Genomic DNA, 52172 nt, shown 5'->3' with positions numbered 1-52172 from the left:
ACATTGCAGCTATTTTACCAGAGACTCCGACAACATCAGAGCAAAAACAAACACAGGAGGTACGCCATGAAAACGACAACTCTGTGGCAATGGTTAGTGCTGTTCTTCTCTGTGCTTCTGTTTGGACTGGTTAGTCCGACCACGTCGCACAGCTTGGAGGTCACAGTCGACGTCGCTCCGCTGATTATCAACGTAGGGGGCAAGTCGGCTACTTTCGTAGTCCACACCAATCTCCCTTACACCCTGGTGGATCCTGCCACTGTGGTCTTGAACGGGGAGCCGATTTACCAGTGGAAGATGGATTCCCTCGGCTATTTTGATGCCATTATTTTACGCGAAGCCATTGAACCATCCCTGGAAATTGGCATTAAGAACCTCTTTGTTCTTGAAGGCAAGACCAGGACCGAGCCTCCAGAGCTTTTCTGGGGCGCTGAAGAAGTGCTGGTTATTGATCAAGGCATCAGTCCTGGGTTGCTTCGCTAGGTGAACGCTGTTGTGACGCCGGGTGAAGAGGGAGTCCGGCAATCGGGGGATCAAAACTACCGATTGCCGGCTTTTTCATTTCCCGCCACTGGAGCAAAGTGGGGGAAAAACATTGACATCCCCTCAAGCAGTGACATATATACAATCCACTTACTCTAACCTTCACCCCGTCATCCCTCTTGCCACTACCAAAAACACCACCGCAACCACTTGAACTCCTGGCCCCGGCAGGATCTGTTGAATCCTTCTTTGCCGCCATCGAAGCCGGAGCCGATGCCGTCTATTGTGGACTGAAAGATTTTTCCGCCAGGGCCAAAGCGAAAAACTTCACTATTGACGAGATGGAGCGCCTTGCCGCCTATGCCCACCAGGAAGGAAAGCAGCTCTATGTAGCGCTCAACACCCTGATCAAAGAAACAGAATTACCCAAGCTCATCGACACACTCACTGCCCTGGCAGCGATTCCGGTCGACGCCTTGATCATCCAGGATCTTGGCCTCTGGCGACTGGCCCGCACATTCTTTCCCGAACTTCCCCTCCACGCCTCAACCCAACTGACCATCCATAACGCCGCCGGCGTGAAGATGCTCGAACGGATGGGATTTTCCCGAGCAGTTCTGGCTCGCGAGCTCTCCCTCACTGAAATCTCTGCCATTCGCGGGCAGACATCAATGGAACTTGAGCACTTTGTTCACGGCGCCCTCTGTTACTCCATCTCAGGACACTGCCTCTTCTCCTCATACACCTCCGGCAACAGCGGCAACCGAGGCCGTTGCGGCCAACCCTGCCGCCGCCGATACTCCGCACAAGGGAAGACGGGATTTTATTTTTCCACCAGTGATCTTAGTGCCATCGCACTGGCGCCGAAACTTGCTACAGCAGGGGTAATGAGTTTCAAGATTGAAGGCCGGATGAAAAATGCCGAATACGTCTCCACGGTAGTCACGGCCTACCGCAAAGTACTTGATGCTCACCCCAAGGCCAAACAGCAAGCCATCACTGAAGCGGAAACAATTCTGAGTGAGGCCTTTGGCCGCGCAACGACCCAGGGTCTACTCAAGGGCGGTGTGCCGGCGGATATCACCACCCCCTCGACCAAAGGGGGAATCGGCCGGTTGCTCGGTTCGGTAGAAAAAGTGTTTGGCTCTGCAATCGTTTTGACGACAGCAGACACTATCCATATCGGCGACCGCTTACGCATCCAACCCAGTGAGAGCGATCTTTCAGGTGTCGCCTTCACGATACAGGCAATGACTCTTAGTCAACGACAGGTCAAACGGGCAGAAACCGGCAGCCGGGTCCGCATTGCCACGCCATTCAAAGACATCCCGCTTCACGCAGGAGACCAAGTATACAAAGTCGCTACCGGAAAAACCTTTACCATGAGCGGCGAGGCCTGTGCCCGCCGTCTCGCCTCCACCCCCTCGACAACTTCCCCAGTTCAAATTGAGGCGTCCTGCCAAAGAAACCAGTTAACACTTAAAGCCAAGTCTGCCGACTGTACTCTAGAAGAGTCCTACGAGGCAGCAATGGAGGAGGCGGCCCACTCTCCCTTAAGCCGAGCCACACTCGAACGCACCTTCTCCCGAACCGGTCACGCCTCACTCACCCTAACCAAGCTGACAGCAAGACATCTCCCTCCGGTGGCCATTAAGCCCAGCCGGCTCAACGAGATTCGACGCGATCTGTATACCAAGCTCGCCGCCTTGATCGAAAATCACCATCGCCAGACCTGGCAGGGCAGAAAGGCCACTGCTCTCGCCGCCCTGCTGCCTCCCGAATCACCCCATCCCACCACCACTGACGGATTGGTTGTGATAATCAGTGGCGTCCGCGACCTGGAACTCCTCTCCGACCGCGAGATCCATCAACTTATCCTCCCCCTGACACCGGAGATGGTAAAAGCGGTTGGGAAAATACAATTCACCTCTCCGGACTGGCAACAGCGCATCATCTGGGATATCCCGGCGATTATCTTCGAAGACGAGTGGCAGGGGGTCAAAACAGCGATCAAACAACTGAACAAAGGAGGATTTATCGGCTTTAGGATCAACAACCTCAGTCATTTCCATTTTTTTGAGGCGGCCTGCGACGTCAAGCTCACAGCTGGCCCCTGGCTCTATTGCCTCAACAGCCAGACCGCCCTCTCCTTGGCAGAACTTGGCGCACAACGGTACACGACCAGCATTGAAGACGACAGAGACAACATCCAAGAACTTATCACCAAAGCGCTACCCATCCCGGCGATGATCCCGGCCTACGGACCAATAGCCCTGGTTACCTCCCGGATTCCCCTTCGTGGCATCCGCTCAACAGGAGGCCTTGAGAGTGACAGCGGTGACGCGATACGAATTGACTGCACCAGTGGCCTCACCGTTGCTTACGCCGACCATGATTTTTCTTTACTAGGGAAGTTACATGAACTCAAAGCGCTGGGCAGCAGCTCGTTCGTAATCGATTTAAGCAGCAGCGGTGCCCTCAGTCATAAAGGACAGAAAGTTCTCGCCTCTGCAAAAACCGACCATCCGATAGAAGGAACAACCCTCTTTAATTACGAACGGGGATTGGTGTAGCAGGAGTTATTCTGCCAATTACTTGACGAACTGCTCAACAAAGGTGGCAATAATTGCTTCTGCCTCATCGGCTGTGACGTAGGGAAAGAGGGTAATCTGCCGATTCCCTGAGATCATGGCCGAAAGCCGCCTACCTATTCCCTTACGGTACAAACAGCAGATATCCTTACCCATAGCCTGGGCTGTGGCAATTTCAAACCCCACCCCCAGCGAAGGCGTACTCACTTCAGCCACGACAAGATCAGCGACAGAAAGCCACTGCATATCACGGCCAAAGATCGCCTCCTCGCTCATATCCTGTTCCTCTGCCAGCAGCGCGGCATCACCGACATGTTCCGTCAGCACCGTCCCGTAACGCTTCAGATAGCCGATCAAACGGGCGTACAGTTCACCATCATCACGACCCCCTCGGATCGAACCCGCAAAATATATCTTGATTCCCACTGGCAAACGCTCACCAACTCAGATGTAACAGACTCACAATAAGATACGCTTAGCTGCAACGCGATCAGACGTGAAACTTATACGATATATTGACCCTGGCGCGGTAGGTTGCCACCACCTCGCCCTCTATGGTCATATCGAGTTCTTTAACGGTGGCGACTCGCAAGTCACTGTACTTTTTCCTTGCAATTTCAATGGCGTTTTTAGCTGCTTCTTCCCAGGAAACTTTACTGGTTCCAACAAATTCAACTATCTGATAGACGCTTTGGGGCATGGCTGACTCCTCCGTTTTAGTAGTAAGGGCTCTCGGGCAAAAATTGACTCTATCGATTCAAGAAATTTTCAACTAACCTTCAAAGAAGATTTCCAATCCGGCTCTAAAAAAACCGTCCCCTTCGGCTCCGCTCTGGGAACGTCCTCTCCCTTCCGGCGATACACCTCAATGGTGTACGATTCCGGATCTACGGCCACCTCCCTGCTGACCACTGTAAAATCCTGTTCGAATGTCGGGAAAACAGTATCTCCCTCCACCTCCCGAGAGATAGTGGTCAGGATTACGGTGTCGGTGAGCGGCAGGGCCTGAACGAAGATCTGCTCCCCCCCGATAACGAAGACCTTGACCGTATCACGGCACAAGTCCAAGGCCTCATCAAGACTATTTGCCGTCTCACACCCTGCGACATGATACCCGACCTGTCGGGTGATTATGATATTACGCCGACCAGGCAGCGCCCTGCCGATGGAGTCATAGGTCTTGCGACCCATAATCAACGGCCACCCCCAGGTAGTGTCTCTGAAACGAAGCTGTTCTCCCGGCAGATGCCAAGGGATGGTTCCATGCTGACCAATCACCCGATTAGCGGCCATAGCAACAATGATGATTATCTCCACACCTTCATCCTCCTGTCAGAAGCGTTAAGAATGGGAAGGTTTACGCTTGCCAAACCCCGTGTCACTCCTTATAGTAGCGTCGTAAGCAATCACAGGACACCCCATCTGCTTTGTCATGGGGCTGCTCACATACCAAAGTATAGCTCGCAGCCCCATTTCGCGCATCTGGGGTACCCTGCAATCGCTTACAGTTCTGAGGCAGAGCACAGTTTCTATAGTTTTCACCCCCGTGATCACTTACGTAGCGTCACTATTCAATCGTCCTTGCTGCAGCCCTATCATCACTTTAGCACAGGACTTACCTCCCGACATAACCATTCTACCAATACTTCTGAATTTACATCATGGATTACTACAAAATACTGGGCGTTGACAAGTCCGCCACCAAGGACGACCTCAAAAAGGCATACCGCAAGCTTGCCCTCAAATACCATCCCGACCGAACCAAAGGCGACCTGAAGTCCGAGGAGAAATTCAAACAGATCAACGAAGCATACGCCGTTCTCTCTGATCCGGAAAAACGGCAGCAATACGATACGTTCGGCTCCGACACCTTTCAGAAACGCTACTCCCAGGAAGACATCTTTCGCGGAGCAGACTTAAACTCAATCTTCAGAGAATTTGGCATCAACCTTGGTGGCGGACGTACCAGAGGCGGCCCTCAATTTGAAAGCTTTTTCAGCCAGGGCGGCATGGGCGGTAGCAATCCTTTCCAGTCCCATCAAGGATTCGGCTCCCGACAGGCTCAACCGATCAAGGGCCAGGATATGACGATGGAATTGGCCATCACCCTAGCCGAAGTCTTAACTGGCTCAGAAAAAACCATTGCCCTGGGCCGAGGCGTCAATGCCGATAAAGTCTCAGTAAAAATTCCCGCCGGTATTGAGTCCGGCAAAAAGCTCCGCGTTACAGGCAAAGGCGGGGCCTCTCCCCAAGGCGGACCATCGGGCGATCTCTTTCTGATCATCAACATCCAACCAGATCCCAACTTCAGCCGGGATGGCAATGACTTGATCCTGGAAAAGCTCATCCCCTTCTCATCGGCCATCCTGGGAGACAATATTGCTGTACCCACCCCGGAAGGTAAGACCTTGAAGGTCAAAGTTCCCCATGGCATTCAACCCCAGGCAAAACTCCGCCTCAAGGGTCACGGCCTGCCCTCCGGTCCTCATGGACCTCGCGGCGATCTCCTGATCCGCTTCCTGGTCGAAATCCCCTCAAAACTCACCCCTGTCCAGAAAGAACTGATCCAACAGCTTCAGAACGAAGGGCTATAACCACCTCTTAAATCGAGAGACTCGGACAGATATAGTATCCGAGTCTCCAACTCCACTGACTAGAGACTTGCCCCGGTAATCCGCTCCAACGCCTCAATGTAGCGAGCCCTGGTCTTGGCAACTATCTCCTCAGGCAGCGGCGGAGGTGGTGGTGATTGCGGCCAATCCAGTGACAGCAGATAATCCCGCAGAAACTGCTTATCAAAACTCGCCTGACCTCTACCGATAGCGTAATCATCTACCGGCCAGAACCTCGATGAATCCGGAGTCAACACCTCATCGATCAGGATAAGTTCACCATCACACCATCCCAGTTCAAATTTTGTATCAGCAATGATAATTCCACGCTGCCGGGCATAATCTGCCGCTTTTTCATACAGACGCACACTGATGTCTGCAATCTTGTCGGTTTCAGCCACACCAATGATTTCCCGCATCTGCTCAATCGAGATATTTTCGTCGTGAGCACCTAGTTCCGCCTTAGTCGATGGCGTAAACAGGGTCTGAGGAAACTTCTCCGACTCCTGAAGCCCAGTTGGCAACGAAAAGCCACATACCACCGGATTTCTTTTATACGCCTTCCAGAACGAACCAGAGATATACCCCCTGACAATACACTCAACCGTCAACGGTTTAGCCTTGCGCACAACCATGCTGCGTCCTGCCAATTGCTCCCGGTACGGGGCACAGATTGCCGGATATTGATTAACATCGGCCGTCAGCAGATGATTGGGCACGATATCTTTGAGGTAGTCAAACCAGAACAGAGAGAGCTTGGTCAATACCGCTCCCTTCGAAGGAATGGGATCATTCATCACAACATCAAAGGCCGAAATTCGGTCTGTGGCAACCATGAGCAAACAATCGCCCAAGTCGTACAGATCACGAACTTTACCCCGATGGACCAAGGTGAGTTCCGGAAAATTGGTTTCAGTGACTGGAGTGTTCATTGTTAGTTCTTCCTTATTATGATTAAAAATAAAGTAACGGATCAAGAATTAAGAGATAAACTCCAGCCGCTACATAGTCTCTCGGTAAATGGAAAACGGTCCGCAACTCTGGCAGACCGGCATGACTTCGACCCGATTGATATTGACATGGGGCGGTTGAGTCGCCAGCCAATATACAATCCCCGCAATGTCCTTGCCGGTCAAAGGCTCTGTCCCCTGATAGGCTGCTGCCGCCTTTTCCGCATCTCCTCCAAAACGAATCACCGAGAATTCAGTCTCGGCCAGACCAGGTTCAATATTGGAGACCCTGATTCGAGTGCCAAGCAGATCGGTGCGCAGGTTATGGGAGAACTGCTTGACAAAGGCCTTGGTGGCGCCATAGACGTTGCCCCCGGCATAGGGCCAGTTACCGGCAACCGAACCCATATTTATTATATGTCCCTTGTTTCTCGCCACCATGCCGGGAAGAAGAAACCTCGTGCAGTAGACAAGTCCCTTAATATTAGTGTCGATCATCGCCTCCCACTGATCAAGATCAGCCTCGTGAGCTGGCCCAAGCCCCAAAGCCAAACCGGCGTTATTCACCAGGACATCAACCGCCTGGAACTCCGGTGGCAAAGCGGCGATATCTCGCCTCACCGCTTCCCGGTCTCGGATATCCTGCTCAATGATATGGCAATCAACCGGCAGCTCTGCCTGCAAAACACGAAGACGCTCACCTCGTCTTCCCGTGAGAACAAGCCGCCAACCATGGCTGGCAAAAAGCCTGGCGCTGGCATCACCGAAACCTGATGTCGCTCCGGTAATAAACGCTGTCTGCTTCATGGCATCACCTCAGCTCCGCTGAAACCACTTCTCGATATCATATTTTGAAAACCGTTTCACCACCGGTCGACCATGAGGACAGTGAGAGAATATCCCGGCGAGATGCATCTGGTCAAGTAGATGCTGTACTTCTCGATCAACCAGTCGGTGCCCAGCCTTGATCGCTGCCTTGCACGCCATCCCGGCAAGAATTTCTTCCAGCCGTCCCGATCCGTGGCCTGAAACCGACACCTCAACATAACGGCCTAGAATCCCGCGAAAAATTTCAACAGGAGACAGATGGCCCAGGGCCGCCGGCACCGCCTTGACCACTACAGTATCACCGCCGAAGGACTGAACATCCAGTCCCAGTCGCAAAAATTCAGCCCCATATTCATCAAGAGCCTGAATCTCTGCCGGAACCAGCTCAATCATGGCTGGGAACATCAGAATCTGACTAGGCATCGTCGAGGCGGCATAATGCCGTTTCATCTCCTCAAAGATCAGCCGCTCCTGAACTGCATGCTGGTCAATGGCAATCAGACCATCCTCGACCTCACACAGAAGATAGGTGCCGAGAAGCTGACCAAGATACCGCACCGGAGGCCTGACCTCATCGGCATCGACAGTGTGGCCAAGAACGCCCCTCTCCTCATCTTGTCCCGGCATTGGCGGCTCGCAGAGAGGAGCAGACGGCTGCTCCCCCTGCAACTCCGTCTCGAATTTAACCGAACTGCTCACCCCAAACGGCAAGGGCTGAGGCTCACAGGCCTCAAAAAGCGCTCCTCCCTCCTCTGGTACCCAGGCGGACTCAACCACCCCCATCGCCACAGGAGCTTGGAGTTGATCACTCCTCGTTAACGGCAGCTCCTCGCGTCGAAAGTCTCCATCCGGGGGGACACCTCCTCTGTCAGCGCCAAGAGTCTTCGGTGCCTGAAACAAGAGCCCAGCCTGCACATCCTTCCTCGGCTGGCCAAAGATCTCTCCTTTTAACCGTTCCTGGTAGGCTTCCATGCTCTGCCACACCGCCGCCACAATCTTGTTGTGGACCAGATTCCCTTCGCTGAAACGGACTTCCTGCTTAGTCGGGTGGACATTGACATCTACCGCCTCCGGTGGCAACGTGACATGAATCACTCCGGCCGGGCGACCACCCTTCATCAAAAACCCTTGCATCCCCTCAGCTACGGCGTGGGTGATCATCCGATCTTTAATATAACGACCATTGACAAAGGTCCACAGCCTACCGGCCCGCCCACCAGCCAACCCTGGCGGCACCAAATGCCCTGCGACCTGAATATCAGTTCGAGCATTCACTTCGCTGCCAACAAGAGCAATAAGTCCGGGGCACTCCCCCAGCACCTGCCTGACGCGTCGTTCCGGCAACTCATCCCCCGCAGGCAAATCGATCACATCTCGGCCATTCACCTGATACTTAAATCCAGTCTGATAACGAACCAGGGCATAGGAACGGATCACCTCGTCGATATGAGCAAGTTCGGTGTTGGCAGACTTTAAAAATTTTCGGCGTGCAGGGACATTGGCGAAGAGATCGGCAACCTCAATCACTGTCCCTTGAGCACAGCCCATCTCATGTACCGCATAAACGGACCCAAAACGGACATCGACCCGACAACCCAAAACCGCATCTGCCGTTCTGGTGGTGATCGAGACTCTGGCAACTGAAGCGATACTGGGGATAGCCTCACCCCGAAAACCTAAGGTCTGAAGCCGGACCAAGTCATCGGAAGACCGCAATTTACTGGTCGCATGCCGCTCCAGGCACAACAAGGCATCGTCAGAATCCATACCGCTGCCATTATCAATAATCCGCACCATCCTGGTGCCTGCCCCTTCAACCTGGATCGAAATCTGGGTCGCCCCGGCATCAATCGCATTCTCCACCAACTCCTTGACCACCGAGGCCGGACGTTCCACAACCTCGCCCGCGGCAATCTGGTTGGCCAGGTTTTCTGTCAGAATTCTAATCCGGGACATTGGTAATGATCACCAGGCACAGTTACTGGACAGACTTTGTATCTTCCAAGAACAAGAGAATATTGTCTTTAATCCAATGATCGTCCCACCACTCGACGGGAGTGACAAAAACCCCGTTAACCAACATGGAAAAATGGAGATGATCGCCACCAGCCATACCCGAGGTCCCTGAGAGACCAATCAGATCACCGGTCTTGACCATATCTCCGACTTTGCTCCGAATATCACTTAAGTGTCCGTACAGGCTAAAAAGCCCCTGGCCATGGTCAATGATGATCATATTCCCGTAAATTCCCAGATAATCGGCATAAACCACCTTGCCATTATTCGCCGCCAAAATATCAGACTGTTGACGGTCGGCCAAGTCAACTCCAAGATGAACTTGTGAATCTACCTGTTTGTCCTGATAGGTATAGGTCCGGTAATTGGCAAAACCTGCCATGGGGGCGCTCTCCATACGTAAAAAGCGTCCCTCCCAATGACGAATGGCATCAGTATGACGACACACCTCTACGATCGTCTCGGTGTTGCGTTTCCTGACTTCATTATTAATAAAAAGATATTGTTCAATGGGGGTTCCTTTCATCTCTGGATAGTGCTCGGCAAACTCAGGGAGCTTGGCATTAAGAAAACCATCAGTCACCGCGATATTCCCCACACTCTTACGAACCGAACGAAAACGGAGCGACAGAGTTTGCATGGTCTGGTTGCCGGCGCCGTCCTTGGCATAAACCTTTGCCTCTTTAATAGACTCAGCGTCATAAGGAAGTGCAACAAATGCGGCAGACACCCCATCCTTACGCGTCGGGACCGAAAAACCCGGGTGAGTGATCCCGTCAATAACAACACCATGATCGAAAATCTCTTCATTTGCCCCATAGACAATGACACCAGAACCACCGGGCTTGATCCCGTTAGGAATACCGACCACCCGAATCCTGGGGGGCTTGGTATCGAACTCAGTCGAAAAAACCTCCTGAGTCAAGTTGCCCCGAGCCCACTGCCACCAAGAGAGATCGTGGACTGTGACCACTAGTTCGGCCGGGCCATCGCTCACCCCCAAGGCCTCGGTATCAACTTCAATGGTCTCCTGCAAGGAGGGCACTCCTCGGCTTAACACACTAGCACGTCCGAGTTGACGCTCAACCACAAGCGCCTCCTTCTTTCCCTGCCGGATAACAACTCTTACCTCACGCAGACCACTCCGCTGATCGCTGACCGTTACGACAACCTTCGATTTCTGACCAAGATGCTTCACCTCGGTTTCAAGTTTGACAGTCGGTCGTTCCCACTCAAAAAGGCGAATTCCGACAAATACCATCAAAAACAAAACAAAAATCGCAACGGCCAACGGGACAACCCACCCAATCTTGACACGCCCGGCACTCTTAACCTTACCCCTTATTCTTCGCTCACTCGGATCACCCACACCAACCTCCTTAAATCCTTACGTCCCGCTCCTGCGGAAACCATTTCATCATTACCAATCGCCCATAAAAGGGACTCGGATCTTACCATGTTCAGCGTGAAAATTACAGGGAGAAACTCGACACAACTGAATTAGAGGTACATAAACCCCACCTCGATTATGCCCTGCGTGACAATAACGGACATTGCAAACCAGGGTCTTACCGTGGCAGAGTCTTGACAGTAACTCAATCTAACTCTATATCATCACCCATGGAAACATTTGATGTGATCATCATCGGCGCCGGCCCCGGAGGCCTCCGCTGTGCAACCGTTCTCGCCAGTCACGGCCTAACCGTACTCGTTCTTGAACGAAAAGAGACCATCGGCACAAAAATCTGTGCCGGCGGAATCCCCTACCACGCCTTGCGCGAACTGAACATTCCCACCGAACTCCATGAAGCAAATTTTTCGGATCAGCTGGTCATAACCCCTTGGCAGCAGGCACGGCTCCGCTTTGCCGAACCAATAATAACCACCGTCAACCGCGAACGTCTTGGTGCCTGGCAGGCAGCAGAGGCGCGCCTGGCAGGAGTCACGATCCGCAAGAATACCACTGCGCTCTCGATCAATAACTACTTTATTAATACCACCTCGGGACGGGTTACCTTCCGTCGTGCCCTGGTCGGGGCAGACGGCAGCGCATCAATGGTACGCCGGCATTTACGCATAGGGACTAGCCAGATAGGAGCTGGCATCAACTATCAAATCCCCGGCCAATGGCCGGACATGGAGTGGCACCTTGATAAAATGCGCTTTGCCAGCGGCTACGCCTGGATTTTTCCCCACCGCGATACCACCTCGATCGGGGCCTACGCTGACCGCAACGACCTCTCCGCCGCCACTCTCAACAACCGGTTGCTGGCCTGGGCCAAGGACCATGATATCAACCTTAATGGCCTCCAGGCACAAGCTGCAACTATCAACTTTGATTACCGGGGTTGGAACTTCAATCCCATCTTTTTGGTTGGCGATGCCGCAGGACTGGCATCCGGCTTCACCGGTGAGGGCATTTATCCTGCCATCCTCTCCGGGGAAACGGTGGCACAGGCCATCGTAAACCCGAAGCGCCAGCCGGCCAGACTCAACCAACTGCTTGCGCGGCAACAGACCCACAACCGCCTGCAAAAGTTCTATACCGGCAATAAAGTGGTTTGCCAAATTAGCCTGGAGATGCTAGTCTTAGCGCTTCGGATGAAACTGATAGGGTTTGATGTTCTAGAAATGTATTAGCCCCCACGCGCCTTCCCCCAACACCAAGAAGAAGGCAATAACCTAGGGATTGCAGCACAAGGTAACTCCAATGAAATATGACAAAAACAAAACATGGTTATACAATTCGCTGTTTCTTCTCGGAGGGGCGGGAATCCTTCTTTTTCTCTGGAACGCCCCTGCCGAAAAAACACACAAACTTCCAGTGGATGACATCCACCTGAAATTTCAACGCATGGAAAAAAAGGCGGCTGAAAAATTCTGCGAAGAGTGCCATAACCCTCAAGGTGTCGCCCCCCTGCCAGAAAAACATCCCCCCAAGTACCGATGCCTTTTCTGTCATAAGCAACAAAAAAAGTAATCGGCATGCTTTGCCGTTCATACTTCCATAACAGATTAAAGAAACCAACTCCTTCCATATATGCGTGTATTCAGGTTACAACATATCTCGGCAATCCCACCAGGGTAACATATGCCAAGCGCTACTGTAACCCAGACAATCCATCTGCCTACCCTGGAAGCCACGGCCCGCTTGGGCCACAGCCTGGGTGAAAGCGCCGAACCCGGCGCCATCATCACCCTCGCAGGCGACTTGGGGGCCGGAAAAACCACCCTGACTCAATCGATTGGCAAAGGACTCGCAGTGCCTGACGACTGCTATATTACCAGCCCCACCTTCAGCCTACTCCATGAATATCCGGGGCGAATCCCCCTCTACCATATGGACCTGTACCGCCTGAGTTGCCAGGAAATCATTGATCTTGGCTTTGAAGATTATCTCTACGGAGAGGGCCTGTCGGTCGTGGAGTGGCCGGACCGACTGAATGAAATAATGCCGCGTGACCGCCTGGAAATCACCCTTGAATTTACTTCAGAGACAACGCGTACGGCGCACCTTACCTGGCATGGCAAGATGAAATCACGAGCTACAGCTTTCGATATAACCGAATAAACCGAAATGGCCTGAACATACACTCTAACAAAAAAGATCTCTCCGACAACGACGAGGTCCAAACTCTTTACCTGTACAGAGTCAATTCCTGCCATTTCACACCTCACTTTTCATGGACTGATGAATTTAATACTTGTAATCCTGTCAGCAATTTCCTACAAAATAAGAATAAGAAAAATCATTTTTTAACACTCAACACCTGGGAGGGAGATTCTTTTATGCGCAGAGTTCTTTTATTAGCTTTATCCATGCTTCTCACAGTCGGCGCAGGCCCGCTACTGGCCTCAACCGCCGCCACTGAGACCTTGAACCTGACCGCCCATGGCGTAGGAATCGCCTCGCTAGTCATCTTCGTTGTTGCTTATCTGCTAGTCATGGCTGAAGAATTTACCCATATGCGTAAATCAAAACCGGTCCTCCTGGCCGCCGGTCTGATCTGGGGGATGATCGCCTACATCTATTCCACCCACGGTTTCAACCACGCAGCTGAGATTGCGGTGCGTCACAACATCCTTGAGTATGCCGAACTCTTTCTCTTTCTCTTAGTCGCCATGACGTACATCAACGCCATGGAAGAGCGGCTGGTCTTTGAGACTTTACGCGCCAGACTGGTCAGCGCCGGCTATTCGTTCAGGAAACTCTTCTGGATCACCGGCCTGCTCGCCTTTTTCATCTCGCCCGTGGCCGACAATCTCACCACCGCTCTGCTGATGTGCGCCGTGGTCATGGCCATTGCCCGGGACAACCCAAAATTTGTGGGTTTAGCCAGTATCAACATAGTCATTGCCGCCAATGCCGGCGGGGCCTTCAGTCCTTTTGGAGACATCACCACCCTCATGGTCTGGCAAAAAGGCATCGTTTCCTTCTGGACTTTTTTCACCCTCTTCATTCCTGCCGCCGTCAACTGGCTCATTCCCGCTCTGATCATGAGCTTTGCGGTCCCTAACATTCACCCGACTCCTAACGATCAAGTCGTCACCATCAAGCGGGGTGGCCTTGTTGTCATTGCCCTTTTTCTTGCCACCATCGTCACCGCTGTCTGTTTCCACAACTTTTTACATCTCCCACCCATGCTTGGCATGATGACCGGCCTCTCCTATCTCAAATTGTTTGGCTTTTATCTCAAAAAGACCCACAAGAAAGAAGGGGAACAACGAAAAAGACGAAAGGGTGATGCCGACGAAGAACTTGGTGACACGGTGGCTTTTGATGTCTTCAGATCTATCGCCCGAGCAGAATGGGACACCCTGATGTTCTTTTACGGTGTTATCCTCTGTGTCGGCGGACTTGGCTTTATCGGCTACCTTGGCATGGCCTCACACACCATGTACACCGGCTGGGGTGCGACGTATGCCAATATCATGGTCGGCATCTTATCCGCCATTGTCGATAACATCCCCGTAATGTTTGCCGTATTGACTATGAAACCTGAGATGTCTCAAGGCCAGTGGCTTCTAGTTACATTAACCGCGGGCGTCGGCGGCAGTATGCTCTCCATCGGTTCCGCCGCTGGTGTGGCCCTGATGGGACAGGCTCGAGGCATGTACACCTTTTTTGGTCATCTTAAATGGACCCCGGTGATTGCCCTTGGATACGCAGCCAGCATCTACGTCCACTTTCTTGTCAATGCCAGCCGCTTTTAATGGAAGAGGTCTCCGATAGGCTTCTAATAAGCCCTAGAGGCCATCAGAATATTAAGAATAAATGTAACTACTCAGCTTCCCAACCGGGATGCCGCCGGTATTTATTATGAAAGATACAAATCGTCAGAAAATGTATCGATTTCATTTAGATATAGATATCGATAAATGATTTGTAACTTAAGAAGGTTGTCGGATTACGGTTGACAGTTGACGGTGATTAAGGTCCTGCCAATGGCTGAGGACACACTGACATTGAGTATCATGCGATGATCTATGACTAACCATGATTCTTTTAACCGTAAACCGACAACTGACTACCGTTAACCTGTGTGGTTACTAACAAATAACCGGCATTATGCCACAGCAGCGGGAACCCAAAAAGCGTGACAACTAACTACCTCCCTTCAAACTTCTAGATAACGGATTAAGAAAGATGGATATCGCTACCGTCATAGGTGTTGTCTTTGGCTCCGTAATCCTGGCAGCGGCTATCGTGCTGGGAGGAAAAGTCAGTCTCTTTATTGACATCCCCTCAATTTTCATTGTTGGAGGGGGCATCATTGCCACTGCCTTTATCCGCTTCAGCATGTCCGATGTCATCAATGCGGTCAAAGTATCTCTCAATGCCTTTTTCATTAAGGCGAGCATTCCCCACGAAGTAATCAAGGAAATCATCAACCTCGCCAATATCGCTCGAAAGAATGGCATCATTGTTCTCGAAAAGGAGCCCATCAAAGATCCTTTTCTGAAAAAAGCGATCATGTACTGCGTGGACGGACACGACGCGGATTTCATCGAAGAAGTGTTACGAAAAGAGGTGAACCTGGCGATGGAACGCCATGAGGTCGGGGTGTCTCTGTTTAAAAGCATGGGTGATTCAGGCCCGGCGTTTGGCATGATCGGCACCCTGGTCGGATTGGTGCAGATGCTGGCCAACATGAGCGATGCCGCCTCTGTTGGCCCGGCCATGGCGGTTGCCCTGCTGACCACCATGTACGGCGCAGTAGCGGCAAACCTGTTCTTCATCCCCCTTGGTGACAAACTCGGTCTTCGCAGTCAAGAGGAGGAGCGAACCGGCAAACTCATTATTGAAGGTGTTCTTGGGATTCAAAAAGGCCTGAATCCAAGACTGATGGAGGAATTTCTGGAAACCTTTCTCCCCCCCAAAGATCGCAAGTCAGGCGAGAAGTAGTTGATAATTCTTGGTGAGATAAGGAGATAGTAATGGCTGAAGATCCACCAAAACAAAAAAAATGCCCGGCAGGTGCGCCCCTCTGGATGTGCACCTTTGCCGACATGATGTCGCTGTTGCTGTGCTTTTTCATCATCCTTCTCTCCTTCTCCAACATGGATGAGCCCAGTTTTGTAAAACTGAGCGGAACCATGAAAGATGCTTTCGGAGCACAGAAAAAAAAGCAGATCACAGAAAGTTCCGGCGAGTTGATGATTTCTCCTAGTTTCGAGTCAGTTCCCTTTGATCCACGAATAGAACTTGAGGAAATTATTGAACAATTTGCTCCAGCCAACCAGGTTGAACTTGCCGAGACCTCCGAAGGCATGGTCATCCGGATTAAGGAACAACTGGCGTTTGATTCCGGCAAGGCCGAGATCAAACCGCAGTTTGTCGAGCTTTTGGACAAGATTGGTAAATTTGTTCTCACTTCAGAAGCCGAGACCAAAGTGAACGGCCATACCGACAACGTCATCCCCCAGGCAAACACCGGCTTTAAAAACAACTGGGAACTCTCTTCTGCGCGGGCTGTGACTGTGGTTGAGTACTGGCAAAAGAAATTTACCATCCCTTCGGGGCAACTTATTGCAGCAGGGCTTGCTGATGGCAAACCCATTATCAGCAACATAACAGAAGAGGGAAGAGCAAAAAACCGGCGGGTGGAATTTATCATCAAGCTCGCCAAGGATGGCAAGGCTTTTTCCGGAATCGAAGAACTTACGAAATAACACTCCAGCACTATGTAACCATAGCGCCACATACCACAGCTGAGCGGGTAGTTACTTTTTGTATTTAATGGATAGGATGGAGTCGCATGTACGAGGCTGTAAATCGCAGAAAATCGGTTCGTTTCACAGACAGAGTACTCTTGTCCGTCAATCCCGTGCCCCCAGAAAAGCTTCAAACCATCACTGAAGATTTTCATAACGGGATTTCGGTATACAGCCAGGAAGAACTTGTGGAAATCCAGATGTTTATTGGCGCCCAGAGTTCACTGGCCAAGCTGCGGGAAAAAAACGAAGATCTCGCCGATTTTTTGCAACACCTTGACAACAAGATGAGCCTGCTGCTACGCCAATTTCAATCTAACAAGAGCCCACTGGATGACCTGATCATGCAGAAAGCCAACCTCAGCGCCGACGGTATCGCATACAACAGCGTAACACCTGCCAAGATCGGCGACACCCTGGAAATCCATATTGTGTTCCTTCCAGGCTATAGTTATGTCTACTGCTTCGGCAAGGTGGTATCCTGCAATACCATTGCAGTCGATGAAACAGAGAATAACAATCAATACAAGATTGCCCTCGAATACACACTACTCATGGAAGATGATCGAGAAAAAATCATCCAGCACAATTTCAAGCAGCAAAACCTGGCGTTACGTAACCGACGATTGACCTCCTGATCCGTAAACGTTCCGCAGCACTGTGAACGTTTACAGTTCCGGGGTTACCTGTAGTTTCGGTGCCCCAGGTGAACGGTCACCCTGATCCCAACACGCATCGATTATTCGATACGACATAACTACACAGGTGAACGGTAATCAGTTATCGGTTTACGGTTAAAAGAATCATGGTTTGTCATAAATCATCGCATGATACTCAATGTCAGTGTGTTCTCAACCATTGGCAGGACCCAATCACCGTCAACTGTCAACCGTAAACCGACAACCTGAGCAGTTACGATACGACAATCTATACTCGATCAAACCATCCACAAAAAAAGGCCCGGAGTTTTTGCTCCTGGCCTTTTTTTGTGGGTATAAAAAATCCACCCGGTTATCAATAGCGACAAATAATTTCACCGCCAGGGGAATTATTAAATCATCAATTCCCCATGACGATTACAGGCTTGAGGTCTTGTCAGTAGTGCCGCCAGGCGCGGGTTTTTGCTCCATATTGCCGCATCGAGGACCACACCCAGCCTTATCGCAACCAGGTTTTACCCCATCGCATCCGTCACAGAAAGCAGCAGCCTTTTCCTGCTGCTCTGGGGTCAGCAGAGCAAAAATCTGGCCTTTAATCCGAATCCGGGAAACCATCATCTCACCCATCAACCGCCCCTGTTCCTCGGCTAAGCCAGCAATTTTGGCCTCATCCATCTCACCGCTACGCGATGCTTCCATGAGCTGCCGCTTGCCTTCGGCAATCTTTTCCATCAACGGGCCATGATTCTCTTGCTCCGCTGTCACCACTGCCTCAATCTCCTGACGCTGACTCTCGCTCAACTCAAGAGCATCGGCCATCCTACCAAAGTGTTCTAAACAGCCACCCTCTTCTCTACAATTCATTTGAGTACGGCACCCATGTTTCTCGGCCTCAAGCTGCTGATTACGGCATCCCATACCCATAGGCCCGGCCTGAACTGAATATCCTCCCGCTAACAATGCTGCCAGTACCGCGCTTACTGCAATAATCTTTCGTTTCATGATTCTTTCTCCTTATTGTGAAAAATCTTAAATTACAGGGAACACCCCCGCTCACTACCCTCTACTTAAACTAGCTCATCAGCTTACGTAAGTAACCTCACAGCAAGTATAGCCTCGATTTCCGTCATCAATAAGTCACTCACTGTACCCACCGAACATTTCATTTAATTCTCCTCCAGTTGGATGGAATGTCTGTTCACCCCTTGTAACAGACACGATACCAGAACAATGTGAACAAATTAGGGAGGAAATAAGGAAATAAAACTCTCGAGAGAAAAAACACTGCCTTGAATAAGAGGCTATGCTAAAAATCAAGTAATCACTCAGTAAACTCAATACCCATAGCTCACTGGAACCAAATAATTCTAATGTAGTTGATCCCAGACATCGCATACAAGGCGCCCCCATGAAGATTGGAATAAGCCATCGCCTATTTTTGGCAATCTTAGCAGCAGCAGCCCTCTCGGTCACCGCCATGTTTGGCATCATGCAATGGAGCATTGATCGGGGATTCCTACGCTATGTCAACAACCTGGAGCAGATGCAACTCAACCTGATTGCCGACGAACTGGAAGCAGATTACGCCCAAGAAGGTTCCTGGGATTTTGTGCGCAACGACCGCGGTTACTGGCGTAGGCTGCTGATGACAACCATGCCGACCCTGGAGTGCCCCCCGCAAGGCCCACCGCCACCGTCCCAAAATCCAATCCTGGGTCAGGACTGCGCCATTGACCGTCACCATGGCAGTCCCTCGATGCAGGAGAGCCGTCACTTTGTCATGCGCCTGCTGGTTCGCGACACCCTCAAAAACACTCTGATTGGTCCTAATCTGATTCCCCCTCAAACCATTCTCCTCCCCTTGCACTTCCAAGGAAAGACCATCGGGCATCTCGGGTTGCTCCCCTTAGCCGATCTCACTGAGACCCAAGAACTCCGTTTCCTCAAAGAGCAAAAGCTCACTCTTGGCCTGGTGGCCCTGACCGTGGTATTAGTGGCGGCAGCACTTGCCTTCCCGCTGGCTGGCCGCCTGGTTCGACCCATCAAAACACTTACCCTTGCCGCCAGAAAGATGGCGGCCGGAGAGTTCACCACCCGGGTTGAAGTCACCTCATCTGACGAACTTGGCCAGCTCGCCCAAGACTTCAACCTCCTCGCCCTGACCCTTGATAAAAATGAAAAAACCCGGAGACAGTGGGTAGCGGACATCTCCCATGAGTTGAGAACACCGCTTGCCGTCCTGCGGGCTGAGATTGAAGCGCTTCAGGATGGTGTCCGCCCCACCACCCAAGACTCCATCCGCTCCCTGCACGGAGAAGTCCTGCGCCTAAATCGGCTGGTTGACGACCTCTATCAATTGTCATTGTCGGACCTAGGCGGACTCACGTATCGCAAAGAGCCAGTAAACCTTGCAGACATCGTCCACGATGCCCTATCCGTCTACCGGTTCAAATTTAACGATAAAGGCATTACGCTCACCCCCCTGCCGTCCATCAATCAAAAAATACGCGTGTTTGGCGACCCGGAACGACTGCAACAACTGTTCGCCAACCTCCTAGACAATAGCGTAAAATATACCGACAGCGGTGGCTCCCTTGCTATCAGCCTGACTCAGCAAGACGGCAAAGCGGTGATCGACTTTCAAGACAGCGCCCCGGGGGTATCGGAGTCAAAACTTGACCGACTCTTCGAAAGACTCTACCGGGTCGAATCATCTCGTAACCGCAAAGAGGGAGGCGCAGGCTTAGGGCTTGCCATCTGCAAAAATATTGTTGAAGGCCATGCCGGAGCCATCACCGCACAACCATCACCTCTTGGCGGGGTGTGGATCAGAATAACGCTGCCTTTAGGAGGTTTTTCATGACGAAAAACACCATACTGATCGTCGAGGATGAAGAAAAACTTGCTTCCGTTGTCGGCGACTATCTACGCCAAGCCGGATTCGATCCACACTGGATCACCAACGGCTTAGCCGTCGTAGAGTGGGTCAGGGAGCACCTGCCAACACTTATTCTGCTCGATCTGATGCTACCAGGACGGGACGGGATGGAGATCTGCAAAGAGATCAGAACGTTCTCCACCGTACCCATTATCATGGTCACAGCCAGAGTCGAGGAGATCGACCGGCTCCTCGGCTTTGAATTCGGCGCTGACGACTATATCTGTAAACCCTTCAGCCCCAGAGAATTAGTGGCCCGAGTCAAGGCTATACTGCGCCGGGAAAATCAAGGCCAGACCAAATCACCTTCAGGCCTGATCTTAGACGAAACCCGTTATCTGGCCACTGTCAACGGCCAAGCGCTCGATCTTACTGCCGTCGAATTCCGGCTCCTGCAGATCCTCGTTGCCAGCCCAGGAAGGATCTTCGGTCGCCAACAACTCATGGATCGAATCTACCAAGACCAACGAATCGTCAGCGACCGTACCATCGACAGCCACATCAAAAAACTCCGCAAGAAGATTGCTGCCGTGTTGTCCGGTCAGGAGATCATCCACTCCGTCTATGGCGTTGGTTACAAGTATGAACAGGACAGTGATTGATTACTTGCGGACACTGCTGTTATTGGTCTTCCGGAAAGTAATTGACTTCCATATCTACTCCGACTACCTTTTTTTTTACAATTTACTCGACCAAGCACTACCTGCCCAGAAGCTGATGCCAAAGGGCTGAACCTGAACCAGACAGCCTTGCCTGTGGTGGGTGATGACAGAGAACACAACACAATTTTATCTCCTCACCCAGGGACTCGCCCTACTGACCCTGATCGCAGTTCTGGTGCTGGGGCTACTCCCTGCCCTGCTCAGCGGATTTCTCATCTATTACCTGGTCAAATCGGGCGGGCGAATCTTCAGCCAAGGAAATATTTCTCAGACCAAGGGAAGGTTCATGGCGCTCTCCCTGCTCACCTTGGTGCTGGTGTCCATTTTGACGCTGGGAGTAACCGCTTCCGCCTCGTACTTTACCGATGGCCAAGGCAGTCTTGTCATTCTCTTCAGGAGAATGGCCGACATCGTCGCCAAAGGACGAGATTATCTCCCGGACTGGATCAGACAATACCTCCCGGCTAATTTACAGGAGTGGCAGGTCGCCACCGCGGGATGGCTGCGCGAGAATGCCGGCCGATTCAGCGTCTTTGGGCAAGAGGTCGGCATTTTCCTGGTTCATATCTTTATCGGTATGATTATCGGCGGTCTGATAGCGCTTAATCCCGGGTTCCAAGAAACCAGAGGCCCCTTGGCCCATGCGCTGGCCGAACGAGTTTCGTTCCTGGGCACCGCTTTTCGACGAATCGTCTTCTCGCAAATCAGGATATCGGCCCTCAATACCGTGTTGACCGCCTTTTTTATCGCCATCATCCTCCCAATGGCAGGCTATCCGCTGCCATTGACCAAAACCATGATTGCAGTCACTTTTATCGTCGGCCTGCTCCCTATAATCGGAAATCTGATATCCAATACCGTAATTACTCTCATTGCCTTAAGCGTCGCGCCGATTGCCGCATTTGTCTCACTTCTTTTTCTGGTCATAATTCACAAACTCGAATATTTCATCAACGCCCACATCATCGGCACTCGGATTAAAGCCCAAGCCTGGGAATTGTTGATCATCATGCTGGTTATGGAGTCAGTCTTTGGAATACCTGGCGTTGTCGCGGCTCCAATCTATTATGCCTACCTCAAAGACGAACTATCGGCCCAGAAACTGATCTGACCATAGGCCGTGGCAGACACCAAGGAAAGGAACCGATCATGTCCAATCGAACATCTCTCAATGACAGACACTTCGATACAGCAAAAACCATCCTCCCGGCAATTTTAACCGTTCTGCTCTTTGTCGTCGCCTGTTTCGGGATACTGCTCCCTGCCTTCCAGCAAGGTCTCTTCAATAAGGAAAAGGACTCTTCTAAAAACCTGGCCCAAGTGGCCATCAGTATCCTCGCCCATTACGATGAGATGACACAATCGGCGCATATGCCCCTTGCAACCGCTCAAAATCAAGCAATTCAGCTCATCAGAAACTTACGCTACGGCCCCGAGGACAAGAACTATTTCTGGATCAATGACTTAACCCCAACAATGGTAATGCACCCATACCGTCCCGATTTAGAAGGACACAATGTCGGTCAATTTCTCGACCCCGAAGGAATCCCTCTCTTTATTAATTTTGTCCGTATCACCCAAGAAAAAGGGTCGGGTTACGTTCCTTATGTTTGGCAACACCATGACAACCAACAACAGCTTAAACACAAACTATCATATGTCGAATTGTTCGCCCCTTGGGGTTGGATTGTCGGCACCGGTGTTTACCTCGACGATGCCGCCAGAGAAGTGGCCAATGTTACTAAAAAGATTATCTCCCTCACCAGTATCATCCTGGCAGGCTTGGCACTGCTTTCAGCCTACATGATCAGGCACGGAATGCGAGTAGAGGGAAAAAAGAGAAAAGCTGAGGGAAAATTGCGTGAACATGAAGAGCACCTTGAGGAACTGATCAAGATACGGACCCGTGATCTCGAAAAAGCGCTAACCGAGGTGAAAAAGCTAAGCGGCTTTCTGCCAATCTGTGCCTCCTGCAAAAAAATCCGCGACGACGGTGGCTACTGGCAACAAGTAGAGATCTACATCCGGGATCACTCTGAGGCACAGTTCAGCCATGGAATCTGCCCGGACTGTATCAAAAAATTGTATCCCGAGTTCGCGGAATAAGACGCGTTGAACCCAAGCGATGCCATCCCGTTACTTTTTGCTTAGCCATCGGCTACCTTTTTACGAGACTATCACCTTTCAGGTAATTCTTACTAGGTCGACACGCATGATAAATAGCCGATGGCACATATTTTACTCTTAATAAATCATTAAGTTTCTCAGAAGAATGATTGACTCCCAAGAGGAATATAGTTATTGTTCCAATATCATTGAATAATCCATTGATGCCTATGGGTACAGTAAAATTAATGTTTAGGAGAGTGATATGAAAATGAGATCAAAAATGATGTTATTGTTGGTCGCTTTCGGACTGACCGCCTGCGGGAGCAAGTATCCTCCGCCAGATTCACAGATCTCCTTGGCGAACTCAGCAATCAGTAAGGCAGAAAGCGCCGGGGCATACGAAGCAGCGCCAGTCGAGCTCAAGGCAGCTCGAGAAAAAATCAATGAGGCAAAACGCCTGATGCAGTTGGAAGACAACCTCTCCGCCCAACGAGTAGCAGAGCAAGCCATCGTTGATGCAAACCTTGCAGAGGCAAAAGCACGGACTGCCAAAAGCCATAAGGCCGTCAATGAAGTCAAAGAGAGTATCCGTACCCTGCAAGAAGAAATTGACAGAAAGTCCGTTCGCTGATTCTGCAAAACCAAGAAACTAAGGAGACCAGTATATCATGAAAAGGAGCAAGTCATACCATCGCTTAATGTTGGCGTCATGCGGCCTTGCCGTTCTCCTGATGAGCGGCTGTGCCACAACCAAAGAAAACGTTGCCTTAACCAATGCACGCGAGACCTTCAACAATGCGCAGAGCAATCCAGATGTCAATAGATATGCTCCCTTGGAGCTTCAGGATGCGAAACGTGCTATAGAACAAGCCGAAAACAGTTTGACAGCTGGTGAGCAGAACGCTCAAATCGAACATCTGGCCTACCTGGCAAAGCAAAAGGCCGCCATCGCCAGTGAAGTTGCCGCCATGAAAAAAACCGACAAAGAGCTGGAGTCCGCCAGTGCAGACCGGAACAAAGCCCTGCTGGTCGGCCGAACAAGAGAAGCGGAGCACTCCTTCAACAAGGCTGAAATAGCCAGACAGGAAGCTGAGAATCAACGAAAGGAAGCCGAAAATCAGCGTCTAGCCGCCGAGGAGGCGTTAAAAGAAGCTCAACAAAAATCCCTCGAAGCCGAACAGGCCCGACAGGAAGCGGCGGCGGCAGAGGCTAGGGCAAAGAAACTGGAGGCAGAGGTTGCAGACTTACAGGCAAAAAAGACAGAGCGTGGACTTGTCCTGACACTGGGAGATGTCCTGTTCGACACTGGCAAGAGCGATCTTAAGACCGGAGCATATACAACCATCGAAAAACTGACGACATTCTTGAAGGAATATCCGAGCCGAAAGATTCAGATTGAAGGGTTTACCGACAGCGTTGGCGCTGACGAATACAACCTTGGCCTCTCAATGCACCGCGCGGAGGCCGTTCGAAATGCCTTGAACGGTCGAGGAATAGAACTTGATCGTATCCTCTATCGCGGTTACGGTGAAATGTACCCAATTGCCAGCAATGATTCAGCGGTAGGGCGTCAATTGAATCGACGCGTAGAGATTATCATCTCAGACGAAAATGGAGTGATTCCGGCACGTAACCGGTAACCCAACACTCTGTATTTTTGTTTTTCTTTCTACGCCCGGTGGATTTTTATTTTCACCGGGCGTTTTTCATTACAACACAGATGTAATTATCCAACTCATCAAAGACCGGTATTCCTTTCAGTAGTAGTTGGATCTCCCTCTATCCAATACATGATTTCACCTCACCTACCTATCTCTCCGGACTTGATTTGCCGAATCACTTCGACCAATTTAGCGCGGACAATCGGCTTGGTCAAAAAATCATTCATTCCTGCACCCTTAGCCTCATCCGCATCTTCCTTGCGGGCGTGGGCACTTAAACCGACAATCGGCACCGGCGACAACCTTTCTTTTAAGCCCAGATAGGAATTACGCTCCTCACAAGCCTCCAGCGCCCTGATCCGCCTGGTCGCCTCCATGCCATCCATATTCGGCATCTGCAAGTCCATCAAAATGAGATCAAATTCCTGTACCTGTAAAGCCTCGAGGGCCTTGACACCATCACCAGCCACCACCACCTCACACCCCTCGCGCTTGATCAGTATTGTCGCAAGCTTCTGGTTCACCACATTATCCTCAACCAGCAAGATTCGAAGCACGACGCCATCGGACAGCTCTTGCGGCGCCACCGCGCCCTGTTTCGCCACAGTCTGTTCGGCCACAACAAAGGGGAGTACAAAGCCAAAGATACTGCCCACCCCCACCTCGCTGCACAACGTGACGTTACCTCCCATCAAGCCCACAAGCTGACAGGTAATGGCAAGCCCCAGACCTGTCCCTCCATAATTGCGGGTAATAGAGCCATCGGCCTGAGTAAATTTCTCAAAAATAGCCGACTGCTTGTCGAAAGGGATGCCAATCCCGGTGTCAAACACCAGAAACCGCACCTTCACCTGCTCCTGCGCCTGCACGAGAGAGATTACAATCGCCACCTCTCCCTCTTTGGTGAATTTCATCGCGTTTCCAGCCAGGTTGATCAGCACCTGCTTCAACCGATGTCCATCCCCTATGAGATTAGCAGGGACATCCTCTCCAATCTCATAACGGAAGGCAACCCCTTTGTCTCGCGAGGACTTCGCAAACATCGCGGAGACGTTTTTAATAATATCGGGCAGAGAGAACAGCTCTTGGGAAATGTCGAGCTTACCTGCCTCGATCTTTGAAAAGTCAAGGATATCATTAATCAGACTCAGCAGCCCGTCTCCAGACTGCTTAATGGTCAAGGCATAATCGGCCTGCTCCGGGTTAAGTTGCGACTCGGAAAGGAGTGCAGAAAAACCAATAATCGCGTTCATCGGAGTTCGCAGCTCATGACTCATATTAGCGAGGAACTCACTCTTCAAACGACTCGCCTCTTTCAGCTCTTCATTGGCCTTCCGGAGATCAACTGTCCTCTGGGCGATCTCGGCCTCCAGATTACTGGCGTAATTGCGATCTTTTTCCTGAAGCTGGAGATACTGCCGATGGTTGTTTTCCACCAATTCGAAATGCTGGGCCTTCATTGCCCCAATCTGCTTGCTCAACTGCTGGTTTTCGATATCCATGGCCTCGGCGGCCCTCAGAGCTTGGACTTGACCTACTGCCGCCCGCACCACCTCAGCAACGAACGGATCATCAACATAAGAGGCCATCGTCTCCGGCAACCAGCAGAACAGCACCGCGTCCAACTCATCAATTACTACCGGACAAACCCGTTCAACCCCCTGAGCATCCGGGAATTTTCCATGTTGGCGCAGATGATCCAAAACCTCAGAACTGACTCCGACTCGAGGCGTTGTCTCTCTCCCGGCGCAAAAAACCTTCCCTCCATCCTTGTGAAGCTGAAAATAGGTAGTCGGCAGCGCGACGGCCAAGTGCTCCATGAATCGAAGTTCACGGGCATCCTTGTCCTCAAGCTCCTCGAAAATTCCATCCAAATCAACATCAAGCATGGCATTCATGGCTCAGGGGAATAAAGACTCTTGGCCCGCTCCATCTCCTTCGGTAAATCCCGGACAATCACCTTATAATTATCCATCATCGATTTCACGTGGGGGACCAGGTGTGCTGGCAAGGGTTCTACCCGATCAGAAAGAACAGAAAATTTCATCTTGCCGGCAATATACTCCGACAATTGAACAATACCGCAGACTGACGATGGCTCAGGTTTTTTTCCCATATTATGATGATCGCGAATGGCGATCAAGACATCAGGGGGCATCTTCCACTCCTTGGCCAGCTTGTACCCCACATCGGCGTGATCAGTGCCAATCACCTCTCGCTCACAGGCAATAAAGCTATTTTTTCCTGGCTGATACCGTCGGCATGCCTCCCTCAGTTCATTACCAGCAACCTGATCCTCGGCAATGTAACCGATATCATGAATAATCCCGGCTAGAAACAGATCTTCCCGCGCATCACCAAAGATACGTTTGCCGATCATATCGCAGAGGATGGCAACGGTAGCGCTATGCAGCCAGAGATGCTGGCGGGAGAAACCGTCATTGCCCTCATCGTGAAACATGCCACGCAAGCCCTCAACCGCTACCAGATTACGAAGATTTTTCATCCCCACCATCACTACTGCTTTGGCGATTGAGTCCACTCTGCCAGACAGCCCAAAATATGGGCTGTTAACCAATTTGAGGAGGCGAGACACCAGAACCGGGTCCATCTGAATAATCTCTTCAAAGTCCCGCATGGTACTATTGTCATCATTGACCATCTGGGTCACCCGGATAGCCACGTGAGGCAACGTCTTAGAAGTATTGAATTTATCGATTATTTGTTCAGAGGTGAACATCTTTACGCCCTGTTCCGGCTATGGTGGCCCGAGGAATCTTGCCCAGGAGAAATGACTATGCCAAATCGACCAGAGCCGCGACAAGGTCCCCAAGCTCAGTAACATCAATTTCGCCCAATTGATTGGCCCGACCTTTTTTTTCAATCTCATAGGCCGCAACCCGCAGACCCTCAAACCCGAGGCTGGCTGCCGCACCTTTGATACTGTGGGCTGCGTCGGCAACGGCCTGACCATTCCCGGCAGCGAGACCATCCTTAATCTTCTGCAGATCACTCCTCGATGACTCTAATAACAGGCTAAGCAGTTCAGCCAGCAGTTCAGGATCTTCGCCAGATTGCTCATAGGCAAAGCTCCTATCCCATTTCAAATCACTCATGGTTATCCCTTCGTTGCTTTAATTTAAGTAACTGCTCAAGTTACCGGTTTGCAGTTGCCAAGTAACAGCGCCTGAACTCTGCCAAAGACTGACCATCCGCTGATGTCATACAGCACACGATAATTCACGACTGACCATGATTCTATTAAGCCGTAAACCGGCAACTGATCACCGTCACCCTGAGTTACACGAGAATAATGGTAGCGGAAAGGCTTAATGGAAGCAAACACTTTCCTTGGCTCGATCATGTTGAGAAATCGCCCTTGGCTCCCCTCACTCATCAATGGCAGAGCTTTTCATTGCAAGACAACTACACGCCTCAGCAAAAGGAATCACACCCTCACGAACCAAGCGCAACCCGCCGCCTGGCTTTGCGGCAATAATCGTTGATGCCAATCCGCCCCTGGTCGGCCCACCTTTGACGACCCAGTCCACTTCATGACCAAATTGGGCGACCACCTCCTGTTCGGTCCGTGCAGGCTGACTCCCGGATCGATTGGCGCTGGTAGCAGTGATAGCTCCTCCAGCCAAGAGACACAACTGTCGAGCAAAGGGGTGAGATGATATTCGAAGACCAATCGTACCAGTGCCGGCCGTTAACTGAGTACAGAGCGAAGGTAACGCAGAAAAGATCAACGTCAGGGGACCAGGCCAGAATGCCCCCATCAGGGAGGAAAACTGTTCCGGCACTCCAACAGTCAGGCGGGCAAGTTGATCCAGACCATCAATCAGAACAAGGACCGGCTTCACGGCTGGCCGCCGCTTCAGTTCAAAAAGATGGTCCACCGCGTGGCCATTAAAAGGATCGACGGCCAGGCCGTAGTAAGTTTCAGTAGGAAAGGCGACCACACCTCCCTGCCGCAAAACCAGTAAGGCCTGTTGCAGATCGTACGTCAGTGTGGCCGAATGGGCATCAATCATGCTGTGGTTTCGATGGCCCTTGATTTTGCGATCACCTCAGCAGCCATCTCAGCCTTGAAGGCTGTCAAGCGATCTGCCATGGACTGGTCAGCAACAGACAGAATCTGCGCAGCCAGAATAGCGGCGTTGCGAGCGCCTGCCTTGCCAATCCCCATCGTTGCGACAGGGACACCGGGCGGCATTTGCGCCGTGGACAACAACGAGTCAAGACCATTCAGCGATGACGAATCAATGGGAACACCAATCACCGGCAGCGTGGTGTGTGCCGCCAGAACTCCGGCCAAGTGCGCAGCCATTCCAGCGCCGGCAATGATCACCTTAAGCCCCCGGTCACGGGCGGTAGTAGCGTACGTTGCAGCACGTTCAGGAGTCCGGTGGGCGGAGGCGACAATAATTTCGTGACTGATACCCATCTCCCGTAAAAAATCTCGACACCCGGCAAAGACGGGCAGGTCTGAATCGCTCCCCATCACGATCCCTACCGTGCTCACCTTCCGCCTCAAAGCTTTTTGGCCAATATCATTACGATAGTAGGCCCCATCCCAGGTAATCCTAGCGACTGCGCCATAGGCCAAGCCAATCGCCTCCTCCAAGTCCCGACCCTTGGCGGTAATACCCAAAACCCGGCCACCAGCCGTGACAATATCACCATCACGAAATGCGGTCCCGGCATGAAAAACCATAACATCACTATGAAAGGCGCTCTCCAACCCGGCAATCACCCTGCCCTTTTCATAGGGACCGGGATAGCCGCCAGAGGCCATGACCACACACACCGTAGGCTGTGGATCGATGACCAAATCGACCTGATTAAGCCGCCCATCAAGAATGGCCTCGACAATATCAACAAGATCCGTCTCCAACCGCATCAGCAGGGGTTGGGCTTCGGGATCACCAAAACGACAATTAAATTCCAGAACCTTGGCCACACCATGATTGATCATCAGTCCAGCATACAGTATCCCCTTGTAAGGTCGCCCCTCTGCCTCCATCGCTTTAACCGTGGGAATCATAACCATATCCATGACCTGGCGATGGATCGCCTCTGTCACCACCGGGGCTGGAGAATAAGCTCCCATGCCTCCGGTATTCGGGCCCTTGTCTCCGTCAAACACCGCCTTGTGATCCTGAGATGTCGGCAATGGTAGAACTGTCGTGCCATCAGTAAAGGCCAAAAACGATGCCTCCTCACCGGGAAGAAACTCCTCAACAATAACTCGACTGCCGGCCTCGCCAAAGGTCCGATCAGTCAAGATCAAATCGACAGCCGCAACAGCTTCTGCAATCGTCGCCGCAACAATTACTCCCTTGCCAGCAGCCAGGCCATCGGCCTTGACCACCAGCGGCGCCCCTTTTTGTTCAATATAACGAACCGCCTGATCTCGATCAGTGAAGACCTGGTAAAATCCGGACGGGATCTGATATTTCTGGAGCAGATCCTTCATGAAAGCCTTGCTACCCTCCAAGGCGGCGGCCTCCTTTGTCGGACCAAAGGCCCTGAGCCCTCTGGCGGTGAAAATATCCACAATCCCCAAGGTCAATGCCTCTTCCGGACCTACAATGGTGAGGCCAACAGCATGAGCTTGAGCGAAATCAGCCAATTGCTCAACCTGATTGGCGGCAATAGCCACACATTCCGCCATACTGCTGATCCCGGCATTGCCAGGAGCGCAATAAATTTTTTCGACCTTGGCACTCTGCCGCAATTTCCAAACCAAGGCATGTTCCCGTCCACCTGAACCAACAACCAATACATTCATATCCTCTCCTTTCTCTCTTTCGTCACAAATAACTCAGGGATAACCATATAAAATAAATGAAGAACAGGGGCACTCCAGGCTTGCAGGCAACCGCAGCCTCAACCCCTGCCAACGACACCATTGAAAAATGGCGCTCAGGGATTACTGCCTAACTAAGATGGCACAGTGGCAAGAAAGAGCAAAACAACTCGATCTTTCACCCTCGCTGAGGTGGCTAAAATCTCTCAAGGCATACTTCTGGCATGACACCAGCCAGTTTGTCATGGATAGATCTGTTAGGTCTTGACAGCCGATCAAACTCCACTTATTATACGAATGAATGTTCATTCATTTTTTATTATAATTAGGAGTCTCTTTGTCATCAGACAAGAGACAGTGCATGGTGGTTTTGGCCCCTGCGGGTTTTTTTTGCGATTCAACTTCCCGACTCGCAGCATCAAGGCGCTCCACCTGTACTATGATCATTTTTCTAAATACTCACACGTAGAAATTACGCACTCCTATCGTTCAAAGAGAGTCCCCCCCTCTAAATCTAACAACTCCAGGATCTTCTGTAACCGTGAAAAAAAGCGATAAGCACCAGAAAATACTCAACGCAGCTATCAAAGTCTTTGGGAAAAAGGGCTTTTTCAATGCCAGAATTTCGGACATTGCCAAGGAAGCCGACGTCGCAGACGGGACAATATATTTGTACTTCAACAACAAATACGACATTCTCCTCACCCTGTTTGAAGAGGAGATAGGCAAACTTATCAACGACATCAGGGAAGCAATCAGCGAAAAGACAGACCAGCGTGAAATGCTCTACATCTTTGCCCTCCACCACCTCCGCTTGGTGATTGAGAAAAAAGAGTTGGCAGAGGTTCTCCAGATGGAACTGAGGCAAAGCGGGGAGTCAATCAAAGAGTACCGGGTCACCAAATTTGCCGATTACGTCAATATCATCTCCGAGATAATCCACACCGGACAGGAAAACAACATCTTCCGCCGCGATTTAAAACCCGGGATCATCAAGAGAGCATTCTTCGGGGCGCTTGACGAGATGTCACGACTCTGGATACTCAATCCAAATCATCACTATACCTTGGAAGAGTCCGCCGAAGAGATCAGCGACATCTTCCTCAATGGCATTGCCGCCGATTGACCGCTCCGTTCCGACTCCTTATGCCGATTCAACGGATGCGAATGACCAGGGTTTTTATTGACAACGACCTAGGGCTGACTTGACGCAGAGATCCCCATCACTTCAAACTGACGTGGCCCGCCAGGTGTTTGAATAATGACCTCATCTCCCACCTCTTTACCAAGAAGACCTCTGCCGATGGGAGAAAGGACAGAAATACTGCCGCTTTTCACATCAGACTCGTCCGGTCCAAGGAGGGTATACTCCACCTCAACGTCAGTATCGAGATCAATTAAAGCCACTTGAGCGCCAAAGACGACCCGAACGCCACTCAACACTGAACAGTCAATCACTTCAGCCCGGCCCAATTTATCCTTGAGTTCCAGAATCCGGCACTCTATATGCCCCTGCCGCTCTTTGGCGGCATGATATTCAGCATTTTCCTTCAAGTCTCCATGACCACGAGCCACTTCAATAGCCTTGATCACTTCAATACGATCACGTCTTTCCAACCGGCCCAACTCCTCCCGGAGCCTCTGATAGCCGGTTTTTGACATTGGAACTCGCTCAATCATCCCTACAGCTCCCCTTCTCTCTTAAAATAAAATAGCCACCACCGTCAGCACGACCGGCAATGGCTCAACACGCCAAAACAAACCATCAAATCAAATCGCTAAATCATCCTTTCCTTCGCTCTTCTGACCATCGTCGACCCGTACCGGGCGACAAGAATCACCGCGTCAGGAAACATAGTGCCCCATCTTGGGAACAAGCCAGCCTCCAACAAAAAAAATCAGCCCCAGCATACCGATAATCTTCAATACTTCCTGCCAGCCTTCCATTAAACTCCTCATGGCAATACATTGTTGCTCATTCGGCACACCATATGTATGGCCTCATTCACAACAAGACACAGTACCTTGTAGCTCAACCCTTTCGGAGTCTCGCAGGCTCGCTTGCCTGCTTAACCATCCAAGTAGTTCCACAAGACTGTTATCGGTAGCATTACCAAAAAACCATCAATATGGCAATCATGAACTACCAGCGATAACTGATACCCACACGATATTCCTGCCTCCTGAATGACTGGGAATTAGTCAATTCCGTTCCTGCCTCGACCAGAAGATTGGGATTACATTCGGCAAAGACCGACGCCTTGGCCGTCTGGGTAAGATACCCATCAACATCATGGCCAAGAAGATACTCAATCGTATAATACCTTGGCGCTTCCCGCCCCAGGGGTTCATTAACCAATGAGTGCTTAAAGAACAGCCCCACCTGATTCAACCAATAGTTTCTCGGCGCCCAATACGGATGATCGTTAGATGAAAAGCCATCAGTTCCGGCAGCCTCTCCAGCCAGCGCCCCCTCCCGCGACTCCTTGAAATCGTAACTGTACTTCAACTGCAAAAACATCGGCTCGGTAAAAAGAAGAAATGAGGCCCAGAGGTCATACCCCGCAGTCCAGTTGTTATCGGAATAATCCCGAGCCAAATACCCTCCACCGACAGCCAAACGCGGCAGGGGTTCCAACGTAATGCCTCCCAGCAAGTCTTGATAAAGAATATTTCTCTGCACACTCGCCGTAGTGTCGTCCACCACGTCTCGGACATACGACAATGTCCCGGTCAAACCATCACCCAGCTTACCAACAACAGCGGCATCGGCAACAAGGACCTGTCGACCAGTACGCTCATGCCCCTGAACCCCCACATCACCACGAACAGTCAACCCACTCAGCACTCCGGCAGAATATGACCCTACAAGCCGGGTTGCCCGCACCACATCGCTCGAGTTTTCGGCATGATAATTAATCCGTTCGAGGGTCATCTCCCCATCATGAAGAGGCTTAAACGAATTCCAGAACGACACACCCTGCCAATTTTTATCCCGATCAACGTAACCATTACGCCCAGCCTCGTTCTGATACCCGTAGACCAGCTTAACCTTCGGTTGTTGTTTAAGCTGATTACGGACAACAGCCTCGCTAAGCTCAGGAAACCGGATCCCTGCGGTATCCAGTGCGGCGTAAGCCGCTGCTTCCTCTCCCAAATTACCTAATACGCTATGCATCCCGGCCAGGTCAAAGAGCGGCAACTTTTCCTGAGGATAACGCCCGATCAAGGCCTCATACTGCTTTTGGGCAATGGTGTATTCTTCCCGCACAACCGATTGCCGGGGAGCGTACTCCATGGCAAACTGAGCCTGCCAACGATAGATGGCGACGAACCGGGAGGCGGCCAGCGCGAAATCCCCAGCCCCACGATCAAGAAAAAACAAGGTTCTGGCCGGAGTCATCACCAGATCGGTAAACTCCACATCCCGATCTGGCCCCGGATCCCGAGTCAACACCTCCCACACACTCCTGTTCCGCATATCAACCGACAGATTCTCTCCGTATTTTCGGCTTAAGCTCCTAAGCCTGTCGGCAACTCGATGGCTCAAGAAGTCACGATAAACCTGAAGAGCCTCATCCCATCGATTGTGACGCCACAAAGCCCGTGCCTGAAGCAGCAGAAGATCCGGCCGGGACTGCCCCTGGTCAGACTCGACCAGGGCCTCAACCAACTCCGTCTCCCCACGCATAAACTGCATGACCGCCACCCGCACCTTAAGGGAGAAGTCATCCGGGTTAGCAGCTGAAATCTGCGTCATCTGCCGCAACGCCTCATCAACCTTCCCCTGAGCCGCGAACGCATCAGTCAATAGCACCCCCGCCTTTACAGAGTCCGGCCTCTGGCGTAATGCCTGATCAGACGCCTTGACCATTCCGTCGGCCATGCCATAGTGTAGGTACACTTCAGCCAGATCACAGAGTTGATCAAATCTCAACCCGGCAAGATCTATCGACTCGGTGACTTGCTCACCCTCAGGTCGAATTTTCTCCAAGAGAACGCGCGCTGCAAGATTATCAGGATCATGAGTCAGTACCTTGCGACACTGGAGTGCCGCCTTTTGAGGCTTATCTGCCTTGATCCAAAGAGAGGCAATCTGCAACCGGTCCCTGATAAGATCCGAAGAGCCAGCCTTTTCATCCGACCCTTGCCCCTCCTCGCTGCCCCAATCCGCCTCAATTCTGGTCAAAATATTCCTGACCTTGCGCAACTCTCCCTGATTTACCAGGATAGCGGCTTCTAACAGGGCGAGTCGGCGGGGTTCAACGTCCTTAATGGACCTCAAGCCCGCCAACCACTCTTCTGCCTCAGCCCCCCGCCCTTGAGACAAGGCTAGCGCCACGAGTCGAGGAAGAAAAAACCGCCTGTCAGCGCTCACCACAAGGCCAACCCGCAATGATTGCTCCGCCTCATAAAACCGCTTCTCCCGGACAAAACTCTCAGCAAGCCCAGCGTATGCCCTCGTCTTGTCCTCAATCGACCCGTCACCCCCTTCGCCAAGAGCAACCTTCAGCAACACATCCCTGGCCTCAGACTCGGCACGGCAATCTGCGTAGGTCTCAGCCACATGAAGCAATAGAGAGGCCGAATTGCCCTTATCTCCACCGCTCAGGATCTGATGATGCTCACGGACTCTGGCTGTATCTCCCAACCGACCGGCAGCAGTCACTGCCAGCAAACGGGCCTTTTCGTGCTCCGGACTCTGCCCCAAAAAACGTTCCAAGTCTGACAGCGCTGCGGCATAGTCATGATGATGGAAATGAAGTTCTCCTCTCCGGTAATAAAAAATCTCCGGCAGCGGGTGACCAAATCGTTCCATATCGGCAATCACCTCTATGGCCCGGCCCAAGGCGCCACTCTCAACGAAATGCGCCACCAGCCGCAAGCTCAGGTCATTATCAGCAGGTTCAAGCTCATGAAGCCTCGCCAGTGTCTGATAAAGCTCCTGCTGGTGATCCAGCCGCTCAAGAAGAACAGCCTTGCGCCTCCAGGTATCAATCGATGAGGGCGAGCGTCGGGCTAACTGCCGCCAGACGGCCAGAGCTTCCTCATCGCGGCCAGTGGCCTCCAAGTGTTGAGCCATAACTGTCGAGATCGCCGGATCTTCAGGCTGCAGAACCAGAAGCCGCCGGCACATAGCGACAACCTCGCCATGAGCGCCAATCGAATCGTACAACCGGGCAGCTAAGTGCATACTGGCTTGGTCGGGTTGCGGCTCCACAGCAAAATAACGCTCCAGCGCACGCAGAGTCTCCTCCGTGTTGCCCAGAGGCTGACGAGCGGCAACCAATGCCTGCGCAGCCTCTGAGTCATCAGCTTGCAGCGACACATATTCACTTAAAACCGCGGCGGCCTTGGCGTGATCCTTAAGCTCAAGGTAACCTAAGCCAATCCGTTTCAATACCGAATGATCGCCGGAACGTCGCTGACGAATCTCCTCCAACTGAGACAGTACCTGCTGAGTCTTTCCCTGCCGAAAATAATACTCAGCCAACCACTGCCGTGCCTCCAGATCGTCCGGCCTAAGCGTAACGTAGCGTTGCCAATACTTTGCCGCCTGCTCAGGGAGTTGTCTCACCTCGCTGACTTTAGCCGCCATCGCCAACAGGTCCGGTGATGGATTAGGGGCTGTGCCCAGCGCAAACAAATGCGGCCATGCCGTTGTATAATCTTTAACCTCATAGGCAAGGGTAGCCAAAGCCTCCCGCAGATCAAGCCGACGAGAATATCGCTCCACCAAAGCCGACATCGAAGATACCGCCTCAAACTTTTCCCCACCTGCCAACAACGAATAGATCAGCCCAGCCAAGGCGCTATCACTCGCTGGCTGCATGGCGAGAAGACGACGGAACGCCTCTGCTCCCGCCCTGAATCGCCTAAGGGAGATATTCGACACCGCCAAGGCACGCAGGTATCCAGGATGATTAGGATTCTCTTCGCACAAGGACTCAATGTCATCAATCGCCTCACCCCCACGGCCCAGCGACAGCAAGATCGTAACCATCTCCCACCGGGCTTCGGCAACCTCCTTCTCTTCCAGCAGATCACGATAGAGATCAGATGCTTGCAGCAGTTCACCCGCAACCGCCAACCGCCTCGCCTCATCCCACCGCTTCTTCCACACAGGCGCCGCCATGTCCTCCTGCCTGACATGAGATATCTTAGCAGCAAGGCTTTCCGCCAAAGGCACCTCCCGAAAGCGAAACCCCTCAAGCAAAGGGAACAAGGCCTCTGCCCCTGCATGGCCCGATACAGGGGCAAAAAACGCAAGCAGCACACTCAGGAGTATCCTTCGAAGGATTGTATTAGTTTTTGAGTAAGAAGGCATCGTCTAGGAAGTAAAAAAGCCACACCGAAGATATCCGGCATGGCCATTGTACGGCACTTGTGCCGTAGGTATTGTGCATATGAATATTCACTCGGAACTGCTTAGGTTATCAGTTTGCGGTTGACGGTGGGAATACAACAAATGGCTGATCACCGTCAACCTGAGGCACTATATTCATTCTTAAAAATCTTTCGGCCCCTAAGTCTTAACCCAATGCCACCTATCGCCCATCGATATCCTTCTCCCTTCAGCCTCTCGCCTGACTCCCACCTTCCCCTCTACCATAAACTACGGCGAGATCCCGACATAATAGGCAGCAACAGCCTCAACCACCAGACGCTGCATCGACTCGGTCAACTCGGGATAAATAGGCAAGGCCAAGGTTTCAGCCGCCGCCCGTTCAGCTTCGGGGAAAGAAAGATCATTCATTCCGAGATGGGCGACACAGCCCTGTTTATGCATCGGGATAGGATAATAGATCTCGGAGCCAATGCCATTTTCCTGCAGATAAGCTTTTAAAGCGTCACGATTTTTCACCCTGATGACATACTGATTGTAAATATGATAATCGATAGCTCCGCTTGAATCCTGCGCCTCGTTGGCATAGATAGCAACAGGAAGCGAAACTTCGCCTTTATCAACCAAACCAGTCGCAGTAAAGAGCGCTTGATACCGCGCCGCATTGCGCCGCCTGGCCTCATGCCAGGTGGGCAGATGAGGCAATTTCACACTGAGTGCCACGGCCTGAATCGGATCAAGGCGGAAATTACCACCCAGCACAGCGTGATGATATTTCGGTTCCCCGCCATGGACCCGGATAATCCTGATCCGCGCCGCCAGTTCCGGATCACTGACCGTGATCATGCCGCCGTCACCTATCCCTCCCAAGTTCTTACTCGGAAAAAAAGAGAAACAACCGGCAACACCCATCGAACCCGCCCGCCGCCACGTCACCGCCCCATCCTGCCGCCAGGGATAGACAGCGCCGATAGCTTGAGCCGCATCTTCAACCACGGGCAGTCCATGGCGCTGGGCCAGGGCCATAATGGCGCCCATATCGGCACATTGACCGAATAGATGCACCGGCAAAATGGCCTTGACCCTGCCGGCACAGGCGGGATCAGCCAAGGCAGCGGCTGCCTTTTTCGGATCAATATTGAAGGTCACTGGATCGATATCAGCGAAAAGCGGGGTCGCCCCAAGACGCAAGATACAGCCGATAGTGGCAACAAAAGTATAGGGCGTTGTCAAAACCAAATCGCCAGGGCCAATACCCAATGCCATCAACACTGCCAACAAGGCATCGGTGCCGCTGGTTACTCCGACTCCCTGCTCGGCCTGGCAGTAGGCAGCGACCTCACGCTCAAGAGCCTCGACGCGCGGCCCCATGATATATCCGGTTGAATCCAGAACTTCGGTTATACCGGCCAGGATGTCGTCCCGGAGGGGTTTTAATTGTTCGTGCAGATCAAGCAGAGGTACGCGCATAGTGATAGGTCGCTTTTCGGTTAATTAAATGGATATGGAGTGAACTGCTCAGGGTATCGGTTTGCGGTTGTCAGTTGACGGCTAGTGCCCATGCAAGAATCTGATTCCTCGCATAATATCTACGACGGGAAGAGAAACCAAGCCCGTCACAATCGCCAAAAGTCAATAGCCTCGTCAAGGAAGGTCTTAATATCAGGAACTTCCTCCTCGAAAAATTTTCGCATCTTAACAAGCAGATTCGCTTCAATCTGGCGGACCCGCTCCCGCGAGATCCCGAACTGATCAGCAATTTCCTGCAAAGTTAAGGGTTCATCGCTTAAGAGCCGCTCAGACAGGATGCTCATCTCCTTGGGATTCAACCTGGTCTTGAGCTTATCCAGGACATCGGCCAACCGGGCTTTGATCTCGACACTGGCCACCGCCTCCTCAACGGTAGGACCACCCGCCTGAATAAAGTCTTTCTGCTGATCGTCAGAGTCGTCACGCAGAGGGCTTTCCAGGGAGAGATCGCCGCCATCCATGCGCTGAGTCATCTCAATGACTTCGCTCTCCTTGACATTCAGCCGCTGGGCCAACAGCTTGACTTCCGGCTGAAACCCTTGGGATTCGAGCAGCTTCTTTTCCTTGTTCAGACTAAAAAAGAGTTTGCGCTGAGCCTGGGTAGTCCCAATCTTAACCAGCCGCCAGTTATCCATAATAAATTTAAGGATATAGGCTCGAATCCAGTAGGCCGCATAATAGGAAAACTTCACTCCCCGGTAGGGGTCAAACTTCTTGACCGCCTGCACTAGACCGACATTGCCCTCCTGAATCAGGTCAAGGAAATTCGTCATCCAATACTTCTGGAAATCCATAGCCACCTTGACCACCAACCGTAAGTTGGAGGTCACCAGACGATACGCCGCATCTTGATCGCCTTCCTCATGGAATTTGATGGACAAGGCTTCAGCCTCTTCACGAGTCAGAAGCTCATATTGACTAATCTCCTGCAAATAGCGATGCAACCCCGGATGGGCCAGAGCCGGAAGGTTTGGGTCGTCCGGCAGGGCCACCAGGGGATGGATCTCCTCCTGCAGGCCTGAGCCGCTATCTTCATCGTTATTATAATCGCTGTCATTCGAGTCTTTCATGGTCGCCATTATGAAACCAACCGCGGTAAAGGTCAACACCTTTCAGATGAAAGCCACCGCTCTAAGTAACTTTCTTCTATTGTTATCGCCGTATCTATGATACATATGAACGTTTCCCATTACAATACAGCTACCTCCCTGCACGGGACCGAAAACCAACCCGGATCGCACCTGCTGCAGCAACCATACGACCTAATAGAAATGAACAACATCCGTAATTTTAGCATCATCGCCCATATCGACCACGGGAAATCCACCCTCGCCGACCGAATGATCCAGGCCTGCAAGATGGTAACCGACCGAGAGTTCAAAGACCAGCTTCTGGACAATATGGACATCGAGCGAGAGCGAGGGATTACCATCAAGAGCCAAACAATTTGCCTGCCTTACAAGGCCGCCGATGGCCAGGAATACATCTTGAACCTGGTTGACACGCCTGGCCACGTCGACTTCAGCTACGAAGTATCGCGCGCCCTCTCCTCCTGCGAAGGAGCGGTGCTTCTCATTGACGCAGCCCAAGGGGTCGAGGCCCAAACGCTGGCAAACCTCTACCTGGCCATGGAAAACAATCTCGAGATCATCCCGGTGCTGAACAAGATCGACCTGCCCGCAGCCGACCCTGATGCCGTCGCCATTCAGGTAGAAGACGACCTTGGGCTGGATGCGGAACGGATCGTCCTCTGCTCGGCCAAAACGGGTCAGGGTGTCGACCTCCTGCTGGAAGCAATTGTCAAATATCTGCCTCCTCCTAAAGGTGACCCCACAGCCCCCCTGTCCGCCCTGATCTTCGACGCAAGCTACGACGCCTTCCGAGGCACCATTATCTCCTGCCGGATCATCGATGGCGAAATCAAGGCCGGTGACACCATCAAATTCATGTCAACGGACACGGCCTACAGGGTCGAAGAGGTTGGCCTCTTTCATCTGACCCGTACCCCCAAGAAAAAACTCACTGCCGGCAACGTCGGCTACATCATCGCCGGGGTCAAGACAGTGCGCGACACCCGACCAGGCGACACCATTACTCACAAGGATCGCCCCTGCGCTAAGGCGCTCCCCGGATTCAAACCGATTCAACAGGTAGTATATTCGTCACTCTACCCTATCTCCACCGATGAATACGAGAATCTGGCTGCGGCCATGGACAAACTCCAACTAAACGACGCCGCACTCTCGTTCCAGAAAGATTCGTCATCAGCCTTAGGTTTCGGGTTCCGCTGCGGCTTCCTCGGCCTCCTCCACCTGGAGGTCGTCCAGGAACGACTGGAACGCGAATTCGATATCCCGCTGATCCTCACCGTGCCTACGGTCAGCTATCATTTCTACTTAAATGACGGCGCCATGGTGGAGATCGACAACCCGTCCTACTTCCCGGACCCAAGCACCATCGCCCGGACGGAGGAGCCATACATCAAGGCAAACATCCTGATCCCCGAGCGCTACATGGGGGCCTTGATGACTCTGTGCATGGAGCGACGAGCCGAAAATACTCACTACCACTACCCAACGCCGGGCCGGATCGAGTTCACCGCCGAACTGCCCTTGGCCGAAGTCATCTATGATTTTTACGACAAACTGAAATCGATCACTCAAGGGTACGGTTCCTTCGATTATCATCTGATGGACTACCGTCAGAGCGACTTGGTTAAGCTCGACATCCTGGTCAACGGAGAACGGGTCGATGCCCTCTCCCAGCTTACTCATCGGGCCCGCTCCAGAGAGAGAGGCCTGCATGCCTGCGAGAAACTTCAGGAAGAGATCCCGCGCCAGATGTTCAAAATCGCCATCCAGGCAGCTATTGGCGGCAACGTCATCGCCCGGACCACGATTGCCGCACTACGCAAGGACGTACTCGCCAAGTGTTACGGCGGCGATATCTCCAGGAAACGAAAGTTGCTCGAAAAACAGAAGGCCGGAAAAAAGAGGATGAAGACAGTCGGCAATGTTGACATCCCGCAGACAGCCTTCCTGGCGGTATTGAAATCCGACCAGACCTAAGGTGGCAGGGCTCAGAAATCAGCGGAGCCACTGCCTGACACCAAACAGAGCGAGTTCTGCTCAGGGGAGACGCAGCTTCCTGAAATCCCTGAGCATCTTGCGAAACAGCAAGTTGAAGATAGCCGGATTGAAGCGGTAGAGCCACCAGATCAATCGAGCGTAGAAAGGAAAAATGATTAACGGCCGGTTTTGCGCCACCTGATCCAAGATCAGCCGGGCCGCCTGGGTCGGCTGCACGAAATGCTTGGTCTGCGGTCGAACCAGCCGCTCTTGATCGACATTAACGTAATCGACAGTCTGGTGGATAGCGGTGCGCATAATCCCCGGACAGACCAAGTTGACTTTAACCCCTAAGCCTGCCCCCTCCAGACGCAAAGAGCTGGTAAAGCCGACCACCGCCCATTTACTGGTGCAGTAGGGAATTTCCTTGGGCACCGGGATCAGCCCGGCTAGAGAACCGATGTTGACAATCTGGCCGGCTCCCTGCTTGACCATCTGCCCGTAAGCCGAGATCGCCCCGTAGATCACCCCCATCAGATTGACATCCAGCACGGTGCGCCAGTGCTCGACCCCGAGATCGCGGGTCTCGCCATGGAGAGCGGTGCCGGCGTTGTTAAAAATCAGGTCGATCCGACCATACTTCCCAACCACATCCTTGACAATGCGCTGAGCGTTCTCGAAAATAGTCACATCCAGGTAAGCGGCCAAAGCATTCCCACCGCCGGTCCGGATAGTCTGGCATACAGCCTCTGCCCCCTCCTGGTCCACATCGACTGCCACCACTGTCGCCCCGCGCAAGCCAAGCTCCAGGCATAGCTCCCGCCCCAGGCCGGCAGCCCCGCCGGTCACCACGGCAATCTTATCTTGATAATAGTCGTCCACATCCCACCTTCGAAAATTGCCAACCAGAAATAAAAAGGTGGGTGTTCTATATCTCTCGCCGAGAAAAGCGTCAACAATAAAACCGGTCGACAAGGACGATCAACTCCAAGGCCTTGTCACGTCCACAGCGAAGACTCCCTGGGTCACTGGTGTCCATAACCACCACCATACTTGTCACTGTGCAACTCCCCTCCTGTTGACCAATTTTCCCGTTCAAATTCTTCTAGCAACACGGACACCAGCTCTGGCTTGAGATCAAGTGAAGATGCAACCGCTGCTGTTACAGCCTGCACAAGTGTTCTTTTCAGTCCCACAGGCCGTCCCTTGGCTAATTTTATAGTTACAATCGGCATAAATTTCCTGAGTCATAGTCGAGCAAAAGTGCAGATCTCAAGGCACCGTCTTCTCCTTGCACATTGCAATTAATATAACATGTGGGGCCGTATTTGATCATTCCATGGCGGCTGTGAATATGACCAAAAACATGATACTTGGGTTTGAGTGCGGCCACAGCGGCCGTGAGGTCCGAACAACCATGTGAGACAGGACCGTCTTTATCGAGAATGCCTGCCGGAGGAGTGTGAGTTACTAAAATATCGACACCAGGCGGGATCATATCCCATTTTTCTTTAAGGGCTCTTCCTCGCGGTAACGCAAACGCATCGCAAGCACGGTCGTTGAATAGCGGTTGCCAGGGTGCTCCATAGATGGTGATTCCGGAAATAACAACAAATTCATCCAGGAGATATACCGCTTCCGTGAAAAGCAATTTGGCTTTTTGGGGGTCACGTGCAAGTCTATGATCATGATTGCCACCAACCACGATTTTATGTTTATGGGGCAGGCCCCCCAGAAAATTATTAAAGTCTGAAACATCCCGCGCGGTTCTGCAATGTGTCATGTCACCGGCGAAAATTAAAATATCTGCGTTTGGAATGGTGATATTACCATGTAACGCATGGGTATCACTAAATAGTGCTATTTTCATTATAGCTTCTTCCGCAGAATCTGTGGGTAATTAGCCCCTGAGCCTGAGTCCGGCCGGAGGCATGGGTGGCTTTTATCGCCACTTCGTGCTACGGCTACTTCGCAAGCAGTTACCCACGCCAAACAGCGAGCACGCTGCACGCTGACACGCTGGGGTCGGACCAAGGCTGCACGCTGGACCAATATTTCTGAATAATTATTCCACATAATGACATTATCCGACCCTATATTTTCATTTTCAGGTCCAAAAGGCAAGAGATAAGACGCTTCTGGCTCGCGCAGGACACAGTCTACCACAGTTTTACCAATCACTTTTCGCCACTGTGCTCGTACTCCCAATTCGTTTTTAACTTTCAGCACAAACTCTTCACTGCCCACGCCTACACTGGCACTCCCCTTAACCTCACGAGAATAATCTCGCTGTCTTAGCCTCTCTTCTATCAGGTAAGCATGCACCTCCTTGAGCTGGTCATGGCTCGCACAACCCAACAATGATAAGAGATGTTCATGAGCAATTAGCCGGCATTTCCTTTTAGGCTCTTGTATTTCACAAAACCCACCAAAGGGCCACTCCGAAGGATGACTTACAACACCGGCCCTTACCATGTTTAGATCAATATAGACGAGACATCGAAACAAGTATTCACCTGTTTCAACTGCTGTCGCATGATAACGATCTTCCCAGAACGCCCCCTTTCTGTTTTTCCTCTGATTATATTCCTGGGCAGTCTGACCGCCACCAACTGGATAGATCGCGGTATCACCTCTCCACCATCCTTGCCCCAAACGAGCAGATGAATATGATTAAAAGTGACCACGCAATTAAGAATCAACAGATTGTAACGCCGTTTTGCTTCAAAGAGCCACTGAATCCAACTTTGCCGATCCTTGGCAAATCGGAACAAAAAATCTCACTTATGGCAACGATGGGTACTATGCCAAACATAGCCTGGAAGATAATGTCGATTGGCTCGCCATACCAACCCAATCCTATAGTGCCCGTTTTCGGGTTAAAAAACTCATCATAGCCCTATAATTAAACAGTTTTAATACACTATATTGCATAATATTAAATCGTTATCTTGGTCCAACCCTAAGGACTACTGCTTTCTCAGAGCGACTTTGCTTGCAAAAACTTTTTATTTCCAGCATTTTTAATAATAGACAGTGGCTCAGACTAAGCTATTATACCCTACATGAAGGGAGGAGAGTCGACGGAGGAGGTGAAGATGCCAAGCTCTCGGGCATCAGTCAACTTCCCCTTACACCGCCCCACCAGATAAGCCAGCTTGCAAGACCCAAGGGGACGGAACTGGCCATTACAGATAAAATCACTTAACAGTAAGTTCTTAACCAGACATCATCGAATAATAATAGAAAAGAATTTGGCGTAAAGTTTCGGCAGGGCACCACGATACAATGCCAGCATAATAAGGGGAGACAAAAAAATGGATTTCAAACAGTGGTCACTACGCGGGAAAATCGTCCTGGTCGGGGTCTTACTGCCCACACTGCTCATTGTCATGTTACTACGGCTCTATGCCGCAGAATCAAATGAAAAGACCTTGACCGCCTTTGCGGATAAAGCACGGGCCATCTGCCTCACTGCCGAGTCGACCCGGCAAGAAATGGAGACCAAGTGGGAACTGGGCCTATTCAGTGCCGCCCAGTTGCGAGAATATGCCGAAAAAGGAGAACAAGATAAAGTACTGGCGGCAGTGCCGGTGGTTTCTGCCTGGAATGCCGCCATGCGCAAGGCGGAGGATGGCGGATACATCTTCAAAGTGCCAAAATTCAAACCCAGAAATCCCAAAAACGAACCGGACCAGCTGGAAGCCAAGGCCCTAACGCTGATGGCGGATCAGAATCTGGACGAATACTACGAGGTTGACCCCTCAATGAATGCCGTCCGCTACTTCCGGGCGGTGCGCCTGAGCGAGACCTGCATGCTCTGCCACGGCGACCCGGCTACCTCCCTGAAACTCTGGGGCACCAACAACGGCACCGACCCCACCGGTGGCCCCATGGAGAACTGGAAGGTTGGAGAAGTACACGGCGCATTCGAGGTCATCCAGTCACTGGACGCAGCGGACCGGCAACTGAACTCCTCATTGAACAAAGCCACCAAAATGGTCGTTACCGGCCTGCTGATCATGGCGGTATTGTTTGCCACCCTGATCATCCGCTTAGTCTCCAATGCGGTAATCAAACCAATCAGCTTGGTAATCAAAGACCTCTCTCAAGGGGCAGACAACCTGATGGCTGCGGCCAACCAAGTCTCTTCCTCCAGCCATGAACTGGCGGACGGAGCAAACCGTCAAGCTTCAAGCCTGGAAGAGACGTCATCGGCCTTGGTGGAGGTCTCCTCCATGAGCAGACAGAACGCTGACAATGTCAACCAGACCAACCTGATGGCTGAAAATGCCCGCAAATCGGCAGAAGTGGCCCAGTCCAGCATGCAGAAAATGAGCGAGGCCATTAGCGGCATCAAGAATTCGGCCAATCAGACAGCCATAATCATGAAGACCATCGATGAAATCGCATTTCAGACCAACCTCTTGGCCCTCAATGCCGCGGTTGAAGCGGCGCGCGCCGGCGAGGCCGGGGCCGGCTTTGCCGTGGTGGCCGAAGAGGTTCGCTCCCTGGCCCTGCGCAGCGCCGAGGCCGCCAAACAGACAGCCCACCTGATCGAAGAGTCCCAACAAAATGCCGACAACGGGGTAACCGCTTCCGACGAGGTCAGGAATATCCTCGCCCAGATTGTCGACGGGGTCAACAAGGTGAGCCAGCTCTCCAGGGAAATCACCGTGGCCAGCGACGAACAGGCCCAGGGCGTTGAACAGATCAATGCGGCTGTTTCCGATGTGGACCAAGTAACCCAGGCCAATGCCGCCATCTCCGAAACGGCCGCTTCAGCCAGCGAAGAACTCTCCGGCCAAGCCAAGGAGATAAACGGACTGGTGCACGTCCTGGCTGACATTGTCGGGGTAAAACGTAAAGGAGGAGGGAGACAAACTGCCACTGGCGATACGATCAAAACCAAACAGCCGCAACTGCCTGCCCGCAAGCCAGCGCTCCCCTCCTCCACGGCGGGCAAGGCAGGAATCACCCATAAACCATTACCGCCGCCCAAGGACAAGCCGGCAGCCGCGCCAAAGCCCAAGACCACCAAGGCAAAAGCAGAGGAGATCATCCCCTTTGACGATCAGGAATTTGAAGACTTCTGAGCAAGAGCTAATCGCCTAGTCATGACAAAAAGGGGCAAGGCCGAACTGATCCTTCCCTAAAAATGTGGACGATTAGTTAAGTCGTTGTTATGAAAAAACGACAAGAGGATGCTATGAGTGGAGACGCTGACGCTGGGGTCGGAGAGCTGACACTGGGACGCTGAGGTCGGACCAAACTATCAGGCCAATATTTCAGGATAATTGTTCCATATAATGGCATTATCCGGCCTGGCACTTGAGGGTTTTATTCGACAAGTTGCCGCTTGCGGAAACCCGTGACCAGATGCGAACCCTGTTACCACAGCACATTGATCGGGAGTTGATCAACGCTGTCTCCTTGTGACAGGGTGGTGAATAAGCGCTTACTTTTCAGTGCCTATATCTTCATTTTTACTATCAAAACTGGCATTATAAATTCATTTTCAGATCTATATTTGCGTTTTTGTCCTTAAAATCATCAATATAGCCCCCAAAAAGCCTATTTTTAACAATTATTATTTATGCTTCCAGGCACTTAGCGTGGCCCGACCCCAGGACATTGGTCCACCCCTAAAACCTAAGACCCTTAACATTAACCGCCAAAAAACCTTGACGCGGCAGCGCCGCAAGCGTTCACGGCATCAAGTAAACCACCTAATTTGACGATTTACACCATTTGATTATTATTTTTTTCCACTAGTGTCCCAACGTTTAGCTGAATAATAACAGCTGCTTAGATTCTGATTCGGCATTGGTTGTGTATTCTTCTTTTGTAAGTGCCTGTAATAACGGCATTCGTTCGAAGATGGTCACGCTTAAGACCTGTAAAATTGTGTAAAGACTGGCCTCAATTTTGAGCCGTTTTTTCATAATGGCAACGAGCAGATAAACTGACACGGCGATCCAAATCTGAGCCTTGACCGCATTTTCTGACGTCCCGTAGAAAGTTTTGATGCGCAGGTTTTGCTTGATCCATTTGAAAAACAGTTCTACTTGCCAGCGATTCCGATACAGTTCGGCAATGGTCATGGCTGGTAGAGAAAAGTTGTTGGTCAAAAAAACCAATGTTTTGTCTGTCTTGGCGTCGTGATACTTCACCCGGCGCAGTTTGTCTGGATAATCTTTGCCTTGGTAGAACCCTGTGAGCATAACTGATTGGTCGCAGATCAGACCGGTGCTCCGGTCTATCTGGTGCGAATAGACTCGACGGTATTTGAGGTTGGACTTGGCACGGATCACGAAAAAAGCACTGTGTTGCGAGATGGCGTACAGCCGTGCAAAGTCCAAATACCCCCGATCCATCACGTAGAATGCCCCAACCTCCAATGGCAGGATATCCAGGGTATTGACTTCGTGCAGTTTGCCGTCGGAGATGTGGATAAAGGTCGGGATATTGCCCCGCAGATCCAGCAAAGTGTGTAGCTTGATAGCCCCTTTGCTTTTGCGGAAGTTGGCCCATGGGAACATGGAGAGACACAGGTCGATCGTGGTGGCATCCAGGGCGTAGACTGTATTCTCCAATTCCAAAGCAAAGTTGTCGTTGACATAGAGTTTTCTGGCGGTCGGGATGAGAGAGTGGGCAAGATCGGCGTAGATATGCCAATCGCGGACTTTGTTGGCATTGGCCAAGTTGTTGCGAGAAACAGAAGATCGAATGCCCATATGGTAGAGTTTGTTCTTCTGAGCGCGAAGGCAGGCTTCGATATCTCGCAGGCTTTCTCGATAGGTTAATTGGGCGAAGGCCATGCACAAATACTGATCGAGACAGGAAAATTCCTGGACTTTGAAATCGCCCTGATAGCGAGCGACGCATTGGTGAAAAACGTGGAGCGGAAGATGCTCCATTACTTGAGAGAAAATGAGTTTTCCGGTGTACATAGTTCAGCCCTCCACACGCTGTTGCGCGAAGATGACTGATTTTCGGAAAAATGTTCAAGTCGTTAAATGGCATTTCGTTTTATTTTGTCTTAACATTCAATAAGTTGTGTGTCGATCATTCACAAACGTTGGGACACTAGTGACTTTATGTATACGACAAGTGCGCTTGTATTAACATATAAACAACTATTAATATTAGAGCCATTTGTTGTCAAGCTGATATTTCTGTATGTGTGAAGATTGACAATCTCGCAAAAAGTCCGGGGGTGGCTAAGCAAAAGGTGCGACATACAAGGCGCGGGGTGTGTTTTGTGAGTGAGGCCATACATATGGTATGCCGAACGAGCAAAACCGCCACGCAATTCAGTTCAATCCCCGCTGATGTGGGACGGGGACGCAGTAGATCGGACTTTTTGCGACGCCATCAAGATTTGTAGATTAGGCAGCCGAGTGTCTTGATCGAACCGAAGGATCATCCTGATCGTCGGTGACTTTTAAGGAGGCGCCGAATTGGATGAGGAATGAATGGTTATATTGTTGGGATGGTATAAATAATTGGGGTGTTCGAGAGCGTTTGAGGCATCCCATGGGACTTTTTTTTGGTTATCACTCATCATGGGTGGACGGGAGAAATCTGCCCCGATTGCCATCATGGTTTTCTACCCCTTTGTGGAGGACGATGTTCTTGCCGTCGGCCGTGCCGTGTTGAAAGGTGGTGCGGTAGATTTTGGGGCCGACATGGCGGATGGTCCGGAGTCGCGGGTAGCACATGGCGATGAAGTTGTTTAACCCGTGATCCGCGGCCACGGTGAGGGCGCTGGCGCTGGCCTGTGCGGCAGGGGCGGCTGGCGTCGAAGGAAGCCGCTGACTTTTCAGCTTCTGTTGGAAGCCGCTGAGCACCCCAAGGTAATAGCTGTTTTTTTCGGTGATGGTGGTGCCGGGGAACCGTCCTTTGTTCTGTTGCCACAGAAAATTGAGTTCTCGCTCCAGAAAATGGTAGCAGTATTCGGCTACGGCCACGTTTTCAGCCAGACCGAAAAGCTCGATGGTCTTACAGCGAAGGTCCCGGAGAGGGTCATAGGTCTCGGCCTGGATTACCTTGACGTAGAAATAATCGCGCAGGATGGCGGCAATTGAGCGTTGCCAGCCATGGATTCGTTGTTTGCCGGTGTTGATGACGGAGCAGCGATAGCGACGGTCGGTATCGTCTGCCGAGAGTTTAAGGTTATATTTGGCGATCAGTTCGTTGGCTTTCTCCATGGCCAGCGCCGCTTCATGTTCGTTAGTCGAGCGGCCGAGTGCCAGAAGTTTTTCCACCTTGGAGAAGAAGCGGCGGCCCTCGTTGACTAGTTGCGAGTCGCTTTCCAGTTCCTCAAATATTTCCGGACTGTCGCCGCGAGCGGTTCGGTAGACCGGTGGCACGCCGAGGCGAAGGCAGGCCTCTTCAAAACGAGGTCCGTGGCCGGCATCCTGGTATCCCCAGGCCCTGCAGAGTTGGTGGGCCATCTCATGCTTGAAAATATTGATAGTCACTGACCAGGAACGGGTGGCAATCAGCTCATGGTTGATGCGGATGGTCTGCGAGGCTTCGCGCCATTCGCCCATTCGGCGGTTGGCGGTAAAGATCTCGATGGTCGGGGTCGGTAATGTGACCTGATAGCGAGAGCAGATGTCTTCGAATTCATGCAGGAGCTGTCGTGTCCAGAGTGTGGTGTAGTGATCGTGATTAAGGGTAGGCATGGGCGGAGTGGGGAAGGAGAGTTTTTATTCTTCGTCAGTGACCGAGCGGCGGCTTTTTTGTTTGAGGGTGGAGCGGTGTTTCTTGGCGTCAAGGCGCTTCCGTCGTGATGAATAAGGTACTTTAGTCTGATGACGGGGTTTGTCTTCAGCTAAGGCGTTGCTCAGCAGGGTAACGAAGCGAGAGAGCACGGCCTCCTTGTTGGCGTGCTGGCTCCTCTCGGCAAAGGCCACCAGCCACAGCCGGTCTTCCTTGTTGATCCGGGTGGCTAAGCGCTGCCGGATCTGGGCCTTTTGCTGGTCTGAGAGGGAAGGGGATGCCGCAAGGTCGAACCAGAGTGTAACTCGGCTGTTGACTTTGTTGACGTTCTGGCCTCCAGGCCCTGGGCTGCGTGAGACCGTGAACCACAGCTCCTGTTCGGGGATGAAGAGAGATGGGGTGATCTTGAGCATATTCAGCTCTTGATCCAGATGGGCATCTCGGGATGGAGGCGACGAAATCTCGGGTCACTGTCGATGCTGTGGTCCATCTTACGGTTGGCGATCAGGATGCCGCCTGGCTTCAACTGTTCTTCGATGAAGCGCTCGAAGCGGCGTTCCAGGGCGCCATCATGGAAGGGTCGGAAATAGTAGATGACATCAAACCGTGAATACCCTTCGAACTCCCAGATATCCTGCAGTGCCACTCGTTCCGGGCCGTGGATCTTGATGGCGACGGAGCAGGGAAAGGGGTCTTTTTCCAGGCCGTAGACGTCAAACTCCATTTGATCGGCAAAGAGCAGAACATTGCCGATGCCGCAGCCGATATCAAGAAAGGCGGGGCGGTCCTGAGAGTGCTGGCCGGATTCGGCAAGGGCTTGACGGACGCAGGCGATCTGGGCGTAGACCTGGCGGGTATCCATGGCTACGAAGGGGTATTCTGACTCGGGATCGTTCTCGCTCTGGCGCTGGGAGTCATGGGTGAAATAACCGATAAAGCGGTTGATGACCCCGAAGAGGATGTCACGTTCGTCATCAATGGTGTGTGGCATGGTGGGGATGATTGGTTGAGGGAGTAGATGGTGACCTAGTATCTTAAAAAAAATGCAGCATACTCGTGTATGCTGCATTTTGAAAACAAAAAAAGAAATTAGGTTTATGCCTTTTTTCTTCTTCGGGCACCAACCAAGCCTGCCAAGCCGGTTCCTAGGAGGAGCATAGTGGCAGGTTCGGGAACAGGGTCACCTTCGTAGTTTGGCCTTTGCCGCAAGTAGAAAGTTGCAACTGGACTATTGTCGGTAATAGCATAAAGAAAAGATACTGTTGCGGTATCTGGCACGATGCCGTCGAAAAAGTTTATATAATCACGGGTAGTAATAACTTCATTATAGGACATAAATACATCAGACCACCACGGTCGGAGGCTATTCGCGCCTTGGGCGAAGGAGAGGCCGTCGCCGTCGGGGCTGGGAGTGCCGAGAATTTCTTGGAGCTCGTGGTCATAAAAATTCCAATCCGCACCGGTGTTGTTAGTGACTTCTTTTAGAAGCCAAAAACCTGAATCGTGGTTGCTTCCGGTGAGGTTTCCGTTTCCCCAGCTGTTCAGTCCAGCTATCGACATTGTTACATCTAGACCAGTGATCGTTTCTTGAAGGGTGATTGGATCTGATTGTGTTCCAGTTCCACTGCCACCTGTGATTGTTACACCTGTGCCCACCTCAGAGAATGTCAAGCCGTTTACGGTAACTGGGGTGGAATGGGCCATCCCCGCCACACCGAGCAAGAATAAACCAGTTGCTAACGCAGTTGCTAAATTTTTTTTCATAATCATTTCTCCTTTCTGTATGTTTGGTTGCGTCCCGCGAGGCCATCCCGCTGAACGCCCTACCTTTTTGGCGCTGGCCAATGAAAAATAGAGGCGAAGAGTGGGCTCGTGTTTATTTAGTATTCACCTGCAATTATTAATCCATAATATGTTATTTTTAATGATGATGAGTTAGTATTCTGATAATATTATTTT

The 52172-nt window shown here is 51.6% G+C and carries 44 protein-coding genes and 1 pseudogene; 19 read left to right on the top strand and 26 right to left on the bottom strand.

The window, feature by feature from the left end; all coding sequences use genetic code 11:
- The first annotated feature begins 66 nt into the window (after positions 1-66).
- A complete protein-coding gene (locus FP815_16355) occupies positions 67-483 on the top strand; it encodes a hypothetical protein (protein ID MBA3016500.1) in 417 nt (138 codons plus the stop codon).
- A gap of 179 nt (positions 484-662) precedes the next feature.
- A complete protein-coding gene (locus FP815_16350; protein MBA3016499.1) occupies positions 663-3056 on the top strand; it encodes a U32 family peptidase in 2394 nt (797 codons plus the stop codon).
- A gap of 18 nt (positions 3057-3074) precedes the next feature.
- Here the strand turns inward: FP815_16350 and FP815_16345 are convergent, their stop codons facing one another.
- From FP815_16345 to FP815_16335, 3 genes are all read right to left on the bottom strand, one after another.
- Positions 3075-3494 (bottom strand): nucleoside 2-deoxyribosyltransferase, encoded by a 420-nt coding sequence (locus FP815_16345; GenBank protein MBA3016498.1) that lies wholly within the window; start codon positions 3492-3494, stop codon positions 3075-3077.
- Between the two features lie 70 nt (positions 3495-3564).
- Positions 3565-3774: a dodecin domain-containing protein gene (locus tag FP815_16340; protein ID MBA3016497.1), complete on the bottom strand. Its 210-nt coding sequence runs from the start codon at positions 3772-3774 to the stop codon at positions 3565-3567.
- 68 nt (positions 3775-3842) lie between these two features.
- Complete coding sequence (locus FP815_16335) at positions 3843-4367, bottom strand: dihydrofolate reductase (protein ID MBA3016496.1); 525 nt, start codon at positions 4365-4367, stop codon at positions 3843-3845.
- Between the two features lie 359 nt (positions 4368-4726).
- On the opposite strand from FP815_16335, the gene FP815_16330 reads away from it, so the two are divergent.
- Entirely contained in the window at positions 4727-5668 is a 942-nt protein-coding gene (locus FP815_16330; protein MBA3016495.1) for a J domain-containing protein, read from the top strand.
- 59 nt (positions 5669-5727) lie between these two features.
- On the opposite strand, the gene FP815_16325 is transcribed toward FP815_16330, so the two are convergent.
- From FP815_16325 to FP815_16310, 4 genes are all read right to left on the bottom strand, one after another.
- Entirely contained in the window at positions 5728-6618 is an 891-nt protein-coding gene (locus tag FP815_16325; GenBank protein MBA3016494.1) for a phosphoribosylaminoimidazolesuccinocarboxamide synthase, read from the bottom strand.
- 69 nt (positions 6619-6687) lie between these two features.
- Positions 6688-7443: an SDR family oxidoreductase gene (locus FP815_16320; protein MBA3016493.1), complete on the bottom strand. Its 756-nt coding sequence runs from the start codon at positions 7441-7443 to the stop codon at positions 6688-6690.
- A 9-nt stretch (positions 7444-7452) separates the two neighbouring features.
- Positions 7453-9420 (bottom strand): DNA mismatch repair endonuclease MutL, encoded by a 1968-nt coding sequence (gene mutL / locus FP815_16315; GenBank protein MBA3016492.1) that lies wholly within the window; start codon positions 9418-9420, stop codon positions 7453-7455.
- A 22-nt stretch (positions 9421-9442) separates the two neighbouring features.
- Positions 9443-10849 (bottom strand): M23 family metallopeptidase, encoded by a 1407-nt coding sequence (locus tag FP815_16310; protein MBA3016491.1) that lies wholly within the window; start codon positions 10847-10849, stop codon positions 9443-9445.
- A gap of 251 nt (positions 10850-11100) precedes the next feature.
- On the opposite strand from FP815_16310, the gene FP815_16305 reads away from it, so the two are divergent.
- The 7 genes from FP815_16305 (at position 11101) to FP815_16275 (ending at position 17333) form a co-directional block, all read left to right on the top strand.
- Positions 11101-12120, top strand: coding sequence for an NAD(P)/FAD-dependent oxidoreductase (locus FP815_16305; GenBank protein ID MBA3016490.1), 1020 nt, complete (start codon positions 11101-11103; stop codon positions 12118-12120).
- A gap of 70 nt (positions 12121-12190) precedes the next feature.
- Positions 12191-12460, top strand: a complete 270-nt coding sequence (locus FP815_16300) for a hypothetical protein (GenBank protein ID MBA3016489.1) — start codon at positions 12191-12193, stop codon at positions 12458-12460.
- A 111-nt stretch (positions 12461-12571) separates the two neighbouring features.
- On the top strand, positions 12572-13051 hold the full coding sequence (gene tsaE / locus FP815_16295; GenBank protein ID MBA3016488.1) for a tRNA (adenosine(37)-N6)-threonylcarbamoyltransferase complex ATPase subunit type 1 TsaE: 480 nt from the start codon (positions 12572-12574) through the stop codon (positions 13049-13051).
- Between the two features lie 218 nt (positions 13052-13269).
- On the top strand, positions 13270-14694 hold the full coding sequence (locus tag FP815_16290) for a sodium:proton antiporter (GenBank protein MBA3016487.1): 1425 nt from the start codon (positions 13270-13272) through the stop codon (positions 14692-14694).
- A 433-nt stretch (positions 14695-15127) separates the two neighbouring features.
- Positions 15128-15886, top strand: coding sequence for a flagellar motor protein PomA (locus tag FP815_16285; protein MBA3016486.1), 759 nt, complete (start codon positions 15128-15130; stop codon positions 15884-15886).
- Between the two features lie 32 nt (positions 15887-15918).
- Positions 15919-16653, top strand: coding sequence for an OmpA family protein (locus tag FP815_16280; protein MBA3016485.1), 735 nt, complete (start codon positions 15919-15921; stop codon positions 16651-16653).
- Between the two features lie 86 nt (positions 16654-16739).
- Positions 16740-17333: a PilZ domain-containing protein gene (locus FP815_16275; protein ID MBA3016484.1), complete on the top strand. Its 594-nt coding sequence runs from the start codon at positions 16740-16742 to the stop codon at positions 17331-17333.
- A 438-nt stretch (positions 17334-17771) separates the two neighbouring features.
- Here FP815_16275 and FP815_16270 read toward each other — a convergent pair whose 3' ends face one another.
- A complete protein-coding gene (locus FP815_16270) occupies positions 17772-18356 on the bottom strand; it encodes a hypothetical protein (protein MBA3016483.1) in 585 nt (194 codons plus the stop codon).
- Positions 18357-18762: 406 nt separating this feature from the next.
- Here FP815_16270 and FP815_16265 point away from each other — a divergent pair, with 406 nt between their 5' ends.
- From FP815_16265 to FP815_16240, 6 genes are all read left to right on the top strand, one after another.
- Positions 18763-20217 (top strand): HAMP domain-containing protein, encoded by a 1455-nt coding sequence (locus FP815_16265; protein ID MBA3016482.1) that lies wholly within the window; start codon positions 18763-18765, stop codon positions 20215-20217.
- Positions 20214-20894 (top strand): response regulator, encoded by a 681-nt coding sequence (locus tag FP815_16260; protein MBA3016481.1) that lies wholly within the window; start codon positions 20214-20216, stop codon positions 20892-20894. Before FP815_16265 ends, FP815_16260 begins: the two co-directional genes overlap by 4 nt.
- 163 nt (positions 20895-21057) lie before the next feature.
- The gene (locus FP815_16255) at positions 21058-22065 is read left to right on the top strand and encodes a hypothetical protein (GenBank protein MBA3016480.1); all 1008 of its coding nucleotides are present in this window, start codon (positions 21058-21060) and stop codon (positions 22063-22065) included.
- 38 nt (positions 22066-22103) lie between these two features.
- On the top strand, positions 22104-23060 hold the full coding sequence (locus FP815_16250; GenBank protein MBA3016479.1) for a hypothetical protein: 957 nt from the start codon (positions 22104-22106) through the stop codon (positions 23058-23060).
- 265 nt (positions 23061-23325) lie between these two features.
- The gene (locus FP815_16245) at positions 23326-23694 is read left to right on the top strand and encodes a DUF4398 domain-containing protein (GenBank protein MBA3016478.1); all 369 of its coding nucleotides are present in this window, start codon (positions 23326-23328) and stop codon (positions 23692-23694) included.
- Between the two features lie 37 nt (positions 23695-23731).
- The gene (locus FP815_16240; protein MBA3016477.1) at positions 23732-24703 is read left to right on the top strand and encodes an OmpA family protein; all 972 of its coding nucleotides are present in this window, start codon (positions 23732-23734) and stop codon (positions 24701-24703) included.
- A 161-nt stretch (positions 24704-24864) separates the two neighbouring features.
- Here the strand turns inward: FP815_16240 and FP815_16235 are convergent, their stop codons facing one another.
- The 5 genes from FP815_16235 to purD all read right to left on the bottom strand — a co-directional run bounded on the left by FP815_16235 (position 24865) and on the right by purD (position 30521).
- Complete coding sequence (locus FP815_16235; protein ID MBA3016476.1) at positions 24865-26622, bottom strand: response regulator; 1758 nt, start codon at positions 26620-26622, stop codon at positions 24865-24867.
- Positions 26619-27464: an HDOD domain-containing protein gene (locus tag FP815_16230; protein ID MBA3016475.1), complete on the bottom strand. Its 846-nt coding sequence runs from the start codon at positions 27462-27464 to the stop codon at positions 26619-26621. The genes FP815_16235 and FP815_16230 overlap by 4 nt, the downstream gene beginning before the upstream one ends.
- 55 nt (positions 27465-27519) lie before the next feature.
- On the bottom strand, positions 27520-27840 hold the full coding sequence (locus FP815_16225; GenBank protein ID MBA3016474.1) for an Hpt domain-containing protein: 321 nt from the start codon (positions 27838-27840) through the stop codon (positions 27520-27522).
- Positions 27841-28113: 273 nt separating this feature from the next.
- A complete protein-coding gene (locus tag FP815_16220; GenBank protein ID MBA3016473.1) occupies positions 28114-28761 on the bottom strand; it encodes a threonylcarbamoyl-AMP synthase in 648 nt (215 codons plus the stop codon).
- Positions 28758-30521 (bottom strand): phosphoribosylamine--glycine ligase, encoded by a 1764-nt coding sequence (gene purD / locus FP815_16215; protein MBA3016472.1) that lies wholly within the window; start codon positions 30519-30521, stop codon positions 28758-28760. The genes FP815_16220 and purD overlap by 4 nt, the downstream gene beginning before the upstream one ends.
- 559 nt (positions 30522-31080) lie before the next feature.
- On the opposite strand from purD, the gene FP815_16210 reads away from it, so the two are divergent.
- On the top strand, positions 31081-31665 hold the full coding sequence (locus FP815_16210; protein MBA3016471.1) for a TetR/AcrR family transcriptional regulator: 585 nt from the start codon (positions 31081-31083) through the stop codon (positions 31663-31665).
- A 68-nt stretch (positions 31666-31733) separates the two neighbouring features.
- On the opposite strand, the gene greA is transcribed toward FP815_16210, so the two are convergent.
- From greA to FP815_16190, 4 genes are all read right to left on the bottom strand, one after another.
- Positions 31734-32219 carry a transcription elongation factor GreA gene (gene greA / locus FP815_16205; GenBank protein MBA3016470.1) on the bottom strand — a complete coding sequence of 162 codons (486 nt, stop codon included), beginning with the start codon at positions 32217-32219 and terminating at the stop codon, positions 31734-31736.
- Between the two features lie 463 nt (positions 32220-32682).
- Complete coding sequence (locus FP815_16200) at positions 32683-36816, bottom strand: hypothetical protein (protein MBA3016469.1); 4134 nt, start codon at positions 36814-36816, stop codon at positions 32683-32685.
- A gap of 339 nt (positions 36817-37155) precedes the next feature.
- A complete protein-coding gene (locus FP815_16195; GenBank protein ID MBA3016468.1) occupies positions 37156-38355 on the bottom strand; it encodes a DegT/DnrJ/EryC1/StrS family aminotransferase in 1200 nt (399 codons plus the stop codon).
- A gap of 146 nt (positions 38356-38501) precedes the next feature.
- Entirely contained in the window at positions 38502-39485 is a 984-nt protein-coding gene (locus tag FP815_16190) for a sigma-70 family RNA polymerase sigma factor (GenBank protein MBA3016467.1), read from the bottom strand.
- A gap of 201 nt (positions 39486-39686) precedes the next feature.
- Between FP815_16190 and lepA the strand changes: the two genes are divergently transcribed.
- Complete coding sequence (lepA, locus tag FP815_16185; GenBank protein ID MBA3016466.1) at positions 39687-41483, top strand: elongation factor 4; 1797 nt, start codon at positions 39687-39689, stop codon at positions 41481-41483.
- Positions 41484-41543: 60 nt separating this feature from the next.
- On the opposite strand, the gene FP815_16180 is transcribed toward lepA, so the two are convergent.
- From FP815_16180 to FP815_16165, 4 genes and pseudogenes are all read right to left on the bottom strand, one after another.
- Positions 41544-42458 carry an SDR family NAD(P)-dependent oxidoreductase gene (locus FP815_16180; GenBank protein MBA3016465.1) on the bottom strand — a complete coding sequence of 305 codons (915 nt, stop codon included), beginning with the start codon at positions 42456-42458 and terminating at the stop codon, positions 41544-41546.
- 50 nt (positions 42459-42508) lie between these two features.
- Positions 42509-42718 carry a 4-oxalocrotonate tautomerase family protein gene (locus FP815_16175; protein MBA3016464.1) on the bottom strand — a complete coding sequence of 70 codons (210 nt, stop codon included), beginning with the start codon at positions 42716-42718 and terminating at the stop codon, positions 42509-42511.
- The gene (locus FP815_16170; GenBank protein MBA3016463.1) at positions 42706-43353 is read right to left on the bottom strand and encodes a metallophosphoesterase; all 648 of its coding nucleotides are present in this window, start codon (positions 43351-43353) and stop codon (positions 42706-42708) included. The genes FP815_16175 and FP815_16170 overlap by 13 nt, the downstream gene beginning before the upstream one ends.
- A gap of 620 nt (positions 43354-43973) precedes the next feature.
- Positions 43974-44335, bottom strand: a pseudogene (locus FP815_16165) (transposase).
- Positions 44336-44800: 465 nt separating this feature from the next.
- On the opposite strand from FP815_16165, the gene FP815_16160 reads away from it, so the two are divergent.
- Complete coding sequence (locus FP815_16160) at positions 44801-46579, top strand: DUF3365 domain-containing protein (protein MBA3016462.1); 1779 nt, start codon at positions 44801-44803, stop codon at positions 46577-46579.
- A 690-nt stretch (positions 46580-47269) separates the two neighbouring features.
- On the opposite strand, the gene FP815_16155 is transcribed toward FP815_16160, so the two are convergent.
- The 5 genes from FP815_16155 to FP815_16135 all read right to left on the bottom strand — a co-directional run bounded on the left by FP815_16155 (position 47270) and on the right by FP815_16135 (position 51983).
- The gene (locus FP815_16155; protein MBA3016461.1) at positions 47270-48436 is read right to left on the bottom strand and encodes an IS4 family transposase; all 1167 of its coding nucleotides are present in this window, start codon (positions 48434-48436) and stop codon (positions 47270-47272) included.
- 606 nt (positions 48437-49042) lie between these two features.
- Entirely contained in the window at positions 49043-50176 is a 1134-nt protein-coding gene (locus FP815_16150; GenBank protein ID MBA3016460.1) for a DUF2786 domain-containing protein, read from the bottom strand.
- A 24-nt stretch (positions 50177-50200) separates the two neighbouring features.
- A complete protein-coding gene (locus FP815_16145) occupies positions 50201-50626 on the bottom strand; it encodes an aminoacyl-tRNA hydrolase (GenBank protein MBA3016459.1) in 426 nt (141 codons plus the stop codon).
- 2 nt (positions 50627-50628) lie between these two features.
- Positions 50629-51204: a class I SAM-dependent methyltransferase gene (locus FP815_16140; GenBank protein MBA3016458.1), complete on the bottom strand. Its 576-nt coding sequence runs from the start codon at positions 51202-51204 to the stop codon at positions 50629-50631.
- 104 nt (positions 51205-51308) lie between these two features.
- Positions 51309-51983, bottom strand: a complete 675-nt coding sequence (locus tag FP815_16135) for a VPLPA-CTERM sorting domain-containing protein (GenBank protein MBA3016457.1) — start codon at positions 51981-51983, stop codon at positions 51309-51311.
- Between the last annotated feature and the right edge of the window lie 189 nt (positions 51984-52172).

It is taken from the genome of Desulfobulbaceae bacterium (assembly GCA_013792005.1).
Classification (GTDB): domain Bacteria; phylum Desulfobacterota; class Desulfobulbia; order Desulfobulbales; family VMSU01; genus VMSU01.
This window is presented reverse-complemented; position numbering and strand designations above follow the sequence as displayed.

Coding starts and splice junctions, on each gene's coding strand:
- FP815_16355 (MBA3016500.1), top strand. CDS start 67: ATGAAAACGACAACTCTGTGGCAATGGTTAGTGCTGTTCTTCTCTGTG.
- FP815_16340 (MBA3016497.1), bottom strand. CDS start 3,774: ATGCCCCAAAGCGTCTATCAGATAGTTGAATTTGTTGGAACCAGTAAA.
- FP815_16335 (MBA3016496.1), bottom strand. CDS start 4,367: ATGGCCGCTAATCGGGTGATTGGTCAGCATGGAACCATCCCTTGGCAT.
- FP815_16325 (MBA3016494.1), bottom strand. CDS start 6,618: ATGAACACTCCAGTCACTGAAACCAATTTTCCGGAACTCACCTTGGTC.
- FP815_16320 (MBA3016493.1), bottom strand. CDS start 7,443: ATGAAGCAGACAGCGTTTATTACCGGAGCGACATCAGGTTTCGGTGAT.
- mutL (MBA3016492.1), bottom strand. CDS start 9,420: ATGTCCCGGATTAGAATTCTGACAGAAAACCTGGCCAACCAGATTGCC.
- FP815_16305 (MBA3016490.1), top strand. CDS start 11,101: ATGGAAACATTTGATGTGATCATCATCGGCGCCGGCCCCGGAGGCCTC.
- FP815_16300 (MBA3016489.1), top strand. CDS start 12,191: ATGAAATATGACAAAAACAAAACATGGTTATACAATTCGCTGTTTCTT.
- tsaE (MBA3016488.1), top strand. CDS start 12,572: ATGCCAAGCGCTACTGTAACCCAGACAATCCATCTGCCTACCCTGGAA.
- FP815_16290 (MBA3016487.1), top strand. CDS start 13,270: ATGCGCAGAGTTCTTTTATTAGCTTTATCCATGCTTCTCACAGTCGGC.
- FP815_16285 (MBA3016486.1), top strand. CDS start 15,128: ATGGATATCGCTACCGTCATAGGTGTTGTCTTTGGCTCCGTAATCCTG.
- FP815_16280 (MBA3016485.1), top strand. CDS start 15,919: ATGGCTGAAGATCCACCAAAACAAAAAAAATGCCCGGCAGGTGCGCCC.
- FP815_16275 (MBA3016484.1), top strand. CDS start 16,740: ATGTACGAGGCTGTAAATCGCAGAAAATCGGTTCGTTTCACAGACAGA.
- FP815_16270 (MBA3016483.1), bottom strand. CDS start 18,356: ATGAAACGAAAGATTATTGCAGTAAGCGCGGTACTGGCAGCATTGTTA.
- FP815_16265 (MBA3016482.1), top strand. CDS start 18,763: ATGAAGATTGGAATAAGCCATCGCCTATTTTTGGCAATCTTAGCAGCA.
- FP815_16260 (MBA3016481.1), top strand. CDS start 20,214: ATGACGAAAAACACCATACTGATCGTCGAGGATGAAGAAAAACTTGCT.
- FP815_16255 (MBA3016480.1), top strand. CDS start 21,058: ATGACAGAGAACACAACACAATTTTATCTCCTCACCCAGGGACTCGCC.
- FP815_16250 (MBA3016479.1), top strand. CDS start 22,104: ATGTCCAATCGAACATCTCTCAATGACAGACACTTCGATACAGCAAAA.
- FP815_16245 (MBA3016478.1), top strand. CDS start 23,326: ATGAAAATGAGATCAAAAATGATGTTATTGTTGGTCGCTTTCGGACTG.
- FP815_16240 (MBA3016477.1), top strand. CDS start 23,732: ATGAAAAGGAGCAAGTCATACCATCGCTTAATGTTGGCGTCATGCGGC.
- FP815_16235 (MBA3016476.1), bottom strand. CDS start 26,622: ATGAATGCCATGCTTGATGTTGATTTGGATGGAATTTTCGAGGAGCTT.
- FP815_16230 (MBA3016475.1), bottom strand. CDS start 27,464: ATGTTCACCTCTGAACAAATAATCGATAAATTCAATACTTCTAAGACG.
- FP815_16225 (MBA3016474.1), bottom strand. CDS start 27,840: ATGAGTGATTTGAAATGGGATAGGAGCTTTGCCTATGAGCAATCTGGC.
- FP815_16220 (MBA3016473.1), bottom strand. CDS start 28,761: ATGATTGATGCCCATTCGGCCACACTGACGTACGATCTGCAACAGGCC.
- purD (MBA3016472.1), bottom strand. CDS start 30,521: ATGAATGTATTGGTTGTTGGTTCAGGTGGACGGGAACATGCCTTGGTT.
- greA (MBA3016470.1), bottom strand. CDS start 32,219: ATGATTGAGCGAGTTCCAATGTCAAAAACCGGCTATCAGAGGCTCCGG.
- FP815_16195 (MBA3016468.1), bottom strand. CDS start 38,355: ATGCGCGTACCTCTGCTTGATCTGCACGAACAATTAAAACCCCTCCGG.
- FP815_16190 (MBA3016467.1), bottom strand. CDS start 39,485: ATGAAAGACTCGAATGACAGCGATTATAATAACGATGAAGATAGCGGC.
- lepA (MBA3016466.1), top strand. CDS start 39,687: ATGAACAACATCCGTAATTTTAGCATCATCGCCCATATCGACCACGGG.
- FP815_16175 (MBA3016464.1), bottom strand. CDS start 42,718: ATGCCGATTGTAACTATAAAATTAGCCAAGGGACGGCCTGTGGGACTG.
- FP815_16170 (MBA3016463.1), bottom strand. CDS start 43,353: ATGAAAATAGCACTATTTAGTGATACCCATGCGTTACATGGTAATATC.
- FP815_16160 (MBA3016462.1), top strand. CDS start 44,801: ATGGATTTCAAACAGTGGTCACTACGCGGGAAAATCGTCCTGGTCGGG.
- FP815_16155 (MBA3016461.1), bottom strand. CDS start 48,436: ATGTACACCGGAAAACTCATTTTCTCTCAAGTAATGGAGCATCTTCCG.
- FP815_16150 (MBA3016460.1), bottom strand. CDS start 50,176: ATGCCTACCCTTAATCACGATCACTACACCACACTCTGGACACGACAG.
- FP815_16145 (MBA3016459.1), bottom strand. CDS start 50,626: ATGCTCAAGATCACCCCATCTCTCTTCATCCCCGAACAGGAGCTGTGG.
- FP815_16140 (MBA3016458.1), bottom strand. CDS start 51,204: ATGCCACACACCATTGATGACGAACGTGACATCCTCTTCGGGGTCATC.
- FP815_16135 (MBA3016457.1), bottom strand. CDS start 51,983: ATGATTATGAAAAAAAATTTAGCAACTGCGTTAGCAACTGGTTTATTC.